This window comes from Candidatus Eisenbacteria bacterium (assembly GCA_026388185.1).
Classification (GTDB): Bacteria; Eisenbacteria; RBG-16-71-46; order JAFGJU01; family JAFGJU01; genus JAPLKG01.
The window spans coordinates 1-57,671 of record JAPLKG010000018.1 but is presented as its reverse complement, the minus strand read 5'-3'; the positions used below and the strand labels follow the sequence as shown (position 1 = coordinate 57,671).

Below are 57,671 nucleotides of genomic sequence, written 5' to 3'. Positions count from 1 at the left end.
AGGGAGGCTCGCACCCGTGGTCTGTCAGGACCGAGTATACCTTCGTCTCAAAGGACGGAGTTAGTGTGCCGCTGGAAGTGAGTGCAGTCATGCTGGACGAGGACCACGTTCTCTTCGTCAGTCGTGACGTGAGCGAGCGCAAGATGGCCGAAGCGAAACTCAAAGCGTCCGAGGAGATGTTCAGGAGTTTGGTGAGACAGGCGGGATTGGGGATAGTCTACTTCAATGCTCAAGGCGACTACTTGGACGCCAACGACGCCTTGTGCGAGATGACCGGTTATTCCAGGGAAGAACTGATGGGGGCTGGAACGCCACGGCCCTACTCGCCCAACGGGTATGTCTTGGAGCATCTCAGTCAGGTCGGCCGCGCACTCGCAGGACGGACGGACGTTATTGAGACCGTGTTTCGGCGGAAGAATGGTGAAGTTTTCCCCGTGAGAATTCATCCTTCTTCCATCACGGATCACACTGGAGAGCAAGTCGGACTCATCGGGATAATAGAGGACGTCACCGCCTGGAAAGAGCTTCAGCGGCAGGTCATTCACGCCCAGAGAATGGATGTGGCCTCGTTTCTCGCCGTCGGTATCGCGCACGAGTTCAACAACCTGCACGGAGGCATCCAGAACCACGTAGAATTGATCTTGGAGGACGAGGCGCTTCCCAGCCAGGTGCGCAAGGATCTTCAAGTCATACTCAAGACCCTTCGCAGGGCGAGCGGCATAACGAAGCAGCTGGACAAATTTGCGCGTCGAATTCCACCTAACAAGGAACCCTCCAGTCTTTCGGAGGTCATTGGTGATACTCTCGATCTTCTGTCCAGAGAGTACGAAAACGAGGGAATAAAGATAGACTTACAAAACGGCCGGGGAATTCCTGAGTTGGTGATGGACAGCGCTCAAATAGGGCAAGTGTTGCTGAATCTCTTCATCAACGCCAGGGACGCCATGCGTGGTAGAGCACCGAAAATCCTCCGGGTCGAAACGGGATTTCAAGGAGGACGGGTGTTCGTCAAGGTCAGCGATACGGGCGTCGGAATCGCCGGCGAACACATAGAACACATATTCGAACCCGTCTTCACCACAAAACGCAACGTTGACGGAACAAGTGCGCACGGTCTCGGGCTGGGACTTGCGGTGTGCAAGACTATCGTGCGAGAGCACGGGGGAGAGATAGGGGTTTCCAGCACACAAGGAGTTGGCACGACCTTTACTGTCTGGCTCCCGGCGGAGGCCAATCCTCCCGAGGGTCCAGCCGCGGATGAACGCCGGAGTGGCAGAGATGGAACAGCTTAAGGTTCTGGTCGCAGATGACGAACCCACGATCAGGGACACCTGCACGCGGGTGCTCAAGAGGCTCGGCTTCGCCACGTTTTCCGCTTCTTCCGGCACTCAGGCAATCAACATCGCCAGAGAGCACGGTATCGGTCTTGCCGTGCTCGACATAAAAATGCCGGAACTGAACGGGCTCGAGACCCTCAGTGAGCTAAAGAAGCTGAGGCCCGACGCCAGGGTAATAATGATCACAGGTTTCAGCTCCGTTCAATCCGTTGTTGAGGCCATGAGATTTGGCGCTTCGGATTATCTGCTGAAGCCTTTCTCCATAAAGGATCTCGAGAAATCGGTTCGCCGAGCGTTCATCGGGCACTCCGGAGTCGTCGATCTCGTTGGCAAGGAATATGAATTCATGGGCCTGGTCGGCAAGTCGCCCCCCATGCTGGAACTCAGGAGAATGATAGAGCTGGTAAGCTCGAGCGACGCCACGGCATTGATAATCGGGGAGACCGGCACGGGCAAGGAGCTTGTTGCCAGGGCGATTCATAAGCTTAGTCCGCGGGCGAGCGAGCCGTTCGTTCCGATTGATTGTAGCGTGATAGGCGAACGCATAGCCGAGAGCGAGCTCTTCGGTCACAAAAAAGGCTCGTTTACCGACGCACACAGCGACAAGATAGGGCTTCTTGAGGCAGCAGGAAAAGGCATCGTGTTTCTGGACGAGATCACAAACATTCCGCTGCACGTACAGGCGAAGCTCCTGCGCGCGCTTCAAGAGAAGGAAATAAGACCCATCGGGAGTACGGAGGCCCATCAGCTCGAGGCGCGAGTCCTTGCTGCGAGCAATGCAGACCTGGCTGAAGCCGTGCGCGCCGGTCGTTTCAGAGAGGACCTCTTCTATCGTCTGCACGTGGTTCCAATCCATGTGCCGCCACTCAGGGCCAGGAGAGAAGATATCCCGCTCTTGCTCGATCATTTTGTTGGGAAATACTCGCGCCCCAACATGCCACCGCAAAAGTTTGAAGGCGAGGCAATGCAGGTCCTCGCGTCCCTCGACTGGCCAGGCAACGTGAGGGAACTGGAGAGTTTCGTGCGCATGGTTCTGACCGTGGTCGTTGCGCCCGTGATTACGAAAGAGAGGGTGGAGCAGCTTCTGGCGGGAGCGAAAGGGATGAGGGGGGGACGAGAGGAAAGAGTCAAGAGTCTTGAAGAGGCCGAAAGGGAAGCCATCCTCAGCGCTCTCTCCAGTGCTGCCGGAGATAAGCACAAGGCCGCCGAGACGCTGGGGCTTGCAGTAAGTACTCTGTACAGGAAGCTCAAGAAGTTCGGGATAGATCGGTCCCAATGAGTCCCAGTCGTCGCAATTCTGTCGCGATTCTGAGAACGTGGTATCACCAAGTGACACTGACAGTTAAGAAACCGTATGACGTGAAGTTCTAACAAATGAGAATCCCGCTCTCACCAAGGGCCCCGGCAAGAGTCCTTATCCCACCCTGTAACTTTTGATTGCCAGCCAAATTGCAGTGACTTTGTGACGTGTCGTCGTTTTTGGCACGAAAGTGGCATAGGCGTCATTATTGGCCTGCGTCAAACTGTGTTTTCAACCTGCGAGTCGACAACGGATTTGGCGCAGGCCTACGGCAAGATTGGGATGCGAAATCTGGGCAGACACGTAACGCGAAAGTGGAGCCGTGCGGGGCGCCTCGGTGGAGAAGAGGCACAACGAGAAAGCGGGGATACCAGGATGGCCAAGGCGATGGCGATGCGACTCAACGGAGCGAGCAAGAGTGGTGCGAGGGAAGATGTTGGCAGGACGATAGGGCCGGCTCGAGGGCGGGGCGTTAAGGTGATTCTCGTCGCGGGACTGAGCTCACCGGCAATTAGAGCCCTTGGCAGGTTGGTCGGCAAGTATTTCTATGTGGAGAAGGTTGCAGACGCTAACGAGTGCGTTCGACGGCTGCGCAGCGACGATGGGATTGGCGGGATTGTAATTGACCCGGGACTCTCCGAATTCGACGCGCCGTCCTTCACGGCGCTGGTCAGAAAGCACAGGCCCGAGCTACCGCTTTTCTTCTACGGCTCGGTCCAGGATATCGGCCCAATCCGGGCGAACGCCGGTCCGGAGCTCATCCACTACTTCAAGAATCCTTCCGATATCTGCAGGATGGCGGAGACGATCGTGGTCGAGCTCACGAATCGCCGGGTCACGCCTTTGCTCCGACACCCGAAGGATACAATAGTCTCCAGGGCCCTCGAATTCATTGAGGCCAATTATCGGACCATAAGAAAGGTCGAGGACATCAGCAATCACGTTGGTGTGTCACGCGAGCATCTGTCCCGACAATTCACGCGATATGCCGGCCACAGACTGTCGGAATTCGTGAACATCTTCCGGATCGAGAGGGCCAAGGAACTCCTCTTGGAGGGCGTGTTAGTTAAGCAGGTGTTTTCTCAGGTGGGCTTCAGGTGCAGTTCGAGCTTCTTCAAAGCCTTTCTGAAACACACGGGGATCGCGCCCAGCGTTTACAAGGACGCTATGCTCGCGAGAAGACGGGCAAGGCTGGCAGGCGAATCGAGCAGGGGCTCGTCCGGCAGACAGTGACGGCACAATGTTCGTCACCGAATGACGGACGTTGGCTACTGACAGACGATGCCTAGTGGGCGGAAACGGTGGACCGTGCCTTCCTTGGTCGAAAGCGGATCTGTCTCATTTCAGCCAGCTCCTCCTCTACATCCTTGGGTTCCAGAGATACCCGCGATTCGGATTCCAGGACGACTGTCTTGAGAGTCTCCGCCATCGTAGAGAGCATTTCTCTTCGTGCCTCTCCCAACGAGTCAGCCAACAAACTGATGGCCTTGAAAAGTGCCGACACCTGCTGGGCGCTGCAATTGCCCTGTCTCAACATCTCGAGTGCAACGGTCAGGTAGCCATCGGCGTTCCCAAAGAACTCGAGGTTCCTCAGGAACTCTTTGGACAGCTTATCGAGATTCACGTCGGCGTCGTCCATGGCCCTGACGAAACGCAGGTTGCACGCCTTCAATTCAACGATTCTCTGCGAGGCCCACTGGAGAGTTTGCTCCGCAGGGAGCTGTTCAGCAGAGAGTTCAACCGGCGGCCAGACGTCCATCAACTGGACCGTCTCTAACTTCGCTTGTGCCTTCCTCATCTCGAAGTCACCCTCCTCGAAGAGAACCTGTTTGGAACTTGCCACAATCTCGACTCAGAACCCCGTCCTGAGAGTGAGCCCGTGAGCTCCCTCAGGATCGGGGAACTCTGAGACGATGTATTCTGAGACTGCAATGAAAGATTATCGCACACAATAAGTTGTGGTGTCAAACATTTTTTGCGCGTTTTTGCGCAATTTGTAGGGGTGACGCCCGAAGAAGAGAGGGGTCCTCTGCCGTGTTATTATCCCTGGCCGGAGCGCGAGGTCGATTTTGTGCCGGAACCTGAGGCGGGTTCACCGTCCGGACCTCTTTTATAGTTGTGAGTGTGCGACGTTGAGCGTCTCACGATTCTCTTGACAACCAACGCGGTGGCATCTACGAAATACTCTCCGGTCGAGTCTATCCACACGCCCTCAGGCAGCCGTTGTCGTTCTTCTCTGACGAACAGTGAATCCAGCGTCCAAAAAAGACCTCCGAAGGACTTGACGGGCTCCGTAGAACTAAACTCGATCCGAGACATCGCACGTTCTGCGTCGTCCACCCACACGCGTCCGGTGACCTTTCTTATGAATTTCTCGGCTCTCGGGTCGCCGCCCTTGTAGATTGCTCCAGGTTTTGGCCGGAAGCTCAGGATCGTGGCAGGTCGACCGTTGACTCGCTCCGTTCCGGCGAACGACCAATCGAATTGCGCGACAAGGTCCTCCGAGCTGAGGTTCAGTTGCGCTCCACCGTCTTGAGCCCGGCGTTTCTGTTCTGCCTCGCTCTTCTGCCGTTCCTTTTCGGAAATACGCTTGCCGTTCACTGCGATCAGGACTTCGGCGTCCGGTCCGTGGGGAATCGAGGTCACTTCGAGGAGCCTCTCCTCGGATTTCTTCGTCACAAGATCATCGTCCAGGAATTCAACGACGGCCGTCTTGAGATAACGGTAGCCTGCCAGCAGGGAATCCTGTAGTTGCATCTCTCCTATCGCGGCCTTGAGTATCTCCAGCGCCGCACCGGGGTGTTGAGACGGCGTCGCCATTGGGGCCGGGGCGGGTGGTTCGGCCTTAGAGGGAGTGCCGGCTGCCGAGCCGGCATTGGTTCTCGAGGCGCTCGAGAGAATCAAGAAGAGACAAGCGAGCAGTATTGTCTTCCTCATGTGTACCCACCTTTGCGATAAGAACACCGCGTTGCCGAAATGTATAGCGTCGTGCCTGTCATCTTACACTTCTTGACTTGGGTCTTTCAAGCGGCGCCGTCGCCGATCCCCGGACCGGCCGCCGGTCCCGAAGGGAGTCTCGATGCGTCTCGACCGCCACCCTCCGATGACCGTCAGGTACTAGGAAGCCCGATTGCTGAGTGTCGGAGATCTCGGCAATCGGGCTCCATTCGTTCACTCGAGAGAAAAGTGGATTGTCCTACTTCAAAAGGACTACCTTCTCGTTCCTTGCGGTTTTTCCTGCCTCCAGGCGTACAACGTAGACGCCGCTTCCAAGATTTCCGCCCGACGTGTCCTTTCCGTCCCACGGTATGCTGTGGAAGCCTGGTAGTTCGCTGTGATTCTCCTGCAGCGTCCTCACGAGGCGTCCAGAAACGTCATAGACCCTGAGCGAAACCATCGCGGGCGAACTGAGTAGATATCTCACGTTAACGCTTGGATTGAAAGGATTCGGGAAGGCTTCGAGAGTTATGTTGGGCTTCGGTACTCCTGCGACGTTGTCAACCGAGACGAGTATTGAACCCGTTCCTCCGGCCTCATGATATCTGGCCGCGAATTCCTGAACGTACAGGTTCGCCACGGTCGCGTCGTGAATGACAAAGGTGTTCTCATCGTTGACGGTGTTGGCTGCGTTGCTCCAGTTGTGAGAGCCTGTGATGACGGTCGGATCCCTCTGCGGCCAGCTCGAGTCAATGATCAGGTATTTGTGATGCAACAGAACGGAAGACGGAAGAGCGTCCTGCCAGACGTCTGCCGCAGGCGTCCAATAATAGTAAGCCGTCGGATCGCCGGACAGGGCATACCACTCACTTCCATTCGTAATCGGTCCTATGGAACCTCCATCGAAGACGCCCCTCACCTGGAATCCTGGAACGCCGTCCCACTTCTGCTTCATTGCGGCGGAAATGTCATTGCTCGTGTAGCTCAAGATGCAGAAGTAAAGGCTCGAATCGGCGGCGCCTATCGCCTGAATTATCTTGCCTTCCGTTCCATCAGAAGGGCTCATGTATTGCTGTGCCGGTATTCCGCTAAGTGTGAACTTGTGTGGCGTGTTGTTGAGCTTCCTGTTGCCCTGTCTTGAGTTGCTGGCATTGGGCGTGACGGTTTCGGAACCCCACATTTCGTTAAACTCGATCGTGTATGCGGAGGCGATACCGTAATCCTGGATTGTGAGGGCACTATTTGCGTCATCGTTGCCCGAGATGGAACAGTTCCACGAACCGGTCCACACCCAGTCGTCGGTCTTTGAGGCAGTGTTCAGGCAATCGAAGACGGCGAACTTGTTGTGATTGATCCCCCATCCTTGGGCCGAGCCATGGTTGCCGCCGTAGGTGCTGGTGATCACTGGTATCCCGGCGCTCATGAGGTTGGATATCTGAGTACTTCCCGAGTTGTCCTGCTCGACGATGAAGCGCACCTGGACCCCTCTGTTCTTTGCAGCGATTAGTGCGTTTGCCACGTCAGAAAGGCTGAAGCTATAGAAGCAACAGTCGATCGAATAGGCCGCGGCGTTTATTCTGTCTATGAGTAATTGCTGGAAGTTCTGGCTTCCGATGGCCGGCGTGCCTGTCTGGTAAGAAGTGTCGACGCTCCTGTTGAAATAAATGTGGAACTCTCCAGCGACGTCCGATACTGTGACGAGGACGTGATCGTTGCTCGACCTCGTGCCCAGCGCGTCCTTTGAGGACACTTTGTAGTGATAGACGGTGTTCGGGCTCAAGCCCGTCAACTGGACGGCATGGTTTGTCACGAGATTGAGGGTGTCCAGTGTGGTGCTTCCGTAAGACGTGGTAGGACCGTAGTCGACCACGCTTGTGGAGGCGGTGTTGGTTGTCCAGAAAATCATGGCAGAAGTGGTCGTGAGACTGTCCTCGTTAGGACCACTTGTAATGATGGGACCGGGGTCCACCGGTATTATGTCCCAAACGTAGCGCGGCGAAATCTGATACCCGGCCGTGTACGGCGAGGCGCCATCGAACTGGGTCAGAATGCCGACGACGTCGAACGCCCCCGTCGGGATGGGCTGCCCAATGAGTGGGTGGGCGAGGCAGCCGGATCCGTTGTAGATGTACAGAGTGTCAGTGTTCACCCCGTCTGATATGGTGTAATTCGTGCTGGCCCAGTTGCCGGCGGCCCCAACAATTGTCACGTTGTTTATCCTGACGAGCCTGCCCTCATTGGGTTCCTTGTAGTCAGGTTGGAACGTGCCCTTGAGCTCAGGAATGGTGATCACAAGAGGAGCGGGAAGAGCATTCCCCGAGCTGTTGATGGTGTATGACGAGTAGACCGCCTCGATCATACCGTTGTACACGCCGACGGTCGCGGTGATTGATACATCATCTCCAACCACGAAGCAGGTATGTGTACTGGCAGAGTAGAGATTGATGCCGCCGGTTTCGTCCTGGATGAACGCTCTCGAGTAAGCGACACCCGGCTTCGTAAACTCCGCCGTGATTATGCCGTCGATGTTTATCGTCGTGCCAACGGCATAAGGAGCAACCGGGTTGCCGTTCACGTCGTTCACGTGAATATTGACGATGTTGTCGAGCGCAAGTGCGGCGCCCGCCGCTAGGACTAAGAATAGACCGACGCTGACCAACGCTAGCACTTTCTTCATCTCGAATTCCTCCGTCCTGACAGGTGAGAAAATCAACCAAGCGTGGGCGGACTGAACATGTCGCCGCCTGGGGGTCTTCCGTCTCTTCAAAAAGAGCCGAGTCGATTGCTCTACGAGGGTAATTATAGCATACTATTGCAGTTATGCGAAGAGAAACTTCTGGCCCGTCGGTTTATTGTAAGAACGCAAACAAGTTAGAGCATCACGAGTTGCCGATAGGCGGAGCGCAGGCCAACCACCAGGTAGGGACTTCGCGGCGGCCTGGCGTCGCCCCCGCGCAAGAATCGGGCCGCAGACCACGGCCGACGCTCGTGATTTCTCGGAGCTTTTGCCCTTGAGTGGCTGCCCGAGTTATCGTATGATTGTACATTCGCTTTGTCCCGCGAGTGACTTTCACTGGCGGAGAGCTTTCCCGCAACGGGAGAACCTGACTCCTACGGAGGCGATAGATGGCGGACGTCATCACACACGATTTGCTTATCATGGGTTCTGGATTGGCCGGTCTTAGGGCGGCGGTCGAGGTATCCCGCGTAAGCGGTGGAAGGGTGAACATCGGTCTTGTCTCGAAGGTTCAGCTCATGCGCTCCCACTCCGTATGCGCCGAAGGCGGCACGGCCGCGATGCTCCGTCCGGAGGAGGGCGACAGCTTTGAGCTCCACGCCTGGGACACAGTCAAGGGCAGTGATTTTCTGGCCGACCAGGACGTGGTAGATCGCTTCGTGCATGAGATGCCCAACGAGATACTCCAGCTCGACCACTGGGGCATTCCCTGGACGAGACGAGGGGACGGCAGGATCGCTCAGAGACCCTTCGGGGGTCACAGTTTTCCGAGGGCGGTCCTTGCTTCCGACAAGACCGGCTTCTTTGAGATGCAGACCCTTTACGACACGCTCCTCAAGTACGGGAATTTCACGCGTTACGACGAATTCTTTGTGACGTCAATCCTCGTGGAAGGCAACGAGTTCAGATGCATAACCGGTTTTGACATGGGCACGGGTAAGTTCTGTGCGCTCAGGGCCAAGGCGCTCAACATCGCGAGCGGCGGGGCAGGGACCCTGTTCGGTTTCACGACATATTCTCAGACCGTGACGGGCGACGGCCTGGCCATGGTCTACAGGGCGGGGATTCCCCTTGAAGACCTGGAGTTCCTGCAATTTCATCCGACGGGCCTTGTTCCGACAGGAATTCTGATTACAGAAGCGTGCAGAGGCGAGGGCGGCTACCTGCTCAACAATAAGGGCGAAAGGTTCATGGACAAGTACGCCGCCGAAAAGATGGAACTCGCTCCGAGGGACGTCATCTCACGTTCGATGATGACGGAAATCGAAGCTGGAAGAAGCTTCAAGGGGCCGGGAGGCATGGAGTACTTGCATCTCGACCTCACACATCTTGGCGCCGAGAAAATCAACGAGAGGTTGCCCTTGATAAGGGAAGTGTGCATGGATTTCGTCGACATAGATCCCGTGCGCGTGCCGATTCCGGTTCGGCCGGTCGCCCACTACTCGATGGGAGGAATCGAAACGGACATAAACGGCGCCACCAGGGTAAAGGGGATCTGGGCCAGCGGAGAAGCCGCCTGTGTGAGTCTGCACGGCGCGAACCGACTGGGGGCCAACTCAACTGCCGAGTGTCTTGTGTGGGGAAAGATAACAGGCAAAGAGTGCGCAGACTACGTTATGAAAAGCGGCCCGGCTGCCGCAATACCCAAGGCTGCCGTCGACGTCGAACAGCGCAGGATTTTCGAAGAAGTTCTCAAGAAGGACGGTCGAGAGAATCCCTATTTGATAAAGAGAGAGCTGCGTGAGGTGATGGACAAATATGTTGGGGTCTTCAGAACAGGTGAAGAGCTCAAGACGGCTCTGTCCAAGATCGTGGAGCTGAAGGAGAGATTCAAACGGATCTACGTCAAGGACAAGAGCCACAGCTACAACAGCAACCTCGTGCACGTGCTCGAGCTGGAGAATCTTCTTGACCTCGCAGAAGTGATGGTGACAGGCGGGCTGACCAGAGAGGAATCCAGGGGGGCACATGCCAGGCGCGACTTCAAGACGCGAAATGACGACGTCTGGCTCAAACACACGCTCGCCTTCTGGTCGCCGGAGGGACCAAGGTTGGAGTACAAGAAGGTGAAGATCACTACTTGGAAGCCGGTTGAACGGAAATATTGATGCGCTCGTAAACTGTTGATGGACGCGGAGGGCAATGATGCCAGAGAACAAGTTTCTGCAAAACAAGCTCGGTCTCATGGGCTGGATCTCGGGCGGCAGATACGGGATCGAAAGGTACGCCTACACACTGCATCGGCTGACGGGCCTCGGGATTCTGGCTTACTTTGTCCTGCACATACTGGTTACCACTTCCAGGTTGTTTGGCGAGCAGGCGTGGCAGACGGTCATGGGTTTTCTTGAGTCTCCCGTGTTCAGGTACGGTGAGTTTCTTGTATATCTGGCTTTTGCCTACCACGCCCTGAACGGTCTCAGGCTCGTGCTGGTTGAATTGGGGTTCTTCCTGGGGGTCCCGCGCCAACCAGTATATCCTTACACGAATTCGGTCCGCAGGCAGCGGCCGGTTCTTGTCCTTGTCATGGTTGTGGCGGCAGTCATCGTCCTGCTTGGCGGATATGAGTTTTTTGGTTTCCCGGTTAGATGAACGGGGGAAGACATGAGAACGCGTGAGTCAACTTTCTGGACTTGGCACCTCTTGGCCGGACTCGTCATACTCGTGGCGCTCGGTATCCACATGTTTGTGATGCATCTGAGCAGACTTCTGGGGATCGGTGGTGATGGGGGAGTGCTCGCATGGTCCTCGGTGGCGGGGAGAAGCACGAGCGTTGCCTTCGCCGTGATGTACGTCGTGCTCCTCGGAGCTGCTCTCTATCACGGGCTGTACGGGCTGAGGACCATCATCTTTGAGCTTTCTTTGTCTGAGAGGGCGGAGAAAATCATTTCGACCTTGATAGTGCTCGTTGGCGTTGTGCTTTTCGTCGCGGGTAGCTACGGTACGATTGCATTCTACTTGTTGTTGAGAGGGAGCGCATAGAGCGCGCGATCTCTGCGCCCGGCGGGCCCGAGCGCCGATCCGAGTGGCGGGCTATCCTGGCGCTACCTTCGAGGAGGGATAAATGATAGAGGCTGTCAGCGCAAAGCAGACCGAACGGACCGAAGACATTATCAAGACGGTGGAATTCAAGGTGCTCCGTTACGATAGCGGGAACATGAAGCACCCCAGGGTGGATAGCTTCGAGGTTTCCGTAAAGAAGGGAACGACCGTGCTCGACGGGCTTCATTACATAAAGGAGACCCTCGACAGCACGCTTGCCTGGAGATACTCGTGCCGCATGGGTGTGTGCGGTTCGTGCGGCATGTTCATCAACAGCTTTCCACGGCTCGCCTGTAACACTCAGATCACGGAACTCGAGTCTGACGTGATACATCTGAAGCCGCTTCCCAACTTCGATATCATAAGGGATCTTGTGCCTGATCTTTCTGTGCTTTTCGAAAAGCATCGTGAGGTAAAGCCTTACACCCTGAGGAAAGACCTGGCCGAGCTTGATAATCCAACTGGTGAGTTTTTCCAGTCCGCGGAAGAGCTCGACCGCTATCTGCAGTTCGCGTACTGCATCAAGTGCGGTCTCTGCATGGCCGCCTGCCCGACAGTCGCCACGGATAGAAAGTATCTTGGCCCGCAACCGCTGGCCCAGGCTTACCGCTATAGCGCTGACTCAAGAGACGAAGGCTTGGCGGAGCGCAAGGACGTGGTGTTCAGCCCCCACGGCGCCTTCCGCTGCCACTTTGCCGGAGCCTGTTCCGAGGCCTGCCCCAAAGGCGTGGATCCCGCTTTCGGAATTCAGCTCCTGAAGCGCCAGGCTTTTGCAGGAGCTCTAGGGCTTCTGCGCAGGAGGAAGGCCTCACCGGTTGCTCCGGTCGTGAGCTCGGCGAAAAGACTAGATGGCGTACCCGAGGCGCCGAAGAAAACTCTTCCATGAGAGCCATGCACCTAAAGAGACAGGCGCCGATCGAGGAAGACCCTCTCGAGGAAGTGGAGCTGGAGACCCCGGAACCCCGTGAGGGGGAAGTCCTCGTCAGGGTTCTGGCCTGCGGCATTTGTCACACAGATTTACATACCGTAGAAGGAGACATCCCGCTCAAGAAGTGCCCGGTCATTCCCGGTCATCAGATCGTCGGCATCGTGCAGAAGTGCGGTCCGGGCGTGGAGAATCCAAAGGTCGGCGACAGGATCGGCATCGCGTGGCTTCATTGGACTTGCGGGAAGTGCAGATTCTGCCTGAGAGGCGATGAGAATCTCTGCGAAAATGCCAGGTTCACGGGCTACGATGTAGACGGCGGTTACGCAGAGTTCACAATTGCGCCGGCAGCGTTTTCTTACGCATTGCCTTCAGGCTATTCTCACGTTGAAGTCGCCCCTCTCTTATGCGCGGGTATCATTGGCTTCAGGGCTCTCAGGCTGAGCGAGGCGAAAGAGGGCGAGACCCTTGCTCTCTATGGTTTCGGTGCCTCGGCTCACGTTACGATACAGATGGCTCTGAGACGCGGTTGCAGGGTCATCGTTTTCTCGAGGAGCGCCGAGCACAGAGAGTTGGCCAGAAAGTTGGGGGCTTCTTGGTCGGGCACGGCCGAAGAGGTCTCCCCCGTGAAGCCGGAGCGCGCCATCATATTCGCCCCCTCAGGCGGCCTCGTCAGACGCGCCCTCGAGCACGTGGAGAAGGGGGGGACCGTGACGCTCGCCTCCATTCACATGAGCCCCGTTCCCGAGCTCGATTACGAAAAGCATCTGTATTATGAAAAGAAACTCAGCAGTGTGACCGCCTCCACGAGGGCGGACGGGAGAGAGCTTCTCGGTGAGGCTCACGGTGCTCGCGTTAGCACCCAGACTCAGGTTTTTGCATTGAGAGACGCAAACACGGCTCTGAGAATGCTCAAGGAGAGCAAGATAAACGGGGCCGGAGTGCTCGAAATCAGTACGTGAGGGGATCGATCGTGTAATGCTCCCGGCCGGCAGAATCACAAGGTTCACCTATGAGAAAACAATCCAGATCCGGTAAACGCGCTTCAGGCGTTCTGAGGAAGCCCGCCGACCTCACGAAACGGGAACTACTTGATTTTGTCTCGGACGCCGCCAAGAACTGGCTTGCGCACGACGGGCTCTGGTTTCAGGAAGTGGAGAGAGAACATGGTCTGACAGTCGCGATGAGGCTCGACAGACGGGCCTGGGAGAAATTCACTGTAATCGAGGCAAAGCGTATCATGCAATTGCTTGGCATCGAATCCGGCGGCGGGATCAGGGCCCTCGTAGAAGCGCTCGGTTTTCGTCTTTACGCCTTCGTGAACGAACAGGAAATCGTTGACCTCACAGAAAGAGATTGCGTCTTCAGGATGAAGAGTTGCAGGGTCCAGGAGGCGAGAAAGAGGAAGGGGCTGCCGGATTTTCCGTGCAAGGGGATCGGAATCGTCGAGTATTCCGAATTCGCTTCTACGATAGACCCCAGAATCAAGACCGAATGTGTGGTTTGTCCTCCGGACGAGCATCCTCCCCACACGTGGTGCGCCTGGCGATTTTCTATTGACGACTAGCGTAGAAGAACGAGTTTTCTCGTCTCCGAAACCTCGCCCGCCGACACCGCGAAGAAATAGACCCCGGACGGCAACGATTTCCCTGAGCCGTCAGTTCCGTTCCACATGACCGTACAGACGTTGCCCTCGAATCTTAACTTGCCGAAATCTCTCAGGCATCTGCCCGCGACGTCAAAGATGCTCGCTGTGACGTCAAGGGATCCCACCGCGACGCCGGTGGCATCAGTGGACGCTTCAGAGGTTTCCTGAGAGGTCTTCTTCGAGCCCGCATCATCACGTTCGGGAGTCTGAAGCTCGACCTCGATGGCAGTGATTGGATTAAACGGATTGGGCACGCTCTTAACGTTTATCGCGACGCCCGCGGCTCCGGCCTGGACGGTTCGATCATCGGCCACGGAAATGATTTCATAGTCAGAGGCATACTGAGCCTGGAGGATTCCCCAGCCGATTGCCGTGTCGGGCGAGCTCGCGTTTGTCGCCGTAGAACGAACGGCCTCTCGAAGCGTGATCGGATCCCATGTCGGGTTTTTCTCGAGGACCAATGCGCACGCGCCGGCGGCGAGAGGTGTCGCGCATGAGGTTCCGTTCGCCCTGCCGTAGCCCGTGCTGTCGTTCGGATTGACGCACCACACCGACTTACCCTGGGTAACGATTTCGGGCTTTATGCGTCCATCATACGTAGGGCCTCGCGAGCTCTGCGGCCACAGCACACCGAGGGAGTCAACCGCGCCTATTGACATGACGCTGTCTCCGTCCGCGGGGGCGATCATGTAAGGATAAGAAGTCAACCCTCCGTTGCCGTTTGCGCTGAAAATGCTCAAGCCGTTTGCCACCGCCATGTCCGCAGCGACAGTAGTGACCGCCGTGTTGCCGTCCATGTCGCTGTACGCGTACCAGTCTATGTAGCCTAGAGAACTCGTGACAAGATCAACGCCGAGGCTGTCCAGCCATTCCAACCCCGCGACCCAGTAATCTTCCTCGACGGGAGTCTCGGAAGGCTCGTACTCCGTCTTGGCGAGCGCGAATTCCGCGCCGTAGGCCGCTCCCATGTAAACCCCAGGTTTGTTGCCTCCGATTATGCCGAGGATCATCGTACCGTGATTGTGCTGGTCGGACGAGTCCTGCCCTGGTTCATTGGCGGTGACGCTGTCCCAGTTGATGAAATCCCACTGCGCGACAACCGTCGCATTTTTGAGAGCCTGATGGAGAAGATTGAAACCCGTGTCGAGCACGCCGATGAACATGCCCTCGCCGGTGAAACCCTCTTGGTGCAGGGCGGGAACCTGGATGAGATCGAGCTGTTTCCACGTCGGTCCGTAGAAAGATGTGTCGCCGGGCGCCGTGCTGGACTGGATGGGACCGCCGGTGGTCGATCTCCCGGAGAGATCGGTGCCGGTCGGCATTGCCGGGATTGGTTCAAACGGAATCTCCCTCTTCGGGAATGACGCAACGCGCTGGACTTTTTTCACGAAAGGAAGGCCCAAGAGAAAGCCTCGATCGCCGGTCTTGCATTTGACGCTCACTGCGTTGAGCCATTTAGAGGTGGCTCTGACCTGAAAGCCCAGGTCTCGAAGAGATTGAACGTATCCGGCGGAGACCGGAAGATCTCGCGAGTCGACGAGGAGGCCGCTTCGCACCTTCGCTCTTCGGGCGAGAGCCCTGGGAGAAAAACGCTTTGCGAGTTCGCTCACCGCCTGTGCCGTGCCGCTGGATGGGCCCTTGTCCTTCAAGAACACCCAGAGGGTGACTGTACCGTCCGGTGAGACACCCAGTGAAGGAGGGAAAGACTCCGTCTGAGACGGAAAGGAGGATTCGTCCCGCGAGGAAGATCCTGCTGCGAAAGACTCCGCGGCTCCGAGAACAAGCAGAATGCAAGCACAGACGATGGGTGTGAATCTCAGTCCAAGTTTGAGTTCAAATTTCATACACGCTCCGCCGCAAAACCTTGTCCTGTACTAAGTAATTATGCCATTTCTGGGGCCTCCGGTCAAGGACTAAGCGCCGAGAAGCGTGTGTCGTGTCTTGCGCCGCGTCCTGGCGCGATCGCGGGGGCGGCCGGCCTGCCACGGGCCAGGCGTGGGCGGTTACGTTCGCAACTTGCCGAGTGGCTTGACTCCGTTGAGGAAAATTGCGACCATATACGGGATGAGTCCGCACCTGCTTCCCGTATCGATCGGGATTCCGTGCGGTTGTGTCGTTCCTGAAAAGAGGAGAATTCTGACGATGACCGACACTTCGCGTCTGATTGATCTTGCGAACAAGTTTTCAGCTCACAACTATCATCCGCTGCCTGTCGTGATATCGAGGGCCGAGGGAGTCTGGGTATGGGACACGGACGGTAAGAAGTACCTCGACATGCTGAGTTCTTATTCCGCCCTAAACCAAGGGCATCGGCACCCAAGAATAGTCGGGGCGCTGGTTGACCAGGCCGGGAAGCTTACGCTGACTTCCCGCGCCTTTCACAACGATCTGTTCGGGCTCTTCTGTGAACTGGTCTGCAGAATCTCCGGTCAGGAGAAAGTACTCCTAATGAACACCGGCGCTGAGGCAGTCGAGACCGCCATCAAGGCGGCGAGGAAGTGGGGCTACAAAGTGAAGCGGGTTCCTGAGGAGAAAGCCGAGATCGTCGTTTGTGAGAATAATTTTCACGGAAGGACGACCACGGTCATAGGCTTCTCCTCCGAAGCCCAGTATCGAGATGGGTTCGGTCCGTTCACTCCAGGTTTCAAGTTGATTCCGTATGACGATCCGGAGGCCTTGGAGAAAGCGATTACCCCCAACACCGTCGGTTTTCTGGTCGAGCCCATCCAGGGAGAAGCGGGGATAATCGTTCCGAGAGAAGGCTATCTTGCCAGGATGCGGGAGATTTGCCGCAAGCACAACGTGCTCCTCATGCTCGACGAGATTCAGACCGGCCTCGGTAGGACGGGCAGGCTTTTCTGTCACGAATACGAAAACGTCAAACCCGACATCTTGATAGTGGGCAAGGCATTGGGTGGCGGATGCTATCCTGTCTCGGCCATCCTGGCGTCGGACAGAATAATGGGGGTGTTCACTCCGGGAGACCACGGGAGCACTTTCGGAGGAAACCCTCTGGCCTGTGCGGTGGGAGTCGCCTCCATCAATGTGATTCTGAACGAGAGGCTTTCCGAGAACGCGGCTGAACTGGGTGCGTACTTCAAGGACAGGCTCGCGGCGATGAAGTCACGCCACGTGAAAGAGATCAGGGGCAGGGGGCTCCTGATAGGGGTGTACGTGCAGGAGTCCAGCGGGTCGGCGCGGCGTTTCTGCGAGGCTCTCATGCAGGAGGGCATCCTTGCAAAGGAGACTCACGGGCAGGTGATCAGGTTTGCCCCGCCACTCGTAATCACTAGAGACGAGCTCGACTGGGCACTCGAGAAGATAGAGAAAATCCTCGTGACGTCAGGCTAGTCCGCGTCGCGGTTCTGTTGTCGCAGAAATCACAACTCTTCGATCAGCTTGATGAACCGTTTGTACGGTATGGCGGTCCAGCTCTCTGCCTGTGACGCCCCTGCACTCGGTCCGCCCCACGCCGCACCACACCATAATTCACGACAAATGCCTTGTGCAAGAAAGTTTTTCTGATAGATTGACTGAACATGATTGAGTTTCAATTTTGGCAATACGCTACCTTTGGGCTTCTGGTCGGATGCTACGGCACCATAGTCGGCCTGGGTGGGGGGTTTCTTGTCGTGCCGGCTCTTGTGCTCGCAGCGAGATTCTCGCCACAGCAGGCCGCTGCCACCTCTCTCGTCGTGGTTTTCGCAAATGCGGCTTCGGGCAACATTTCCTATTACAGGCAGAAACGAATTGACGTAGCCACGGGCTGGCGTTTTGGGCTTGCCAGCGTCCCTGGTTCTCTGGTCGGGGTTGAGATCTCGCGAGTCTTGACTAACGACCCTTTCAAAATTGTCTTCGGCCTCATCCTCGTCGCTTCGTCCGTATTTCTGATGATAAGACCCGATCGCACTTCCGGACCTTCCCGTTCGGATGATTCTCACAGAACAGGTAGGACGCGACGTCGACTGGTCGATTCGTCCGGCAAGGTGCACGAATATGCCTTCAGCATGAAGACCGGTTTGTTGCTGAGTTTCTTCGCGGGCATCGTGTCCGCCCTGTTTGGCGTGGGTGGGGGAATCGTATACGTGCCAGTCCTTGTCTACCTCTTCGGCTTTCCGGCACACGTGGCCACGGCCACTTCCTTTTTTGTGCTACTGATCTCGTCGCTGGCAGGAGTGGCTTTCCACGGATTTTATCAGCACACCGTCTACTCCGCGGGTGTTTTCATTGGCGTGGGTGCGATTGTCGGCGCGCAAGTGGGCGCGGCTTTGTCGCGGAGGCTCAAGAGCGCGCTCATCATAAGGCTTTTCGCGGCGGCGCTGCTGGTTGTGGGAATCGGGCTCGCAGTCGGGTAGGCGCACCTACCCGATCTTATCGACTGGCATCATGGCATTCTGTACACAAGCGAGTTTATGTTCATACCTGCTCCGACGGCCGCAAAGACGACGTTGTCTCCCCTTGCCAATCCATGGTCTTCAATCCTTCCCTTGAGCAGTAGATCGAGCAACGTGGGCATGGTGGCCACAGAGCTGTTTCCAAGCCAGGATATTGTCATGGGCATAATATGATGCGCGACCCTCTCCTCTCCATACAATCTGAACAGACGCTTCAAGATCGCTTCATCCATCTTCGCATTCGCCTGGTGTAACAGAACCTTACTTACGTTGCTCAACGATAACCCTGCTTTGTCGAGGCTCTCCTTCACGACTCCGGGCACCGTTCCCAGAGCGTACTCGTACAGCTTGTGACCATGCATCTTCAAGAACAACTCGTTACCTCCACCGTCGCGCTTGTTTGACCCGCCCATGTAAAGCAGATACGCGTGATGGGTATCGGATCTCGCAGCATGAGAGAGTATTCCAACGGGTTCGCTACTCTGCGTTGCCTCCAGGATTGTTGCTCCCGCTCCGTCAGCGTATATCATGCTATCTATGTCGTGAGGGTCCGAGACCCTCGAAAGAATCTCCGCTCCTATCACGAGAATTCTCTTTGCATCACCGGACTTCAGATAATAATCGGACTGAATCATCCCCTGGAGCCAGCCGGGGCAGCCAAAAGGCAGATCGTAAGCCACCGTCTTGGGGTTTCGGATTTCCAGTTTCTGCTTCACACGTGCGGCAAGACTTGGGACGAGATCGGTTCTTCTGTTGTTCGCCCTCACATCCCCGAAATTGTGAGCCAGAATAATGTAGTCCAGGGTTTCCTTGTCGATTCCTGATGATCCGAGGGCGTCCACCGCTGCATACAGAGCAATGTCGGAAGTGACCAGGTCGTCCGTAGCGTACCTTCGCTCGGTGATACCGGTGATCTGTTCAAACTTTCTTACAATCTCCTCGTTGGGTCGGTCGAGCAATATCCCTTGCGAGTCACAAAATTGATGCTGCAGAAAATCGTTGTTGAGCACCCTTCTTGGAGGGATGTAACTGCCAGTTCCAACCACGACGGAATAATTGCTGCTAGCCATGTCCATCTCCACTCGAGTCTGAGCGATTTCGCGATTTCTCCATGTCTGATGGAGCTATGCTATACGAAGAACGAGGACACATCAATCTGATTTCTCTGTACGGTGGCACGACGAGACCTACGCGCTTTGAACGAATTCTGCTTTGCTTGATTGTTACTGCATACGGCCTTGTGCACCTTATGGTTAGCTAAGCCGGGCCTGAAAACGAATCGGGGGAAATCTCTTGATCTCCCCCTCATCGATTATCACACGAAAATGGCTAGCCTACTGGTGCTGGCTAGGAATTATCTCCAATCGACTCTAGTATCGCGAATAGCCTCTCGACTCCCTAGGCTTCGGCGGCTTCGCCTCGTCAACCTTCAGATTGCGGCCCTTGAACTCGGTGGAATCCAGAGCTTCCTTCGCCTTCTCGGCGTCGGCGACGCTGGACATCTCGACGAATCCAAATCCCTTGCCTTCGATGACGTTGACTTGCTTCACTGTACCGTAAGTGGCAAACAGCTGTTCAAGTTCACTATTGGTTACGGTGTAACCGAGATTCCCTACATAAAGTTTGCTACCTTGCATTCTAGTCTCCTGTTCTTGAGTGTCTCTTCAGTTCAATAATGTATGTCTCGGAGGGAGAAGCAAAATAGCAATTTGAACCGATCAAATGGCAACATTACTACTCTCCAGAGAATTGCATTCAGAACTGTGTTCAGAAACGTGTTTCAGATGAATCGATCGATTTTCCTTGCCACCTCCAATAGTTACTAGCCATTTCGTGTGAAAAAATCTCTTGAGACGCACGTAGTCTTTGGGTCCGGAAAAGCTCTCGCGGCTGCGAGCAACCCCTGACTACAGTTATCGGAACGATACTACCCCGGCCTAACATAATTGTCAACCATCATTTTTTCCCACGTACCGGGGACATGGGAACGCCCTAATTCCTGTGTCCCGGGACCGCGCCGCGAACAAGCGGCAGTTTCCTCCCGCAAATCGCGTTGTACCCTTCTGCCGAATCGGTTAGACTTAGTCTTTCGATTACGTCCTTTTGAGAAGGGTGGTAGCGCGTTGTCATACTATTCCACAAGATCCGTCCTCTTTGGCGGTCGAACCGCCTCGGTGACCACGAAGCTGGTGATCATCAACGTTGTGGTGTTTGTCCTTCAGATTCTCTTCCTCAATCGCTTTCTCGGCTATCTCGGTCTTGTGCCGTCGCTCGCGGTAGGAAAATTCTGGCTTTGGCAGTTTGTGACCTACATGTTCCTTCACGGCGGCTTTTTCCACCTGTTTTTCAACATGCTTGTCCTCTGGATGTTCGGCCGCGAGATAGAGAACTACTGGGGCTCTTCCGAGTTCTTGAAGTACTATTTCGTGACGGGGATCGGCGCAGGAATCACAAACTGTGTTTTCATGTTTCCTTCGTCCGTGCCGACGATCGGCGCGTCGGGTGCGATATTCGGACTTCTCCTCGCGTACGGCATGACGTACCCGGACAGGTACATATATCTGTACTTTCTGTTTCCCATAAAGGCGAAGTACCTTGTTCTGATACTCGGAGCGATCGAACTGTTGGCCGTCGCGACTCCCGGGGCCGACGGAATCGCGAGATTCGCTCATCTGGGGGGGTTGTTGTTCGGCTACGTCTATCTCAAGAAGGAAACGTTCGGACACGGAATCCGCCGCGTGTTGGCGAGGAGCACCCGGCAAAGGAAGTTGAAGGTACTGAAGTTTCGCGACGAAGAGGAGGCAAAGGAAAGAGAGAGAGTTGACGCCATACTTGACAAGATAAGCAGGGACGGAATCGACAGTCTCACTAACGAAGAAAGAGATTTTCTAAGAAGAGCGGGACGGAGAAGACGAGAGCCTTGATTATCCAGAGGTCGTGTGATAGAAACTGTGTGAATACGCGGAGGCTGTTTGAACAGTGAGATAGAGCCGTCGAGTAGACTATCCGGCCATCCCAGGAGGAAACCAAATGGCTGCAAAGAAACGTGCGCGCAGTGTGAATAAGGGCAGGACCACGAGAGCCAAGAAAGCTGTGAGAGGCAAGAAGACCGACAAGAAGAAGACGAAGAAAGGCAAGGTCACAAGGAAAACGATGACGAAGCCGGCTCGTCCCGTAAAAGTCGCGAAGAACATTGTGAGACAGTACGCACTTCCGGTCGAAGACATGCCAACCAAGTGGTACAACATCTTGGCCGACCTGCCGGGTGACTTTCCGCCACCAAAGGATCCTGAAAGCGGCGAATCAAGACTCCGCGCGCTTCCGGAGATGCTTCTCGCAGAGTGCTTGAAGCAGGAGATGTCCACGGAGCGCTGGATAGACATCCCGCACGAACTCCTTTCTTTGTATGCGCAGGCTGGCAGGCCGAGACAGCTCTTCAGGGCGCTTTCCCTCGAGAAGCACCTCGGCACGCCTGCTCGTCTCTACTACAAAGCCGAGTTCTACAGCCCGACGGGGAGTCACAAGGTCAACACCGCACTGGCACAGGCTTTCTATGCGAGAGAGGCAGGCTACGAGCGGTTGACCACCGAGACGGGCGCCGGCCAGTGGGGAACAGCGCTGGCGTACGCGGCGAGCCTCGCGGGTCTGCGGTGCACCGTCTATTGGGTCAGAGCAGTCTACAACTGGAAGAGTGCCAGGAAGAGCCTCATACATCTCCTGGGCGCGGAAGTCTACGCTTCTCCAAGCGACAAGACCGATTTCGGTAGGAAGCTTTTCGGACAAGATGCCAACCACCCGGGATCCCTTGGGATAGCCATATCGGAGGGGCTCGAGGACGCCAGGCGAGACAAGAAGGCCATATACTGCCTGGGCTCGGTGCTGAATCACGTTCTGCTTCATCAGACCGTGATCGGCCTCGAGACGCAGAAGCAGTTCGCGATGGCCAACGATTATCCCGACATCGTCATATCCTGTCTCGGTGGGGGGAGCAATTTCGGAGGATTTGCGCTTCCGTTTGCCGGAGACGTTCTCACAAAAGGAAAGAAGATCCGCTTCATCGCGGCCCAGAGCAAGGCAGCGCCCAACCTTCAAGGCGAGTACAGGTACGACTTTGCAGATCACGCCGAGATGACGCCGCTTCTAAAAATGTATACTCTCGGGCACCAGGTCCGGATGCAACCCATAAGGGGCGACGGGCTTCGCTATCATGGTTGCTCGCCGATAATCAGCTATCTTCGAAACAAAGGCTACATAGACACGGTTGCGTATCCTGCCGACGAGCAACACGTTTTTGAGAGGGCGAGGACCTTCGTCAGGAACGAGGGCTTCTTGCCCGCTCCCGAGTCCGCCTACAGCATCGCGTGCGCCATTGATGAGGCCCTCGAGTGCAAGAAGACCGGGGAGGAAAAGGTCATAGCCTTCAACATCAGCGGGCACGGCTTTATGGACATGGAAGGCTACTCCGCGGTTCTCGGCCTGTGATGTGTCGCCAAATCGAACAATAACGTCTCGATGCGTGATGAACAGTCTGCATCGTGAGAGGCATGCGTGAAGAGGGATTTGCTGGAGAGGCTCAGGAGCGGCACCGTAGTCATCGCGGACGGCGCGATGGGGACGTTGCTCTACGCTCGGGGAGTGCCCAGGGGGCATTGCTACGACGAGTTGAATCTGTCGAGTCCAGCCATGATAAAGGCGATCCATCGGGAGTATGCCGACGCAGGCGCTGAGCTTATCGAGACAAACACGTTCGGCGCAAACAGGTTTGTTCTCTCAAAGTACTACGACCTGGGGGCGAGGGCGTTCGAGATAAACTTGGCTGGTGCTCGAATCGCTCGAGAAGCATGCCCGCAGTGCTTTGTCGCCGGCTCCGTCGGGCCGGTCTCGCGCCCCCTCGACACGGCCGAGGCTCTGTCCAGAGAAGAGCTCGCGGCAATCTACGGAGAGCAAATCAGCGCCCTGGTCGAAGGAGGCGTGGACGTCGTTGTTCTCGAGACGATGTCTGACCTGGAAGAAGCGAAGATTGCACTTGAGCAGGCATTGAAGATCGGCAAAGTCCCCGTCGTCGTCCAGATGTCGTTTGTGGAAGAGGACAGAACGATAACCGGCACCTCGGTCGCGCAGGCCGTAGTCGAACTGGCGGACGCGGGAGCTCCCGTTGTAGGTGTAAATTGCGGCCAGGGGCCCCAGGCGACGATTGAAGTCGTCCGGAGGATGGCCGGCAGGAGAGACGTCTTCATTTCTGCGATGCCCAACGCCGGTCTCGCAAGATACACTCGCGGAAAGTTTGCTTACCCGCACAACCCCGACTATTTTGCCGGTTGCGCCGAGGAACTGCTCAATCTCGGTGTGGGAATCGTCGGTGGCTGCTGCGGCACAACCCCGGAACACATAGCGGCGCTCTCGTCGCGCATTGCGGGGAAAAAGATAACTGCGCACAGGCGGGAAGGGGTCAAGCTGGAAAAGGCCGCTCGGACTGCCTCGCCGCCTTCTATCACGACGCCGCTCAAGGAGCTGGTCTCACACAAGTTCACAATCGTTGTCGAACTGTCTCCGCCAAAGGGCACGGAGCTTTCCGGCGACATTTCTTCCGCGAAGGCGCTCAAGCAGGCCGGAGTGGATGCCGTCTCGATTTCAGAAAGTCCGATGGCAAGGGTACGGATGAGTCCCGTGGCATTGGGGTACAGGATCAAGTCGGAGCTCGGGATGGACGTGATTCTCCACTTCACTTGTAGAGACAGGAACATCCTCGGCCTTCAGGCAGATCTTCTCAGCGTGTATGCCCTCGGCCTTGTCAATATACTCGCGCTCACGGGTGACCCCCCGAGTGTCGGCGATTACCCCTTCGCCACCGGCGTGTACGAAGTGAACTCGCGCGGGCTTGTCGAAATCATCAACAAACTGAACGGCGGCGTCGACTACCTCGGCAACAAGCTCTCTTCCTCTACCGGCTTCTGGATAGGGGTCGCGGCAAGCCCTTGGAGCGAAGACGTCGAGGGGGAGCTCAAGAGACTGAGAGAGAAGATCAGATCCGGCGCGAATTTCGTTGTGACTCAGCCGGTCTATGACGTGGACAAGTTTCGCCGCTTTCTCAAGAAGGCCGACCTTGGAACAGTTCCGGTCTTCGCGGGGCTTCTTCCCCTCGTCAGTTCAAGACAGGCGGAGTTTCTCCATTACGAGGTGCCCGGAATCACAATCCCTGAGTCAATGAGACTGAGCATGAAGAGCGCGGGGGAAGGGGAATCGAGGAGTGTTGGGATTTCCATCGCGGCTCGACTCCTGGAGGAACTCTCCGAGGTTGCCTCGGGCGTCTGCATAATGGCGCCGCTCAGAAGATATGATGTTGTGGGCGAAGTGATCGATAGGGCCAAACTCTCGAGGACGAAGGCGCAATGAGTGACGGCGCGGAACGTACGCGAGACCAAACGATGTGGGTAACCCGATGAAACCATTCTTAGAAACCCTGAAGAGCGAGATTGTTGTTTGCGACGGTGCCGTAGGCAGTTTCCTCATGGCGCAGGGCCTTTCGCGCGGCACCCCCTCCGAGGAGTGGAATCTCTCGCATCCGGAAAAAGTGGAAGAGATGCATCGACTCTACCGTAAGGCCGGCGCGAGAATCCTCACGACGAATTCCTTCAACGCTAATCGGGCGAGACTCGCTCAATGGAAGCTGGATCTGCAGAGAGTGAACCGGAAAGCTGTGGAGCTTGCTCTCAAGGCCTCCGAGGGAAAGGCGTGGATCTTCGGTTCCATCGGTCCTCTCGGAGAATTCATCGCGCCTCTCGGGAAGCTGAGCTTCGAGGAGGCACAAGAGATATACAGAGAGCAAGTGGTCTGCCTTGTCGAGGCAGGTGTCCACGGGCTCGTTCTCGAAACCTTCTCGGACGTCAAGGAATTGAAAGCACTACTCACCGTCGTGCGCGAAGTATGTGATTTACCCGTCATTGCGCAGATGTCCTTCGGCTCCGACGGGAGGACGGTTGCGGGAACCTCCCCCGAGGCGGCCGCCGTTTGCATCTCCGCCCTGCGTGCAGACGCGATAGGCGCCAATTGCGGCACGGGGCCCGAAGACATGGTGCCGGTGATCGAAAAACTTGCGCCGTTCACGTCTCTTCCACTCGTTGCTCAACCCAACGCCGGACTGCCCGAACTCAAGGACGGGCGGGCCATCTACTCTGCCCCTCCTCAGCGCATGGCTGAATGCGCGGTCAGGCTGGTCGAAGCCGGGGCGTCCGTAGTCGGTAGCTGTTGTGGTTCTACTCCGGACCACACACGGGCGATCTCCGACGCCGTCTCCGGCATGAAACCTCGGACTAGAAGTGTCGAGAAGGGCGTCAAGGTTTGCTCGAGGACGAACTGGGTCATCGCGGGTCCATCCAGACCGTTTGTGATGATCGGAGAGCGCATCAACCCGAGCCGGAGACCGGAACTCTCGAGCGAGCTTAAGCAGGGCGTCACGAGACTCCTTCGCGACGAGGCGGTGCACCAGGCAGACGGAGGTGCCCAGTGCCTTGACGTCAATGTGTCGATCGCGCAGACCGATGAAGTTGTGCTCATGGCAAAGGTCGCCGAAGCTCTCGAAAAGACGACGGAACTTCCCGTCTTTGTGGACAGCTCGAACCCGGAGGCCATCGAAGAAGCCTTGAAGAGGCTTCCCGGTCGATGCGTCATCAATTCCGTTCCGAAAGACGAGAGGAAGCTGGACGTCCTTCTTCGCATGGCCGGACGCTACGGTTGTGCGATTGTGGCGCTGGCCGTGGGGGAGAAGGGTGTGGCCGAGGACTGCCGGAGCAAAATCGAGATTTTGGAACTCATACTGCGGGAGGCCGAGAAGCACGGCCTCACAGAAGAGGACATATTTTTCGACCCCGCAGTTGTGACTCTCGCGACGGGAGGGAAAGACATCCGAGAGACTCTCGATGCCGTGAGGATTATCCACGAGAGAGGCTGGACCAGCGTGCTTGGCGTGAGCAATGTCTCACACGGCATGCCTGAGAGGAGTCTCCTCAATGCGTCTTTTCTTGCGATGGCCATGGAGGCAGGCCTTGATGCCGCGTTCCTGAATCCGCTGGATGAGAACATTCGAGAAACGATCCTGGCTTCATCGGCCCTCGTGCGTGACGACAAATTGGGAAGAAGATATGCCACGAGTCTTGCTCGTCGCACGGAGAGTGTGAGTTCGGGCGGGTCGCTCGGTCTCTCGCAGGTGAGAATGCAGGGTCATAGGCGAGCGCGCAGACAGGACGATCGAGCCGTCGGCGGAGGCGAGGGGGATCTCGTGGGGGATGTGCTCGGGACCGGCCGTGAAGATGGCAGCTTGAGAGAGAAGAGGACCGCCGAGGAAGCTCTCAAGCGGAGTCTTCTGGAAGGCGAGAAAGAGGAGGCGATAGACGCCGCAGAGCGCATCCTCGCCGGAGGCAGGAGCGTGACCGAGCTTATCGAGGATGTTCTCGTCCCCGCGATGCGAGAGATCGGGGAGAGATTCGAGAAAGGTGAGCTCTTCCTTCCCCACGTCGTTCTCGCGGGCGAAGCGGCGCAAGGCATATTCGCCTTTCTGAGTTCTCGTCAGGAGGTTTCGCGGAGGTTTCGCGGAAAGATAGTGATCGCGACGGTGGAGGGGGACGTCCACGACATCGGGAAGAATCTTGTCTCGATGATGCTGGCAACACGCGGATACGAGGTCGTCGACCTCGGAAAGAGCGTGCCCTGTGAAGAAGTTGTGGCCAAGACTCAGGAGCTGAAGGCCGACATCGTGGCGATGAGCGCACTTCTCACCACAACCATGCCCAGGATGGGAGAAGTTGCCCAGCTTCTCGTCCAGAGGGGAATCAAGGCAAACGCACTCGTCGGCGGAGCACCCGTCAACGAGGCCTTTGCAAGATCAATAGGCGCACGCTACGCTCCGAACGCAGTCGAGGCCGTTAGAAAGGCCGACGAGCTTATGGGTTTGTGAGCTCGTGAGTTTGTGCGGGAGTGCACGCAACCCTTCGTTCTTGCGCGCTTTGCCACTTGGCCCAATTCGCAAAGGTGAACACAAATGAGAGAACGAGTTCCCACCATTGCAACGATAGCCCTCGTTGGCCTAGGACTCTTCCTGATGCTCAACGGTGTGATGACTCCGGAAATGTACAGGGCCGTTGGGCCCTCAAAGCCCGTCAACTATGTCTTCGTTCCCGATTACGACGAACCCAGTGGCCAGAAGCACTACGTGGAAGGGAGTTTCTGGAGTACGCGTGGGGGTTCCGTCGACGTGACCGTGTTCTACAGGAGGTCGGGCAAGGGCTACGTCGCAGGAAAACTTCAGCAGATCACGGGGAGCAACAAGTTCTCATTTCCCCTGCCGTCTCTGGAAAGGGGAGAGAGATCCTTCTACTTTCTTAGAGTCGAAGATTCGCAGGGCAACAAGGTGGACATCAAGCCCAGGCCCTCTTCCTTGGACAGAGTCTTTGCCCACGGCAGAGAAAAGCTATTCTACGTAACGTACGAAGGCAGGCCTTTTCGACCACTCTTGCTTCTCCACGTCGGCCTCATAATCGGTGCGATGATTCTCATGATTCATGGCCTGCGCTTTTCTCTATCGTACATATTCTCGGGTCGCGGGCTCTCGTCGGCTTACCGGAGCTTTTTCGCCGGCTGGCTCCTCTTCACGATCACGGTGCTTCCGCTGGGAATTTCTATTGCCAAGACCACGTTTGGAGTCGGCTGGACCGGCTTTCCGATAGGGACCGACATCACTGATAACAAGTCCCTTGTCATTGTTCTCTACTGGTTGATTCTTCTGTCGATCGGCTGGAAACCGCAGAGAGGGGAGTACGCCCCGCGCACAGGCAAAGTCTCAGGAAGCGTCTTTGTGGGTCTCAGCTTGATCGGAATCTTCCTGACAATCGTGGCTCACGCCATTCCTCACAGCCTGTTTGTTCAGTAGGTCGACTCTAGCACTCACGGAGGGCTCGGTGTGGGGAGTCGCTCGCGGGTGAGCGAACCCTGCCGGCTCTCTATTTTGCTCCTCTCTTCCCGAGTCGAGCCTTGAACGTAATCCTCGCACCGTCCCTTACGACGATCACTTCCACTTCGTCTCCAGGTTTCTCTTCCTTGAGCGCGAAGCTGAGGTCGTATAGACCTGTGATCGTTTTTCCGGCGAACTGCACGATAACGTCACCCGCTTTGAGTCCCGCTTCTTCAGCAGGGCTTCCTTCGCTCACTCCGGAAATCTTTGCGCCCTTGTCGGGCTCTCCTCCGAAATCCGGCACGATCCCGAAGTAGGCTCCGCGGCCGGCCCCGTAGCCCTCTCCACCGGGAGGGCCTGCAGTATCGGCAGCCGCTCGCGTGAAAGGCACCGGCGTTTCGGAAAAAACAATCTCTGAGAGCACGTGTGCCGACAGTCTGACGACGGAAGCGATGCCGTCGACGTTTATCTTGCCCCAATCGTCGGTGACTTTGTGATAGTCCTCGTGAGCCCCGGTGAAGAAGAAAAGGACGGGCACATTGTGAGCGTAAAATGTGAAGTGGTCGCTTCCACCGAACCCGCTTTCCGTGCTTGCGATCTGTAGATTCAGCTTTTCGTTGGCCCTCGCGAGAAGTCCCTTGAGGATGGGGGAGCTTCCAGTGCCGGCCGCGTAGAGTTTGTGGTCTCTCATCCTTCCGACCATATCGAGATTGAGCATCAGCGCCGTCTTGTCTAGAGGCACAACGGGGTTGCTTGCGTAGAACGTCGAACCCAGGACGCCGATCTCCTCTCCGACGAATCCCACGAAGACTATTCCTCGCTTGAGAGAGTCCCTCTTGGCTGAAAATATCCTGGCGAGCTCAAGCATCGCCGCGACCCCGGAAGCGTTGTCGTCGGCACCATTGTGGACGCCTTTCGTTCCCGAGAGAGAAAACTGACTTGATGTTCCCAGGTGATCATAGTGCGCACCGACGACCACGTATTCGGTCGGGTTGCCGCGAGATGGCTCGATGACGCCGACAACATTGGCCACCTTCTTCTTTTCCTTCACGAGATCTACACGCAGAGAGACGTCCGCCGAAGGTACTTGAATGGTGACGGGCACAAGCAGGCTGTCGATCCTGCGTTGGAGATCTTCCAAGTTGAAATCTCCCGCGCGCAGTATTGCCTCGGCGACTCTCTCTTTGACCTGGATCGCCGGGATTCCGCAGTCTCCGAGTCCCTCGAGTGATTGAAGAGGTAACAGTTCGTCCTCTTCGTCCGGATGATTCAGCGGGTCTGCCGTGATGATTATTGCGGACGCACCGTGCTCTCTGGCGTTTGTAGCCTTGTAGCGGAGATCAGAGTAATGGGTGAGCTCTTTTCCGGCAAAAACGCTCTTCTCGTCCTGTTCCTGCGGCTCGTGTCTCATCACAAGGACGATTTTCCCCTGCGGGCTTTCCTTCGAGTAGTCGTCGTAGCCATAGTGTTCCGAGCTTATACCGTATCCGGCAAGAGTCACGGGGCCGGACGCGATTCCCACGCTCGAAAAGCTGAAGGGAATGAAGTCTCTGTCGGCGACATAAGTGCTCTCTCCTTGAGGAAAGGCCACCTTGAGCGAGTTGTCTTTTCCCATGTGCACGCCGACGGTGGCGTCAAAGAATTGGAAATAGCTCTTCGGGCCACCCGCGGGCCTAAGCCCCGTCTTCTTGAACTCGTCCGCTATGAAACTTGCCGCCAGCTCTCCTCCCCTCTGCCCCGTCCCTCTGCCCTCCAGTTTGTCGCTCGCGAGAGACTTGATGTCCGACAGGATCTCCGAAGTATCCGGCCGCGAATGAGACTGTTTTCGCGATACGCGCTCGCTTCTTGCGGTCGGGGTATCGCAACCATAGGCTTGTGCCAGCCAGAAAATCGAAGACATGACAACCAGCGCGAAACTGAACGCAGCCAATTTGTGAGCGAAAAAACGGTCCCTGTGCGCTGCTGCTCTCAGTCGGTTTTTCATGTTTTCCCTCCCAACGGATCTGTGCCGGATGAATTCGAATTTCCAGCGATTGTACATTATTTGCAGACATTATGCATTGTTTGACAGCTCGCGTTGGGTGCAATAGAATCGCCGTTTGGGTCGCGACCGCGCTTGGAACAAGAGAAGTTACGGAGAGAAAGAACGTGCAGAAAGATGATGGGCAACCAGAAGGATCAAGAGGGTCTCCCGCGACGTTGTCGACCCGGTCCGAGGATCTGATCCCCTACGTGCCCGCCTCAAGTAGCGTTCCCGAATTCACGTTGAGGGCGATGGTTCTCGGCACGATCCTCGGCATCGTGTTCGGGGCGGCGAATTCCTTTCTCGGACTCAAGACCGGTCTCACGGTGAGCGCTTCCATTCCGGCGGCAGTGATGTCGATGGCGATACTGCGCGGGATCTTCAAGAGGGGGACGATACTCGAAAACAACATAGTCCAGACTTTGGGTTCGACGGGTGAGTCTCTTGCAGCAGGGGTGATATTCACGATCCCTGCTCTGGTTTTCTTGGGAATGGAGCTCTCGAACCTCGACATCTTCCTGATGGGCGTGATGGGAAGCCTGCTCGGCATCCTCCTCATGATTCCTCTCAGGCAGTACCTGATGGTGAGAGAACACAAGACCCTTCCTTTTCCAGAAGGAACGGCGTGCGCAAACGTTCTCATCGTCGGAGAAGAGGGTGGCGTGAAAGCGCGGCACGTGTTCTACGGGATTGTCGTTGGTGGAGCTTACAGGTTGGCAATGGCTGGACTGAAGCTCTGGCGAGACACACCCGGCTGGAGCTCCGCCAGGCTTCACAAAGCTGCGATATCGTTCGAGCTCTCTCCTATACTTCTCGCCGTCGGATATCTGATCGGCCCAAGGATAGCCGCCACCATGCTGTCGGGCGGCCTCCTCGGCTGGCTGGTCCTCATTCCTCTGTTTGACCTCGTCGGTGGCAAGTCCGGCTCCATCCTCTATCCCGGTACGATTCCGATCGGGCTCATGAGTTCGGACGACATCTGGAACAACTACGTCAGGTACATCGGCGCGGGTGGAGTTGCGATAGGGGGTCTGATAAGTCTGGTGACGGCAATTCCGACCGTGGTTTCGTCGGCGCGTCACAGTCTGTCCGGTCTTTCCGAGACCGGTCTCAAAGGGAGGGCTCTCAGAACCGAACAGGACATGCCCCTGCCCATCGTGGCGGTGCTGTCCGTGATTACCGTCGCCCTCATCTTCTTTCTGCCCCAATTCGGCATAGGCGGAGTGGGAACGATCATCGCAGTGGTCATGTCTTTCTTCTTCGTGACGGTTTCCGCACGGATGGTCGGGCTCATAGGCTCGACCTCCCAGCCGGTTTCGGGGATGACCATTACCGCGCTACTCTTCACAAGTCTGGTGTTCGTCGCCATGGGCAGGACCGGTGCATCGGGGATGGCGGCCGCGGTGACGGTCGGTGCGATTGTCTGCATAGCCATATGTCTTTCCGGTGATATGGCGCAGGACCTCAAGACGGGGGCTCTGGTCGGCGCAACTCCGAAGAAACAGCAGTGGGCGGAGATAATCGGAATGCTGCCCACGGCCATCTGCACGGGCTGGGTTCTTGCACTCTTGCACAAGGCCTACGGGTTGGGTTCGAAGGAGCTGTCCGCTCCTCAGGCTCGGCTCATGGCAGATCTCGTGCGGGGCGTCATGGGGGGACAGTTGCCCTGGGGGCTCTTGACGATGGGAGCGGCGATAGGTGTGGTGGTGGAGCTCTTGGGGGTGCCTGCCCTGCCGTTTGCGATAGGCCTGTATCTGCCTATTTCGACGTCCTCGCCCATCATCTTTGGAGGCATCATCGCCCTGGCAGTCTCCAGGTTTAGCAAGGGAGAGCTTCTCAAGCTCCGGCAAGAGACGGGGATGCTCTACAGCTCGGGTTTGATTGCAGGTGACGCGCTGATGGGAATCGTGATCGCGGCCCTGACAGTGATTCCTGTGACACTTGCAAGCGGAGAGACAATCCCTCTCATCTCAAGGCTTGCGCTCAGGAGGCCCGAGTCAGGCGGGGTAGGGGAGGACGTCCTTTCGGTCGTCATCTTTGCTCTCCTGTGCGTTCTCCTGTCAGTGACGATATTCAGGACGCGAGAGAAGACTCACGGATCACGCAGGTAAGATCGCGGACGGCTCCTTTCCGCGGCGCAAGTGCGACCTCGTCCCCACTTCGTGTTGACGGCCCTCAGTCCGTCGCGGCCCGCCAGATTTTGATTATTGACAAATTTGTGCTTAGTAATAAGATTGCCGCCGGGGTACAAAACTGTGTCAAACTCGAGCTCAGAGGCCGGGGTTTGAAAGGGTAGCCCCGCAGGGACGAGCTGCGGCAAAGGAACGCAGGCGAGGCTTCAGTTCGACCTCCATCGTCGCCGTTTCTGAAGGTTACCCTTCCCCGGCTCCGTTTATTGTGAGACAATCTGCCCTCGTCGCCCGAGAACTCCCGTTTTCCCGGAGGATCACTTTGAAGAAGTTCCTTTTGCTCCTGGAAGAACTCAGGGCTCCTTTCTTTACGGCCTCGATGGTGCCCGTGATCCTTGGCGCTGCGGTGGCCTGGTCGTACACGGGTCATTTCGAGCTCTTTCCCTTCTTGCTCACGCTCGTTGCCGGCGTCTGTCTTCACGCCGGCACTAATGTGGCGAACGACTACTTCGATCACAAAAGTGGCAATGACGAAATAAACGTGGACTTCGTAAGACCGTTTACTGGAGGAAGTCGTCTCATTCAGAAGGGACTTCTGAATCCGAGAACGGTTCTCACGGAAGCCATCGTCCTTTTTGCCATCGGCGGCCTGATTGGGCTCTACCTTACCGTGACGAGGGGACCCGCCATTCTGGTCCTCGGCATGATCGGTGCCTTCTGCGGTTTCTTCTACACCGCGCCCCCCGTTAACCTGGCGGCGCGCGGGATCGGGGAGCTTGTGGTTGGGATCAATTTTGGAATTCTCATGACTCTTGGCTCCTATTACGTTCAGGTGCGCCAGTTCTCTCAGGGCGCCTTCTTGGCCTCTTTGCCGGTCGCGATACTCATCGCGGACGTCCTTTACATAAACGAATTTCCCGACCTTGCCGCAGATAGGGCGGTGGGGAAAAATCACGTGGTCGCGAGGCTCGGAAAAGAAAAGGCGGTCTGGGGTTATCTCACACTGACACTCGCTGCTTATCTTTCCATCTTGATTCCGGTGATCGCACACGCCGTCCCTGCTTACTGCCTGCTGGGTCTTGTCACTCTTCCTCTGGCCATGAGAGCCATGAATGTGGCCATCCTCAACTATTCCGACTCCAAGAAGTTGGCCCCGGCCAACGCCGCCACGATTCTGATCCACGCGTTCACCGGAATATTGGTTGCAGTCGGCTTCATACTTGCTAGAATCGTATAGTCGCATTGTGAATTTGTCTTTGCCGGCAAGGTAATCATGGAGGTGAGCCAGATGAGAACCTCAGGAATTTCTGTTGAGCAGCGTCCGGCTGCACAGTTCCCGACAAGTACGTTCGGAACCGCGAGTGCTCCGCGTGCATCACGGTTCCTGCTCTCCGTCGTGTCGCCGCTTCTCTTTGCGTTGGTGTTTCTCGTCGTTCTTCCCGGCATGAGCGCGGGTGATATTGACTGGTCCCTCGGCGACAAGGTGGCCAGGAAGCCTTCGCGGGTGGAGCTCTCTCCGCTCGAAAGGGGAAGCGTGAATGATCTCTGGGTGGCAATCATTTCCGGCCACTATCACGTTGGTGGCGACTTCGTCAATTCCCTGTACGATAGAGGATACAGTTTTGACGAGATCGTCCCGATGTTGGAGATGGCCAAGGCCTCAAAGAAGGATCCTTCTGAAATCGTGATTCTGAGGAGAAAGGGATTGGACTGGAACGGGATTGCCCGGAAGCTCGGGGTTCGTCCTGCCGCAATGGAAAAAGCAAAGGGCAAGGACCTGCTTTTCAAGAGATACGTGCTCGCACAATGTCTGGCCGATTACTACGGGATCCGCGACAGCGAAGGTCTGGCACTGCTTAACGAAAAGGGTTACGGTTTTGGCGAGATAGCGATCGGGGTCAATGTCTGCGCTAATTCGGGCGCTCCGCTTCGGGACGTGATTGCGACTCGTGCGACAGGCGCGAGATGGAGGATCGTGGCCGAGAAGGTCAAGATGCCTCCGGGCAAATTGGGAAAGCCTCCGGCTGGTTATTCGGGCGAAAAGGCCAAAGACAAAGGCTCAGGCAAGGCGCCAGAGAGTACAGGCAAGAAGAAAGACCGAACCGCGGATTGCTCGAAGACGTGCCCGAAGAAGTGCTACTAGAGTGAATGTGACGCCGGGGGCAAGTGTTATTGAAGGTGTCGCCGGGAACACTACGCCTCAAGCCGGCGTTTCGAGAAGAGAGAGATACCGATCAGGAATAGCACAAACGTGAGCGCTACCTGCCAGGCCACGTGCCAGAGCACCTCGTGCGCACTCTTGCCGAATGTCAGTACGCCCACGAGTGCCTTCGTTCCGTGAGTCCACGGCGAGAGCTCCATGATTCCGAAGGGCTTCCCGAACACATTTTTCGCGATCACGACGTCGCCAATCGGGAAGAAGGCTCCGCTCAAGAAGCTCAGCGGCACGGCTATCAACGTTGACACCGCAGACGCCTGTTTTTCGTTTTTTGCGACGCTGGCGATGATGAGAGCCAGAGAGATTGACGAAAGGCTCGTGAGCACCACGATTCCAATTGCGCTCAGAATGTTTCCCCTGCCGTGATATCCGAGCAGTCTTCCCGCCCCGAAGAGAAGAAACAGCTGGACAATTGCAAGTATCGCCCAGGGCATCATGTTGCCCAGGAAGTAGTCGAACGCGCTCATTCTTGTGAGCCGCAGTCTTTCGAGGTGACCGTGCGCTGCATCCGAGGAGAAATTGACTGCCATCAGCGACACCAGCATCAACAGCGCGAACACTATCACGCCGGGAACCTGATAGTCGAAAAACGTCCTGCCTTCGACGGCTATGTTGGAGCTCTTGAGCGAGACGAGCTCCCGCGGAGGAGTGATCTCGATCGGAGAGAAGTCCATCGCTCTTTCCAGGCTTGTTTGGGAAATTTTCTTCAGGAATTCGTCGACCACGCCGTTTACAACCACGGAGGCCATCGAAAAACTCAATCTCGAAGGATCGCCCGCGAGTATGAGAGCCACCGGCGGCGCCTTTCTCGAGGGAAGGGACACCGAGCTCAGGGACACGCCCCCCTTCTTTTGTTTCTCTGCAATTTTTCTCGAGATGCCGTCTATCATTTCCTGGATGTCCGACGCGGTGGGTTTCTGTCTGAAAAGTCCCGAGTCGGCGCTTGATAGCTTGTCCACGGCGCCGGAGAACATCTTCTCCATCACGTTTTCCATTGCCGTTGCCATTGCGGCTTTGGAAAAGCCCAGAGGAATGATGAGCACGGCATCCAAATCGCCCGACGAGACTTTCTTCACCGCAGTCTCCTCCGTCAGAGTGTCGGCGACGTTGAAGACGGCGTTTTCCGTGCTTCTCTTGGAGCTCGGGGTCCGTTCCCGAGCGCGGAGCGAATCGGCGTCGAGGAGAGGTGCCAGCGTCGAGTCGGAGCGAATCCAGTTGGAAGAAGGGGAATAAGACAGGGATTCCAGAACATCAAGCAGTATGGCGCCGAGACGCAGAGTGTCGAGGCCGGCTCCGAAATTCGCGGTGACTCCTTCGTCTCTGTTTATGACGGCGATGTCGAATCTTTGATTCCCGAGGGGGCCGCTCCTTCCAAAGGCCATGGCAAACACGAAAAGGAAAAAGGCAGGGAAGATTATCGCAAAGAAGGGTGTGAAGAAGTCCCTCTTCATCCTCTTTACGATTGTCAGTGCAATTGACAGGGCTCTCATGTGTCTCTCAGCGATCTGCCCGTGAGCTTCAAGAATACGTCCTCAAGCGTGTTGGGCCTAATTCTGGTGCTTTTCAGAGCCACTCCATGCGATGAGAAGATCTCGATCATTCTTGGAAACTTCTCCATTACATTGAGAACCCGTATGGTGAGGGTGTTCTCGTACACGGTCACTTCAGTTGCACCGGTGGACTGTTTTATGGATGCTACGAGCGTTTCCGAGGGACGGCTCTCCATTTCGATATCGAGAGCGTCCCCTTCGCCGATGTTCTTCTTGAGATTCTCCGGCGTGTCGAGGATGAGCATCTTGCCGTGATCCAGGATTCCCACGCGATCACTTAGTCGGTCGGCTTCTTCCATGGAGTGAGTCGTGAGGATTATCGTTTTCTGCTTGTCCTTGGACAGTTCGGCAATGCGTTCCCAGAGGAGCGCCCTTGATTGCGGGTCAAGACCTGCGGATGGCTCATCAAGAAGCACCACGTCGGGGTCGTGGACGAGAGCCAGGGCAAGGTTGAGTCTTCGCTTGAGTCCTCCCGAGAGCTTCTTTGCCTGTTCATTTCGCTTTTCTTCCAGGCCGAGGTCCTTTATCAGACGATCCGTGTTGCTTCGGACGGTTCGTGAGTGCCCGTCGTACATCTTTCCCAGAAAGCTGAGGTGCTCGGACACGGTCAACTCCGGCCACAGCACGGTTTCCTGAGGGCAAACCCCCAGTCTGGCCTTTATCTTCTGTCTGCCAGTTGTGATCTGTTCGCCGTGGATGAAGACCTGTCCAGAGGTTGGCTTAAGGAGTCCGAGAATCATCCTTATTGTGGTAGTCTTCCCCGCACCGTTCGGTCCCAAAAGACCAAAAATCTCTCCGCCCTTTATCCAGATGTTGAGAGAATCTACGGCGAGGGTCCACTTGTCGTAGCCCTTTGAAAGATTCCTTGTTACTACTGAAAAGTCCATAATGATGGCGAGATTGATTGGCCGGCAGTCAGATGCTTTCCGTCAACGGATAAGAGCGCCGTATCATCAAGTCGCCTATTTCATCATCCTTCCGTCTTTCATTATCACTTTCCCGTCGAGAGAAAGTGTGGGTTTGCGCAGGATAGCATCTAGGTGCAGGGGGACGGAGACCTTGCCGCCCATGGAGCGATTGTCACCGATGGCAATATGTACGGTGCCGATCGCTTTCTCGTCTTCGAGTACGTTCCCGACGATGTGAGCCTTGACGTTGGTGCCTATTCCGAGTTCGGCGATGTTGCAGCCGAGCTTTCCTACCTTGTTCACGAGCCGGCGAATCGTGTCGGCGTCCTTGCCACCCTCGAACTTGACGGCGTAGCCGTTTTTTACGTGTATCGTGAGAGGTTTTCTCAAGAGTCCCACACCCGCCATCGAGCCGTCCGCGACTATCTTGCCGTTGGCCGTACCTTCCATCGGAGCTATGTACGCCTCTCCCGCGGGGAGATTTGTGAAGTCTCCGCCTGTGTGAGCTATTCCCGTGTCCGCCTCACCGTCCCTACCCTTGAGCGACATTGTAATGTCAGTACCCGCTGGTGTTACAACGCGCGCCTGGGACGCGGCGGAGAGCAATTTTGCGAGCCTCTCGGTCGGGCCTTTGACCTTGTTCTTGTAGTCGACCGCGAGGGTTCTTCTCATAGAATCGACTGTTATTCCGGGAAGCGTGGCTATGCGCACTCCTTTGTCGCAGGCGGCGCGTCTCGCATTTGTGTGGGAGAGGGACTTGTTGGTCGGAGCCATCACGACGTCCACGCCGGCCATGAGCTTCGCTATGGCGTCCGGCGGCTCGCTCCCGTGCATTTCTCTCTCGATCATCTCGACCAATATGGACTCGATGCCGAGTCGTCTACCGGCTTCCCAGAATACGTAGCCGATTTCTCTCAGGGGTTCGTCCATTATTACGAGAAGCACTTCCTTCTTGGAAATTCCCATGCAGTCTACGAGGGCAGTTCTTGCCGCTCTCAGGAGTCTCGCGTCCATTGTTCCTCTCCGTAGGATGTCCGTGTGCGTCACAAAGAGTGTTCCAATCGGTCGAGCAGAACGTCCACTCAAGCCGTCCGTGCTTCGCCGTTCTTCTTTCCGTTTCGCCGCAGTATATCGGCATCGCCGTGAATTGTCAATCGGGGTTGTCGACACGGGCCGCGAACGTCGATGCGGGCTCTCAAAAACTCCTTCTAAAAGCCCCGTCTTCCCTGTATAATTCCTTGGTTTTGGCTCGGGTAATTCGAGCCAGCGTGTTTCTACCAAGGCTCTCAGAACAGCAACTAACAGTGAGCGTTGGGCGCGTCTACCGTCGGCCCAGAACCCGTTTTTCATCTCCCTCAGGAGGTAACTCATGCCGGACAAGAGAATCGTGACCAAAGCCATTCGTGCGCTGGAGGAAGTCGGAGCATCGGCCAGGGTTTTCGTCAGCATGCCGATCGTGAAAGGAATCACCCCCAGGGTGTTCGTGGACTCTTCTGCCTCAGAGACGGCGCAGACACGGGAACCCTTCACTCGCCTTCACGGTATATTCGCTTTGGACGAAGCCGGTCTTTCTTTCCTCGACCACGCCGCCCTCTATGGCGATGCATGTTTCGAAGGGATTCTCATCAGGAATGGAATGGTTTTTCTCTATCGAGAACACATGGACAGGTTCTGGAATTCAGCGGCGGGCCTCAGAATCGAGATTCCCTACTCTAAGGAGGAGATGAGCTGGCAGGTCATGAGGACCATACAGGCCGTCGGCCTCAAGAAGAACGAAAGTGGATACATAAGACTTATCGTGACGCGAGGCATAGGAGACCTGGGACTCAACCCAAAGAAATGTGTCGGCGCCACCGTGTATGCCGTCGTCTCGACGATAAGCCTCTATCCGAAGGAGGCCTACGATATCGGCATTGAGGTAGGAGTCTCCAAGAAGATCAGAAGGCCGGGCGCAACGATCCTCGATCCGACCATCAAGAGCAATAACTATCTTAACAACGTGCTCGGGCTCATAGAGGGGACGAGGAACCTCGAGCTGTTGGAATCTCTGATGTTGACCGCGGACGGGAGCATCGCGGAGGCCACCGTGGACAACGTCTTTTCTGTGATCAAGGAAAGCGGCTATCGCACGAACCCGTCCAGGGTGAGGGTTCTCACGCCGGTGGCAGAATACTGCCTCCAGGGTATCACGAGGGCCTGCATCATGAACTTCGCGAGGAAGTTCGGCTACAAGGTGGAAGAGGCCGCCGATCTGATGCCCATTGATCTGTTGGGGGCCAACAGAGAGTGCTTCATGACGGGAACCGGCGCGGGGATAATGCCGATCGTAAAAGTGTGCGGCAACTCCGTCGGAGACGGCAGGCCCGGTTACATCACAAAGAAGCTTCTTGCGGAGATTCGTAAGGCGATGGCGAATCCTGCGTTTGGACTCTCCATCTCTGCGGACCGCGGGCAGGTCTATCGATACATACGAAGCAATAAGTGTCCCGTAAGGATCTGACGAACCGAGCGATACAATTCATGCGAGCCGCGACGTATGGAGACCCGGAACGTGAGGCCGTCCGCGCGGGCCTAACAGTCTTTTCCAGCCTCGAGGAGCGCGTCCCTCAGAGACGCGGGCATGGTGGAAGGCTTGGCGTTCTTGTCCGTGCACACGTGGACCGTGTGACCTCTGGCAAGCACCGAGGCGTCCCGCACAATCTCGTATTCAAATCTGACTGCTCTTGTTCTCACCTCGGCAATCCAGCAACGGATGTCCAGAGTCTCATCGTAGTGTGCAGGCGTCATATATTTGCAGTAACATTCCGACACGGGAAGGAACAACCCCGTCCTTTCCCATTCGCTGTAAGGTACTCCGTGCTTTCTCATAAGCTCGGTCCGCGCGACTTCAAACCAAATGAAATAGTTTGAATAGTAGGCCACGCCCATCTGATCGCTCTCCGCGTAGCGAACTCTGACCGTCACCGAAAAACTCATTTGCCCAGTCTCGCTTTCTGCATCTTGACAAGACCGACCTTTTCAAGAAGCGAATAGTAGCTTCCGAGAAATGTGTCGTCCCTCACGCCGCATTCCATCTCGACCAAGTCCGCAATCTCGGCCAGGGAACGCTCTCCGTCGACCCAATACCAGGAAAGCGGTGCGAATGCGCGCGGCACCTTATCGTGGAGTCTCAGAAGCCGCCAGAGTCCCTCTCGGTCATTCTTGCTCAGTCTGCTCCAGGAAGTCCTCGCGACCATACCGAACCCCGTGGGGCCGCGAAGCACTCTTGCCGGAACAACGCCGTCGAGATCATGGTCTTTTTGGCCGTCCGCTCCGCCGCCCGCGTTCGGGACGTCTTCCGCTCTATTCCGTTCCGAGGGACCCTTCGAGCGACCGAGGAGAGCAAGATAGTCTCTCTCGGCATCTGCAAACTCTCTTCTGACCCATTCGTTGGCCTCCTCTTTGAGTTCCTTCACGTCAGGCGCCTGCATGCCGAGCCGACCCAAGTGTTCAAAAGAGTCCTTCGCTATCTCGAGGCGATACGAGAGCTTCTTCCTCAGGCGAGACAACTCCTCTGCGTGGCCGGAGTCGCTCTCGAGCGCCGAAGTAAGCCTCCGGTTTGCCTCTCTCATCACGAATTGCTTCAGGCTCGCGAGCATCTCGAGGCCAAGCCATTTCGCTTCCTTCTCGCCCGCGCGCGCGACGAAGGCGGCGTAACAGGCCGCGAGTGCCGCCGCTGCCGAGAGCATTGCGGGATCCACTTTGTCCGGCGTGTCCATACTTGTGTGATAGAACCTGTCCGGCCACTGGCAGAGCGAGGGGCAGGGCACACCGACGTCGGGGTCGGAGAAGGTGACGTGATCGCTTCCTCCGGCGAACGGCACGACGGCGATTCTTTCTTGCATGAGGCTGCCGGCCTTGCCTGGAAGACCGTCTTTCCTGAATACTTGTTCCAGTATCGCCGAGCCGAGCTCCACCGAGAAACCCCTGCAGGCGTCGGGTGGAACTTCCAACATGAAGGTGCTGCCGCACAGTGTTTGGTTTTCGCCGGCCATGTCTACGTTCAGCGCACAGACGAAGTCCCGGAGTCGCTCCTCGTGGTTGGCCAGATACGACATGGAACCCGTTATCTCTGCAAGCAGGAGCGCCCTGATTCCTCTCCTTGGAGGAGGGATCTTTCCCGCCGCGATAAGGAACTTGAGAGTCCTCATGGCTTCTAGGACCGCGACGCACCCTGATGCGTTGTCGTTCGCAGAAGGCTGAGGATGGCAGAGATGTGCTACGAGCACGACCTCCGCGAGACTGTTTCCGGGTATGAAACAGGAGACTACTTCCATGGCGCCGTCGCGGAACGTCGAGTCCACGCTCGCCCTTGCCACGAGCCTCACTGGCGGGCGGGGCACGGACACTCCGGCTGCCGCACTATTGTGCGCCTCGTCACCGCCGGAAAAAGCGAGGTTCCTCAGCCATTCGCCCTGACGCGGGGTGAGCACGAAGCCGAAGCATTGTTTCTCGCCGGGTCTCCACCAAAACGAGGTGTATTCGCGCGCGTCGGGTAGGTCGAACCGGTTGCGCACAGGTTTTACTTCTCGCATGCCGTCGTAGATAATTCCGAGAGCGCCGAACTCCTGAACGGCGAGTTCGTGCACCCTTTCGACGCTTCCTCTGGTCAAGACGAGCTTACCGGCGACGTCCAGTTTCTCGTACTCTTCTCTTTCGAGACCGTCATCAAGAATCACAATCTCAACCGAATCCACCTGAGTCGGAGCACTTCTTTGGATTAGCGAGATCTTGCATTCCGAAAAGTCTGCAAGCTTTGCTCGTTGCGGTTCGAGCAACTCTAGCTTCGCGCTTGAAGCCGCCCACTCCTTCGGAATGGGGCATCCCCAGTAGGAAGTGTTTCCGTCCGCGCTGAAAGTGAGAATCTCGGTCTCGAGCCCCCAGCTCCTTGCAGCTTCAGCACAGATGTGTGCGGCTTCTCTGAAGCCGGGACTCGACTGAATTCGGTGGCACGAGGCGAGCTTGTCTAGAAGTCCCTTCGCGCGCTCGCCGGAGATTTCGTTCTGGATGGTTCTCAGAAGTGACTCAATCACGAGTGACCTGCTTGTTCATGGAAGGAATCTATCGGGATCGCCTCAATCGGCCATGATTGTGCCTCCTAAAAAGTATATTCACCGCGCGCGGGGAATTCAATCGAAAAGCTATTGCACGCCTTCCGAGGCGCCTCCTCTCCCTGTACGCCGGTCGCCGGACTGTGATAGAATACTCGTGTTTTCGCCTTCTCGACGCGAGGGGACGTCTGAATGGACATTAATGCAATAAGATCCCAGTTTCCTGACGCTGAAAATTACGTCTATCTGAACAACGCATCGAGATCTATCTTGCCCGTAACCTGCATCGAGGCGATGACACGTTACATGAGGGCCTGTCACAAGGTGGAGTTCGAGCACATCAGCGATTTTGAGAACATCGTTCCGCAGGTCCGGTCCCAGATTGCAGAACTCATAAACGCTGCTCCTGATGAGATCGCCCTGAGTTGGAACACGAGCATTCCCCTCAATATCGCGGCGCAGGGGCTGCCGCTCAAGCCCGGCGACAGGGTCATCGTCGGACGGAGCGAGTTTCCCGCAAACGTGTGCGTGTGGGAGAATCTGAGAAGAAAGGGCGTGGAGGTCACAGTCTTGCCTCCAGGCGCAGGCTTTACGACTGCAGACGACATAAGAGACGGCATTGACGGTAGAACAAGGGCGGTTGCGATCAGCTTTGTTTCGTTTCACAACGGCTACAAAGCCGACTTGGAAGAGATAGGCGAAATCTGCAAGGACGCGGGCGCCGTCCTGGTCGTTGACGGTATCCAGGGAGTCGGAGCGATCGACATCGACGTAAAGCGCTGCAACGTGGGCGTTCTTGCCGCGGGCGGGCAGAAATGGCTCCTCGCGCCGTTCGGAACGGGTTTTCTCTACTGCTCTCCGGATCTCATGAAGTCCATGTCCACTCAATTTGCCGGATGGCTCTCCGTCAAGGGGATGGGCGCGGCTTTCGAGTCCATTGTGGGACTCCCCTTTGAACTGGTCGAGGACGCCAGGCGTTTCGAGATCGGAACGCTCTCATACCAGGATCTTGCCGGGTTTAGAGAGTCCCTCAAGCTCATCTTGTCCGTCGGAGTGAAGCAAATCCAGCAACACATCTTTGAACTGCTTGACATTCTCATAGACGAGCTGAAGCAACTGCCGGTTACCATCCGAAGCCCTCTGGCCTCCGAACACAGATCAGGGATTCTGTCATTCTCTTGCGATGACACCGCTTCTCTCAAGGTCTCGTTCAGGATGGAGCGAATTATCGTGTCAGAAAGAGAGAAGGCCGTCAGGGTAAGCCCTCATCTTTACAACAATGCACAGGACATGGAAAAACTCTGTCGCGTCATGAAGACACATCTTCGATAGGGGGTGAAGTTAGCTTGCAATCACTTTCCAGGCGTACTTCGTTGAGTCGTGGTCCCGCGGACCGCAACGTGATCCTCCCCATTCTGGTCGCCGCCTTTCTTGTCGCTTCTCTCTGCACTTCGTGTGCCGTGAGCCCCCCCGTGCAGACTGCGGGAGAAAAGCGGCCCTGTTCCGCGAAGACAATGAATCTGCTCAAGAAAGAAGCTCCCGAGATTCGTTCCGTGAAGGCCACCCTCGATGTGTACTTGAGTTTTGAGGAACCCCGACGCAGCGAGCGCCTGCAGGTCGGGCTCGTCGCACAAGAACCCGACAGAATGAGATTGAATGTGTATGCCGGGTTCGTGAGCCTCGCGAGCGTCGCGCTCGATGGCGACTCCATCCGGGCGTTCATCCCCTCGAGTTCCGTCTTGCTGGCAGGTTCGCTCGGCGACGCCGTCACTCAAGCTCTACTGCCCGAGGCTACGGGTCTTCTGCTCGACGCCGTCAGAACCGTCCTTTTCCCGAAACGTTTTTGTGTCACGGAGTGCATGTCTGAAGAGATCGAAAAAGGCAGATGCAGGTTTGAAGAGGACTCTGACGACGGGAAAAGAATAGGCATCGTTGACTCGAAAACGGGAAACCTCATTCGACTGGAATTTGTCGATGCGGACGGTGCAGAGCGCGTAGGAGTGGACTACCGTGACTACACGAGGTCGGGAGGAGTACTCTTTCCGCACGAGATAACGGTCTCCCTGCCTTCAGACGGCGTCAGGGCGAGGCTCGTGTTCAATAGAACAGTGCTAAATGACGATATAGACGAGAAGGTGTTCAGGCTCAAGGACCTTTTTCCCCTTGCGGACTGAGGCCTACGGAGTACAATCTTTGCCCTAGGGCGGATTTGTAGGGAAAGGAGTGTGTCAGATGAGTGCTTCGACCCCCACTTACGCTCCAGGCACCGAAGTAGACGCAAGATCCGGACGAAAATCCACGGGGCCGCAGACCACGTTTCTTGGGGCTCCGATCAACGACTTGCCCAAGGGTCTCCCCAAGGCCATCCGTTCCCTCTGTCCCGATTGCATGAAGGTGATAGACGCGCGCCTATTCGAGGAGGACGGAAAGGTCATCATGGAGAAGACCTGTCCGGAGCACGGCCACGTAAGAGACCTGTACTGGTCTGACGCGGAACTCTATCTCAAGGCTGAAAAGTGGTCCTTCGATGACGGTCAAGGGCTCTTGAACCCCAGGGTGCGTCATGCCTCGGAGTGCCCCGGCCAATGCGGTCTCTGCAACCGACACACGAGCCACACAGGCCTCGGAAACATCGACCTGACGAATCGGTGCGACTTGGTTTGCCCCATCTGCTTTGCCAATGCCAACGTGGCCGGTTACGTCTACGAGCCATCCTACGAAGAAGTCGTTCAGATGCTCAAGGCCTTCAGAACTGAACAACCGGTCGCCGGCAGGATTATACAGTTCTCCGGGGGCGAGCCTACTCTCCACCCGCGTTTTCTGGACGTAGTGAGAGCGTCGAGGAAGATGGGTTTCTCACACGTTCAGATAGCCTCAAACGGAATCAATCTGACCGATCATAAGTTTGCAGAGGAATGCGCAAGGGCAGGGCTTCACACCATTTACCTTCAGTTTGACGGTCTCGATGACGAGGTTTACAGGAAGACTCGCGGCAGAGATCTCTTTGCGGTCAAGGAAAGAGCCATAGAGAGCATTCGAAGAAGTGGAATGAATATTGTTTTCGTTCCTACAATAGTCAAGGGGTTCAACGACGATCAGGTCGGTGACATCCTGAGATACGCAATCAAGAACATTGACGTGGTAAGCGGCATAAGCTATCAGCCGGTCGTTTTCACCGGACGGATCTCCTACAAGGAGAGAGAGAAGAAGCGGTTTACGCTGACCGACCTCGCGTGGGCCGTGGAAAAGCAGACGGGGCTGGCACAGGCGAGGAGAGACTGGTATCCGACTGCCTGCATTGCTCCTTTCACCAGGTTTGTCTCCGCCTTGCGAGGAGAGGAAACGGTTCATCTCACCTGTCATCCTCACTGCTCGCTTGCGACCTATCTCTTTGTATCGCCCGACACGAAGGACATAGTGGCAGCCCCGCAGTTCATAGACGTGGAGGCCATGTTCCTTGACCTCGAGAAGTTTGCTCGCACAGTACCGAAGTCGCGCTTCCAGTCTTTTGCCCGCATGAAGGCGTTCAACTCCATAAAGAAGCATTTCAGAGAGGACGAGGCACCCGCGGGTCTGACGTTCTCCACTTTTCTCACGACCCTTCAGGGACTGATGGACAAGAGGATCGGCCGAAGCAAGGACGGCAAGGGAAAGACTTACAAGACGCTTCTTGTGGCGGGCATGCACTTCATGGATGCGTACAACTATGACGTTGACAGAGTGAGGCGGTGCGTGGTTCACTATGCAGCACCGGACGGAATGTTGTATCCGTTCTGTACATACAACTCTGGTCCCACGTTCAGGAGGATGATCGAGGCCGAGTTCTCTCAGCCTCTTGAAGGTCCGGATAAGGGTGGCAAGGCGGGAGGTTCTCGCGTCGCTTTCGGGTAGCAGTTGAGCGGCCTCCGGGTAAAGCGTGAACCCTTGGTGGAGCGGGGGCTCACACGGAAGTGAAATTGGGGTAGAGAATGAGTTTCAGGGCGAAGACCATCTATGTCATAGTGACTTCTCTCTTCCTGGTGGCGTTTGCCATCCCGTTGGTGGGACTCACGCAGAAAGGCAATCTGCAGGACCTGCTAGTCCGCGTTGACGCAAGGCTTTCGTCCTTGCAGTCACTCAGTGCTTCCTTTGAGCAGACGCGGGAAATAAAGATCAACGGCGAGAAGATTCAGGCAAAGGGAAGGCTGTACCTCCGGAAGCCCAAGGAGATGCTGCTTGATTACACCGAGCCCGAACGCCAGAAGCTACTCGTCAAGGACTCCGTGGTGTTGGTTTATATTCCTTCCTTGAATCAGATCCAACGTTTTGACCTCACCGCCCGCAAGGAAGAGCAGGACTTGTTCGTCTTCTGGGAACCACTCGGGAATCTGGAGAAGACGTTTACGATAGCGCCTGCGAGACAGAGGGACTCAAGATTCCGCTACGTGGAACTTGTACCAAAAGAGGAGGGGATGGGTGTCCGGAAGCTTACGCTGGGCATAGACACAAATCTCCTTCTGCCCCGCCTGATAGAAGTCGAAGAGGCCGGCGGTGACGTGGTGAGAATGGTGCTTTCCAACGTGAAAGTGAATCTCGGGCTCAGCGAGTCCTTGTTTGAGCTAAACGCCGGCAAGGGAGTGGAGATCATAGATTATTCCGAGAAGTCCGATGAGTCACCGTCAAGAACTATGAAGTCGCTTCAGTGATGACTGCATCAGTGATAGTTCCGTTGACAATCTCGGCGAGAGAAGAGACGCCTGATTTCATTCGGCATGCTTGGGACTGAAAAGCTGGAAAGCTGGAAGGAGGTGGCCCGGGCAGCAAGTATTCGTTTTTCTTAAAGCGCGAGATTTATTCCAAAAAGGAGAAATGGAAATGAAGAAGTTTGTTGTTCTGCCATTGATACTGTTGTTTTTCGGCGCGACTGCAGCTTTTGCCCAGATGGAAACCACCAGCTCGGCGTGGGTGCTCGGCCTCAACGTCGGCTACGGTCTTCCGATGGGTGATTTCGGGGACGCCTACGACGGCGGGCTTACTGCAGGCGCAAGTGTCGGCTATATGTTCACCGGCAAGTATGGTCTGGAAGTGGGCATGGAGTGGAGCAAGTTCGCTGCCAACGATGACCTTGTGGCAGTGTTGGAGGCCTTGAGCGGCGAAGACGTTGAGGCGAATTTTCAGTTCATGCCCGTGATGGTGGACTTCGTGGCGAATTTCCCCATGAGCTCGTCAGTGACACCGTATCTGAAGGGTGGACTGGGGATGTATTTTGAGACCGCTGAGATCACAATCGCTGACGACACAGAGAGCGACAGCGAGAGTGACTTCGGCTTCAACATCGGCGGCGGTGTCAAGTTCCCCATCTCTGCGACGGCCCTAATCGATTTTGGTGCGCGCTTCCACAACGTAATGACGGAAGACAATAGCACCCAGTATTTCACTATCGGTGCCGGCGTCGACTTCATGTTCTAAACTTGCCGTTCGGATGGCCAGGGCTCACTCCTCAGGGGGGTGAGCCCTTCTCTTTGCGAGGCAACATGACACCGGAAGGCACTGGCGAAAACAACAGACCTGAAAAAACGCGCCATCGACCCGAAGACGGATGGCACGAAGCCGACCACGGGGCTCAGAGCCAGACGTCGCAAGGGGCACAGGCTCTCGGATACGAGATGCTCCAGGGCATCCTCGGCCGTTCGTCCAAGATGAGGCGGCTTCTCAAGCTCATAACCAAGATAGCGTCAACGGATAGCAGCGTGCTCATTGCTGGGGAGAGCGGGACCGGCAAGGAGCTTGTGGCCAGGGCCATTCACTACGAGAGCGCGAGGGCGTCGCTACCATTCTTGCCGGTCAACTGCGCAGCCATTCCGGAAACTCTTTTTGAGAGTGAGCTCTTCGGTTACGTGAGAGGAGCGTTCACCGGAGCAACGGGCACGAAGAAGGGGCTTTTCGAACAGGCTGACGGAGGCACGCTTTTCCTCGACGAGATAGCCGAGATGCCTCCGGGTATTCAGGTTAAACTCCTCAGGGCGTTGCAGGAAAAAGAAGTCAGGAGAATCGGAGACACCGCGGCCCTGAGGATAGATGTCAGGCTCATAGCTGCTACCAATCGCGACGTCCGCAAGGCATTGCAGGCAGGCCAGCTCAGGGAAGATCTCTACTATAGGCTCAATGTTTTTCAGATTGAGCTTCCGCCCTTGAGAGAGCGTCGGGACGACGTCCCACTCCTGGCTCGCTACTTCCTCGAGCGATATTCGAGAAGGCTGGGCAAGAAGATCACCGGCTTTTCCCGGGAAGCACAGTTGTTCTTGCTCCGCCACGACTACCCGGGTAACGTTCGCGAGCTCGAGAACGCCGTGGAGAGGGCGGTCGCCCTGGCCGAAGGGGATCTCGTCACCGAAAAGGAGCTTCCCTCGGAGATGACGCAGAGAAAGATGTTGCGCGCTCCGGAAGAAGGCCTGGCTGGTTACTCGACGGAGTGGTCGCTCATACAGTTGGAACGCGAGCATATCAAGACCGTGCTCGCGAAGCATGAAGGCAGCGTCTCGAAGACGGCCTTGTCTCTGGGAATCTCCCGCTCTACTTTGTGGAGAAAGATGCGGGAGTACGGCCTCGGCAGTTCCTCAAAATAGAGCCGCGAGTACGCTGGACGCATGCTCCGGTTTCGCTCATCAGGGCCAGCTTGTCCCGACGTCGTTTCATAATGAAACCATTCTCTGTGCAAATGCGACTCAGTTCGTGCCGCACCCCGAGTATTGTTTCACAATGAAGCAGTGGGTGGTTTCATTTTGAAACATTTCTCTTCCAGATGAGGCGGACGCCTCGGACTCTGGAACTCCAACGGCGTCATAACTTCTTCTCAAGCAAGAGACTACCGAGACGAGGTTCTTATTTCGGCCCGTGGCACACGACTTGCTCTTTCTCTACACCGAACAATGGAGGTCTCGGCGAAGAAAATTTCGATGACTTGCCTTCACAAAGAGAGGTTTTGAACATGGGAAAGACAATAGGAATCGACCTTGGTACGACGAACTCCTGTGTAGCAGTCATGGAGGGCGGAGAAGCCGTGGTCATCGCGAACTCTGAGGGCGGACGAACTACGCCTTCAGTTGTCGCTTTTACAAAGACGGGGGAGAGACTGGTCGGGCTCGTGGCCAAGCGCCAGGCGATTACGAATCCCAGGAACACGATCTATTCAATAAAGAGGTTCATGGGACGGAAGTACGACGAAGTCACCTCCGAAATCGCCACGGTTCCGTACGAAGTGATGAGGGCGAAGAACGACCTGGCCACAGTCAAGATTGCAGGCCAGGATTACACGCCGCCCGAGATCTCCGCGATGATTCTCCAGAAGATGAAGCAAACAGCGGAGGAGTACCTGGGCGAGAAAGTCACAGAAGCCGTCATCACCGTGCCCGCATACTTCAACGACAGTCAGAGGCAGGCGACAAAGGATGCGGGAAGGATAGCGGGCCTTGACGTCAAGAGGATCATTAATGAACCTACTGCTGCCTCTTTGGCTTACGGGCTGGACAAGAAAAAAGATGAAAAGATCGCCGTGTACGACCTTGGAGGCGGCACCTTTGATATCTCGATACTTGAGCTCGGCGATGGTGTGTTCGAAGTCAAAGCGACCAACGGCGACACGCATCTTGGCGGCGACGACTTCGACCAGCGAATCATGGATTGGCTGGCAGACGAGTTCAAGAAGCAAGAGGGGATTGACCTCAGAAAGGATGCGATGGCTCTTCAGAGGCTCAAGGAGGCTGCGGAGAAGGCGAAGTGTGAGCTTTCGAGCACGATACAGACTGAGGTCAATCTGCCCTTCATTACCGCAGATCAGTCAGGACCGAAGCATCTCAACATTACTCTCACGAGAGCGAAGCTGGAGCAACTGGTGGACGACCTTGTCCAGCGCACAGTCGGGCCGTGCAGAAAAGCCATGGCCGACGCGGGGCTCAAGCCCAGTGAAATCGACGAGGTAATCCTGGTCGGTGGCCAAACAAGGATGCCTAAAGTCCAACAGCTCGTGAAGGAGCTTTTCGAGAAGGAGCCTCACAAGGGTGTGAATCCCGATGAGGTGGTTGCCGTCGGTGCCGCGATTCAGGCAGGAGTCTTGGCCGGAGAAGTGAAGGACATTCTCCTGCTCGATGTGACGCCGCTCTCTCTCGGCATCGAGACGCTGGGTGGAGTTTGCACAAAGCTCATCGAACGAAACACCACCATCCCGACACGAAGAAGCGAGACTTTCACCACGGCGGCCGACGATCAGACGACCGTGGAGATTCACGTGCTCCAGGGCGAACGGCCGATGGCGGTTGACAACAGGACCATAGGCCGCTTTCAACTGACGGGCATTCCTCCTGCGCCGAGAGGCATTCCGCAGATTGAGGTGACGTTCGACATAGACGCGAACGGAATCCTCAACGTCTCGGCAAAGGACAAGGCCACGGGGCGTGAGCAGAGTATCCGCATAGAAGCTTCCAGCGGTCTCAAAGAGGAAGAGATCAAGAGAATGGTGAGGGATGCCGAAGAGCACACTTCGGAAGACAAGAAGCGCAGGGACGGGATAGACGCCCGAAACCGCGCGGACCAGATGGTTTATGAGACTGAGAAAAACCTCAAGCAGGCGGGTGCCAACCTCGACCCTGACATGAAAGCCAAGGTTGAGGCCGCCGTCTCCAGAGTCAAGGAGGCGGTCAAGAACGACAACGTTGACGAGATCAGGTCCGCCACCGAAGCGCTGACGCAAGTGTGGCACGATGCCGCCGAGCAGATGTACGCAAAAGCCTCTCCAGGCGCCGGAGCACAGCACACAGGCTCGGAGTCAGCCGGAGGTGCGTCTCAGGGTCAGGCAGGCCCTCAAGCCGGTCCCAAGGAACGCAAAGAGGGAGACGCCGTTGACGCCGACTTTGAGGTCGTGGAGTAAGTACTGTCGCTGCACGTGTTGTAGAGCAGTCGTAGAATAGGTTGGGGAGGACTACATGGTCGAAAGAGAGCCCGGCTTGAACGAGGCACTTTTCATGGGCCTCGTCATCAATCTTCAGTCCACCGCAATGATTGCCCTGGGCAAACTGATAAGTCCGTTGACTCAGAAGATTGAGAGAAATCTGGACCAGGCACGTTTCACAATCGACATGCTCGGTATGCTGGAAGACAAGACTAACGGCAATCGCACCGAAGAAGAGACCAGAACTCTGAGGACGGCGCTCACCGAGCTAAGAATGAACTATCTTGACGAGGTCGAAAAAGATCGCCAGGAACAGGAAAAAGGGCCACAACCAGAGACGAAGGCTCAGAAGACTGCGGGCGAGACAGACGACAAGAAACCCTGAGGAGTGAGATAGATGGCGAAGAAGAGGAAGGTTGGAGCGGGGCACGAGCCCGCTCCTCCCGATTCAGAGGTTGTTGCCGAAGAGGAGACCGGAAAGGAAATCGAGAGCGAAATAGAAGAAGAGAGGAATCTGGCGCAAGAATATCTCGATCACCTTCAAAGGCTTCAGGCTGAGTTTGCAAACTACCGAAAGCGGACACAGCGGGAACTTGTCGAAGCGTACGACTACGCAAAGGCCGAGCTGATATGCAAACTTCTTCCCGTGATGGACGACCTCGAACGGGCCATCGAGAGCCTGGATTCGAACTCTGATAGCGAGGAAGTTCTGAGGGGAGTCAGACTGATCTACGGAAAACTCAAGTCCACGCTTCAAGTAGAGGGCCTCGAGGCCATCGTGTGCAAAGGGCAGAGCTTCGATCCCAATTTCCACGAGGCGGTAGTTGTGACAAAAGTGAAGGAAGGAGCCGACGGCGAGATAGTCAAGGACTTCCAGAAGGGTTACACCTTCAAGGGCAAACTTGTGAGACCCAGCAAGGTCGAGGTTACACAGATACAATCTGACCAGGATGACGAATAAGCATGCCGCAGACCCAAAAAAACTTCTACGAGATTCTGGGGGTCAGCGAGACCGCGGGTGTTGACGAGATAAAGAAAGCCTACAGAAAGCTCGCAAAGAAATACCACCCGGATGCCAACCCCGGTAACAAGGCCGCCGAGAACAGATTCAAGGACGTCTCGGAGGCCTACGACGTCTTGAGTGACCCGCAGAAGCGCGCTCAGTATGATCAGATGAGAAGGCTGGGGAGTGGGGTCTTCACGGGGTCCGGGGGATTTCGGGGCTCTGACTTTGGCGGTCCCTTCACGGGGAGCGCCGGACAGGGCGCCACGTTCTCGTACGAAGACCTCGGTGGTTTTGGCGGGCTTGGAGATATCTTCAGCAGTCTCTTTGGTGGCTCCAGAGTGAGAGCGGAAAGCTACGGTCCCCAGAAGGGCGAAGACATAAACCTGGAGCTCGAGGTGCCCTTCGAACTGGCGGTCAAGGGCGGCAAGACAACGATAACCATTCCCAAAGAGGAAAATTGCACCGTGTGTGGCGGGACCGGTGCAAAACCTGGCTCCAAGAGAACGACCTGCCCGGAGTGCGGGGGCCGTGGCAGCATATCTTTTGCCCAGGGCGCGTTTGCCGTCAGCAGGCCGTGTCCAAGGTGTTTGGGAAGAGGCGTGCTCCCCGGCGAGCCTTGCTCGGCTTGCGCCGGGAGAGGAACGGCCAACGCCAGAAAGAAATACGTCGTCACTGTCCCCAAGGGGATTTCCTCCGGAGAAAAGATACGCCTCAGAGGTCAGGGCGAGCCTGGCGTAGCAGGCGGGCCTCATGGCGATCTCTTCATCCAGGTCAAGGTGGGCCCTCACAGCTTCTTTACCAGGAAAGGCGCAAGTATACACTGCACTGTCCCCATCAATATCGCGCAGGCAGTTCTTGGCACCAAGATAAAAGTGAGCACGGTTGACGGCCGTAAGGTGGAACTCAAGATACCGGCCGGTGTTCAAAATGGTGTGACGTTCAGACTCAAGGGGTTGGGTCTGAAGAAAAACGGGTTTCAGGGGGATCAGTTCGTAAAGATCGAGGTGGTTACACCGTCCAACATCACTGAAAAGCAGAAGAAGCTCATCGAAGAGTTCGCCAGGGAGGGTGGACTCGAGCATTGAACTCACGCTACACTTTCGGAGGAATAGACATGAGATCCAGGCACAAACACCTTTTCTTCTCAATCTGCTGCATTCTTGTCGGTCTTACTCTTGGGATTTACATTGCTTCTGACGTCGGGCTTGTCAGATTCGGTTTTGGCTCGGAGAAAGGGAAGGCCGTTACGCTCGGCTCGTCCGAGCAGATTCCAGAGGGACTTCTGCTGCTCCAGAACACAAGCAAGGCCTTCGTGATGGTGGCAAAAATGGTGAGGCCGGTCGTCGTCACCATCTCGAGCGAGAAGGTCGTGAAGAGTGCAGACGTTCAGAGAAACACCCCCGGTTCTCCTTTCGATGAGTTTTTCGGAGACGATTTTTTTGGGAAGTTTTTCCGCGGGCCCGTCCCCGAGGGTGAAATGCGGCAGAGAGGAATTGGGTCCGGAGTAATTGTCAGCAAGGATGGATACGTTCTGACCAACTATCACGTGATTGCCGACGCCGACAAGATCCAAGTCACCCTCTACAACGATAAGAAGTATGACGCGAAGGTGGTGGGAAGCGACTCCAAGACGGACGTGGCGGTGATAAAGATAGAGGCCGACGATCTTCCCGTGGCGAGGTTCGGAGATTCGCGACAAATGGAAGTCGGGGAATGGGTGCTCGCAGTCGGCAGTCCGTTCTCGGAGCAGTTGGAGCAGACAGTGACGGCAGGTATTGTGAGCGCCAAGGGCCGTTCGAACGTCGGTCTCGCCGAGTACGAGGATTTCATTCAGACGGACGCCGCCATAAACCCCGGCAACAGCGGTGGCGCTCTTGTGAATCTTCGCGGAGAAGTCATCGGTATAAACACGGCGATACTCAGCAGAACCGGAGGCAACCAGGGCATCGGTTTTGCGATTCCGATAGAGATGGCGAAGAAAGTGATGGAGGATCTCGTCAGACAGGGCAAGGTCGTCAGGGGATGGATGGGAGTCGTGATTCAGAACATCGACGAGAACATGGCCCAAGCTCTGGGTCTCGAAGCGCCCAGGGGAATTGTAATCAGTGAGATCACCAAGGGCGGTCCGGCCGAGAAAGCGGGGCTCAGGCGCGGCGACGTCATTCTCGAATTCAACGGCAAGAAGGTGGACGACACCGTCGCCCTAAGAAACATGGTCGTAGAGACCAAACCGGGTAGCAGAGCTGAAGCAACCATACTCAGGGACGGCAACGAGAAGAAAGTCACTCTCGAACTCGGAGAGCTTCCCGTTGAAGAGGCGGCCCCTGCCGAGACAAGGGAGAAGGCGGTGAGCGAGATCGGGATCGAAGTGGAAACTCTCACTTCTGCGCTTGCATCAAGGCTTGGCTACGAAGGCGAAGAGGGCGTTGTCGTGACGAGCGTGAAGGGAGGAAGTCCTGCACAGACTGCAGGGATAGCCCAGGGAGATCTCGTCAAGGAGGTAAACAAGGAGAAGGTGAAGACGGCCTCCGAATACGAGAAGGCCCTCGCCAAGTCGAAACGCGGCGAGGCCGCTCTGTTCCTGATCAGGCGCGCGAACGCAACACTGTTCGTGGCGGTCAGGTTGCCGAAGTAGGTCGTGAGCAGGAACGCTCCAGGCCACCCAAATAGTTGAGCCGCGTGTGGAACGTGACCACGCACGCGGCTCACGTTTTTGGGGCGGGATGGAACCGGAGTTGTCGCAACTGTCGCCGTAATCGCAAGTTATGTTGACGGCAAAGCCGAAACGTGGTATGATTCCAAGTAGAGTGTAGGGCTGGCGAACTGGCAAAGAGAGACTGAAGTGATTCCAGGTGATTCGAAAAGAGGGCTGGCCGCCCTCATTATTGTTTTGTCCGGTTTTCTTCTGGCGCGGGGTGTTCTTGCCCTTGACCTGCCCCACCGGATGCCTGCCTACGATGTTTCGGTAGTCGAGGCGAGAGGAGTACCCTCGAGCTTATCGGTTTCCTGGCTTCTTCCTCCAGACGAGCCGCTTTCACCGGGTCTTCTTGTTGCAGATCGTTCCGTCCTCAGATCTCTTGAGTCCGCCGGTGCAACCGTCCGCGTGCTGGCGGAATATGTTGACCCCGGCTTCTACTATCTTGCCGGCCGGTCGCCCTTTGTGAGTGAAGAAACTCTTTCCGGCGTGGGCAAAGTTCTCTGGAGTAGGGGGGACACCTATCTTGTTTATGCCGATGAGAACATCGGAGACAGGCTCAAGACCCTCGGTTTTGAAATCCAGTTGCTCGTTCCCTTTGAGAGGAATCCTGTTTCGATTGCGCCAGCGTTGCCGGTCTCCGCGTTGTCGTCTCGCGCGTTGCCGTCATTGAGCCCTCCGTATTCGCCCCTCGAGAGTTACTTCATCAATCAGATGGTTCAGTCGGTCTCAACTACCGACGTTCTTGACTACCTGAACTTGCTTACCGGCGAAGAACCCATAAGTATACCCTCCGGCTCCGACACATTAAGAACAAGGTATTCTTACAGCCCACATTGTGCAAACGCCGCGGAGTACATATACGAACAGTTCGACAGCATGGGCATAGACGTTTCCTACGACAGCTACTTCGGAATTCCGCTCAGGGCCGTGGCCTTCGTGGGTTCCGAGGGATACGCCGCCGGCAGCGACGGCGCCATTTTTCACACGGTGGACGGAGGCGATAGCTGGGAGAAGCGCAGTTGGAGGAGCAGGCCCACCCTTTGGAAGGCCTCGTTCATCGCCGCCGACAGCGGTTGGATCTGCGGTTCACGAGGCTGCGTTCTGAGAACATTCGACGGCGGAGTGACGTGGGACTCTCTGGGATATTCAAATACCAACTTCCTGTACGGCGTGAAATTTGTGAACTCGATGGTGGGTTGGGTGTGCGGTGCCAACGGCACGCTGCGCAAAACCACGGACGGTGGTCTTGCGTGGACCCCCAAGACGAGCGGATCACAGCAGACGCTCGACGACGTCGAATTCACAGATTTGCAGAATGGCTGGATTGTGGGGGGAAACGGAGAGATACTTCGCAGTTTCGATGGTGGCGAGAGCTGGTTACGTCAGACAAGCAACACGCAATCCAAGCTCTACGACGTGTGTTTCGTGGACAGTCTGAGAGGCTGGACGGTCGGTACGAGCGGTGCGATACTTCGAACTCGCGACGGTGGAACGACGTGGGAAGTTCAATCGTCGGGTGTGACCAGCATCTTGGAGAGCGTGTGTTTCGCCGACAGTCTGCGGGGTTGGGCCGTGGGTACCTACGGCGTCGTGCTCCACACGTCGGACGGCGGAACGACCTGGGCAATTCAGAACGGCGGAATGCAATCAACTCTATATGGCGTATGCTTCACGGACACTCTTCACGGCTGGGCCGTGGGCACCGCTTCCAACGTTCGCACGACGGACGGCGGGCTCGACTGGTCGTCGCTCAACGACAATTTCCCTGACAGATGGCGGAACGTCGTGGCCACGCTCCCGGGTAGCACGAATCCCGAGGAGACGTACGTGGTCTGCGCCCACTACGACAGCTACTCGGCGGACCCGATGGCGAACGCACCCGGGGCGGACGATAACGCCACGGGCACAAGTCTCGTGCTCGAGGCGGCGAAGGTGCTTGCGGATTTCGCCTTCTCCTCGTCGATAAGATTCGTATGTTTCTCCGGCGAGGAACAGGGGCTTCTCGGCAGCGCCTATTACGCGGGTGAGGTCGCTTCGTGCGGCGACAATATCGCAGGAGTTCTTAATTTCGACATGATAGGCTACGGAACTCCGAACGCTTACCTCGTCTCAAATTCCGCGTCGGAGTGGCTTGTCGACTACTGCATTGCTGTGAGAGACGAGTTTGTCCCGGAACTGTCGTTGACCAAGCTGTTAGACTCGAGCTTGCGATGGAGCGATCACGCCTCGTTCTGGGACAGAGGCTACAGTGCGCTCTGTGGAATTGAGATTGGCTACAGCTCGAACCCCTATTACCACAGCATTGGCGACACGGTCGGCAATCTCGATCTTTCTTTCGCGACCAACGTGACTAAGCTTGCCGTTGCATCTCTGGCCTCTCTCGCAGAGATCGACACTACGCTCATCTCGTTGCCCGATCAAGCGGCGCCTTCGGTGGCCCTTTATCTGGGTACGAGCTTCCCGAATCCGTTCAACCCCTCCACGCACATTCCCTTCGCGCTTCCTGCGATGAAGAATCCCACTCACTACGTCCTTGCAATCTTTGACCCTGCTGGTAGGATGGTGAAGATCTTGGAGCAAGGGCACACCGGCGCAGTCGGAGTGAAGAAGACCTCGGTCTGGGACGGCAAAGACGAGGCCGGTAGACCCGTGAGCTCCGGAGTCTACTTGTGTCATCTCCGCTGCGGAGACGACGGCAGGGCACAGAAAATTGTGCTCCTGCGGTGAGTGCCCAGCAAAGGGCGCGCTGTTCTAGCCGGCTGAGAGGAGCCGGTCGGGGTAACTGCTTGTCAGCCCCGTAGTGAGGGATCGGGTTCAGTGTGGCAACACCTGGGCCTAAGCGGTCCGACAAAGTCTCGATAGGGAG

Annotated in this window: 44 protein-coding genes (1 of these 44 running past the window's edge); 32 read left to right on the top strand and 12 right to left on the bottom strand. The window is 56.3% G+C overall.

The annotated features are described in order from the left end of the window. From NTX17_10530 to NTX17_10520, 3 genes are all read left to right on the top strand, one after another. Positions 1-1,292 carry the 3' portion of a PAS domain S-box protein gene (locus NTX17_10530; GenBank protein ID MCX5801804.1) on the top strand. Its footprint begins 1,237 nt before the window's first position, so the window shows 1,292 of its 2,529 coding nt (coding positions 1,238-2,529); its start codon lies beyond the left edge, outside the window; it ends in the stop codon at positions 1,290-1,292. Further along, on the top strand, positions 1,279-2,616 hold the full coding sequence (locus NTX17_10525) for a sigma-54 dependent transcriptional regulator (GenBank protein ID MCX5801803.1): 1,338 nt from the start codon (positions 1,279-1,281) through the stop codon (positions 2,614-2,616). The genes NTX17_10530 and NTX17_10525 overlap by 14 nt, the downstream gene beginning before the upstream one ends. 396 nt (positions 2,617-3,012) lie before the next feature. Further along, positions 3,013-3,870, top strand: coding sequence for an AraC family transcriptional regulator (locus tag NTX17_10520; GenBank protein MCX5801802.1), 858 nt, complete (start codon positions 3,013-3,015; stop codon positions 3,868-3,870). A 52-nt stretch (positions 3,871-3,922) separates the two neighbouring features. On the opposite strand, the gene NTX17_10515 is transcribed toward NTX17_10520, so the two are convergent. The 3 genes from NTX17_10515 to NTX17_10505 all read right to left on the bottom strand — a co-directional run bounded on the left by NTX17_10515 (position 3,923) and on the right by NTX17_10505 (position 8,251). After that, a complete protein-coding gene (locus NTX17_10515; protein ID MCX5801801.1) occupies positions 3,923-4,480 on the bottom strand; it encodes a hypothetical protein in 558 nt (185 codons plus the stop codon). A gap of 197 nt (positions 4,481-4,677) precedes the next feature. After that, positions 4,678-5,574: a hypothetical protein gene (locus tag NTX17_10510; protein MCX5801800.1), complete on the bottom strand. Its 897-nt coding sequence runs from the start codon at positions 5,572-5,574 to the stop codon at positions 4,678-4,680. A gap of 259 nt (positions 5,575-5,833) precedes the next feature. Continuing rightward, positions 5,834-8,251: a phospholipase D-like domain-containing protein gene (locus NTX17_10505; GenBank protein ID MCX5801799.1), complete on the bottom strand. Its 2,418-nt coding sequence runs from the start codon at positions 8,249-8,251 to the stop codon at positions 5,834-5,836. 449 nt (positions 8,252-8,700) lie between these two features. Here NTX17_10505 and NTX17_10500 point away from each other — a divergent pair, with 449 nt between their 5' ends. The 6 genes from NTX17_10500 to NTX17_10475 all read left to right on the top strand — a co-directional run bounded on the left by NTX17_10500 (position 8,701) and on the right by NTX17_10475 (position 13,842). Further along, entirely contained in the window at positions 8,701-10,419 is a 1,719-nt protein-coding gene (locus tag NTX17_10500) for a succinate dehydrogenase/fumarate reductase flavoprotein subunit (protein MCX5801798.1), read from the top strand. Positions 10,420-10,456: 37 nt separating this feature from the next. Further along, entirely contained in the window at positions 10,457-10,900 is a 444-nt protein-coding gene (locus tag NTX17_10495) for a hypothetical protein (protein MCX5801797.1), read from the top strand. Between the two features lie 12 nt (positions 10,901-10,912). Beyond that, complete coding sequence (locus tag NTX17_10490) at positions 10,913-11,290, top strand: hypothetical protein (protein ID MCX5801796.1); 378 nt, start codon at positions 10,913-10,915, stop codon at positions 11,288-11,290. 82 nt (positions 11,291-11,372) lie between these two features. After that, a complete protein-coding gene (locus NTX17_10485) occupies positions 11,373-12,236 on the top strand; it encodes a succinate dehydrogenase iron-sulfur subunit (protein ID MCX5801795.1) in 864 nt (287 codons plus the stop codon). Further along, positions 12,233-13,237 carry a zinc-dependent alcohol dehydrogenase family protein gene (locus tag NTX17_10480; protein MCX5801794.1) on the top strand — a complete coding sequence of 335 codons (1,005 nt, stop codon included), beginning with the start codon at positions 12,233-12,235 and terminating at the stop codon, positions 13,235-13,237. Before NTX17_10485 ends, NTX17_10480 begins: the two co-directional genes overlap by 4 nt. 50 nt (positions 13,238-13,287) lie before the next feature. Further along, positions 13,288-13,842, top strand: a complete 555-nt coding sequence (locus NTX17_10475) for a DUF6125 family protein (GenBank protein MCX5801793.1) — start codon at positions 13,288-13,290, stop codon at positions 13,840-13,842. Here the strand turns inward: NTX17_10475 and NTX17_10470 are convergent. Continuing rightward, complete coding sequence (locus NTX17_10470) at positions 13,839-15,767, bottom strand: S8 family serine peptidase (GenBank protein ID MCX5801792.1); 1,929 nt, start codon at positions 15,765-15,767, stop codon at positions 13,839-13,841. The genes NTX17_10475 and NTX17_10470 overlap by 4 nt on opposite strands. Before the next feature lie 289 nt (positions 15,768-16,056). On the opposite strand from NTX17_10470, the gene rocD reads away from it, so the two are divergent. Together rocD and NTX17_10460 are read left to right on the top strand one after the other, a co-directional pair. Then, entirely contained in the window at positions 16,057-17,274 is a 1,218-nt protein-coding gene (rocD, locus tag NTX17_10465; GenBank protein MCX5801791.1) for an ornithine--oxo-acid transaminase, read from the top strand. Positions 17,275-17,462: 188 nt separating this feature from the next. Further along, on the top strand, positions 17,463-18,278 hold the full coding sequence (locus NTX17_10460) for a sulfite exporter TauE/SafE family protein (GenBank protein ID MCX5801790.1): 816 nt from the start codon (positions 17,463-17,465) through the stop codon (positions 18,276-18,278). 29 nt (positions 18,279-18,307) lie between these two features. Here NTX17_10460 and NTX17_10455 read toward each other — a convergent pair whose 3' ends face one another. Then, complete coding sequence (locus NTX17_10455) at positions 18,308-19,387, bottom strand: ketoacyl-ACP synthase III (protein ID MCX5801789.1); 1,080 nt, start codon at positions 19,385-19,387, stop codon at positions 18,308-18,310. A gap of 300 nt (positions 19,388-19,687) precedes the next feature. Further along, positions 19,688-19,954, bottom strand: a complete 267-nt coding sequence (locus tag NTX17_10450; GenBank protein MCX5801788.1) for an RNA-binding protein — start codon at positions 19,952-19,954, stop codon at positions 19,688-19,690. 486 nt (positions 19,955-20,440) lie between these two features. On the opposite strand from NTX17_10450, the gene NTX17_10445 reads away from it, so the two are divergent. The 5 genes from NTX17_10445 to NTX17_10425 all read left to right on the top strand — a co-directional run bounded on the left by NTX17_10445 (position 20,441) and on the right by NTX17_10425 (position 28,239). After that, a complete protein-coding gene (locus NTX17_10445) occupies positions 20,441-21,241 on the top strand; it encodes a rhomboid family intramembrane serine protease (GenBank protein ID MCX5801787.1) in 801 nt (266 codons plus the stop codon). A gap of 106 nt (positions 21,242-21,347) precedes the next feature. Further along, complete coding sequence (locus tag NTX17_10440; GenBank protein ID MCX5801786.1) at positions 21,348-22,799, top strand: TrpB-like pyridoxal phosphate-dependent enzyme; 1,452 nt, start codon at positions 21,348-21,350, stop codon at positions 22,797-22,799. A 66-nt stretch (positions 22,800-22,865) separates the two neighbouring features. Next, a complete protein-coding gene (locus tag NTX17_10435; GenBank protein ID MCX5801785.1) occupies positions 22,866-24,710 on the top strand; it encodes a bifunctional homocysteine S-methyltransferase/methylenetetrahydrofolate reductase in 1,845 nt (614 codons plus the stop codon). A gap of 46 nt (positions 24,711-24,756) precedes the next feature. Next, on the top strand, positions 24,757-27,267 hold the full coding sequence (locus tag NTX17_10430) for a homocysteine S-methyltransferase family protein (protein ID MCX5801784.1): 2,511 nt from the start codon (positions 24,757-24,759) through the stop codon (positions 27,265-27,267). Positions 27,268-27,351: 84 nt separating this feature from the next. Next, on the top strand, positions 27,352-28,239 hold the full coding sequence (locus NTX17_10425) for a hypothetical protein (protein ID MCX5801783.1): 888 nt from the start codon (positions 27,352-27,354) through the stop codon (positions 28,237-28,239). A gap of 70 nt (positions 28,240-28,309) precedes the next feature. Here NTX17_10425 and NTX17_10420 read toward each other — a convergent pair whose 3' ends face one another. Further along, positions 28,310-30,244 carry a M20/M25/M40 family metallo-hydrolase gene (locus tag NTX17_10420; protein MCX5801782.1) on the bottom strand — a complete coding sequence of 645 codons (1,935 nt, stop codon included), beginning with the start codon at positions 30,242-30,244 and terminating at the stop codon, positions 28,310-28,312. Positions 30,245-30,408: 164 nt separating this feature from the next. On the opposite strand from NTX17_10420, the gene NTX17_10415 reads away from it, so the two are divergent. The 3 genes from NTX17_10415 (at position 30,409) to NTX17_10405 (ending at position 34,555) form a co-directional block, all read left to right on the top strand. Further along, positions 30,409-32,394 carry an oligopeptide transporter, OPT family gene (locus NTX17_10415; protein ID MCX5801781.1) on the top strand — a complete coding sequence of 662 codons (1,986 nt, stop codon included), beginning with the start codon at positions 30,409-30,411 and terminating at the stop codon, positions 32,392-32,394. A gap of 340 nt (positions 32,395-32,734) precedes the next feature. Continuing rightward, complete coding sequence (menA, locus tag NTX17_10410) at positions 32,735-33,649, top strand: 1,4-dihydroxy-2-naphthoate octaprenyltransferase (GenBank protein MCX5801780.1); 915 nt, start codon at positions 32,735-32,737, stop codon at positions 33,647-33,649. A 51-nt stretch (positions 33,650-33,700) separates the two neighbouring features. Further along, the gene (locus NTX17_10405; protein MCX5801779.1) at positions 33,701-34,555 is read left to right on the top strand and encodes a hypothetical protein; all 855 of its coding nucleotides are present in this window, start codon (positions 33,701-33,703) and stop codon (positions 34,553-34,555) included. A gap of 50 nt (positions 34,556-34,605) precedes the next feature. Here NTX17_10405 and NTX17_10400 read toward each other — a convergent pair whose 3' ends face one another. The 3 genes from NTX17_10400 to NTX17_10390 all read right to left on the bottom strand — a co-directional run bounded on the left by NTX17_10400 (position 34,606) and on the right by NTX17_10390 (position 38,102). Then, positions 34,606-36,120 carry an ABC transporter permease gene (locus tag NTX17_10400; GenBank protein ID MCX5801778.1) on the bottom strand — a complete coding sequence of 505 codons (1,515 nt, stop codon included), beginning with the start codon at positions 36,118-36,120 and terminating at the stop codon, positions 34,606-34,608. Beyond that, entirely contained in the window at positions 36,117-37,067 is a 951-nt protein-coding gene (locus NTX17_10395) for an ABC transporter ATP-binding protein (GenBank protein MCX5801777.1), read from the bottom strand. The genes NTX17_10400 and NTX17_10395 overlap by 4 nt, the downstream gene beginning before the upstream one ends. 75 nt (positions 37,068-37,142) lie before the next feature. After that, positions 37,143-38,102: an aminopeptidase gene (locus NTX17_10390; protein MCX5801776.1), complete on the bottom strand. Its 960-nt coding sequence runs from the start codon at positions 38,100-38,102 to the stop codon at positions 37,143-37,145. Between the two features lie 355 nt (positions 38,103-38,457). On the opposite strand from NTX17_10390, the gene NTX17_10385 reads away from it, so the two are divergent. Next, complete coding sequence (locus NTX17_10385) at positions 38,458-39,588, top strand: aminotransferase class IV (protein MCX5801775.1); 1,131 nt, start codon at positions 38,458-38,460, stop codon at positions 39,586-39,588. A gap of 71 nt (positions 39,589-39,659) precedes the next feature. On the opposite strand, the gene NTX17_10380 is transcribed toward NTX17_10385, so the two are convergent. Further along, entirely contained in the window at positions 39,660-40,064 is a 405-nt protein-coding gene (locus NTX17_10380; protein MCX5801774.1) for a thioesterase family protein, read from the bottom strand. Then, a complete protein-coding gene (locus NTX17_10375) occupies positions 40,061-42,160 on the bottom strand; it encodes a DUF4910 domain-containing protein (GenBank protein MCX5801773.1) in 2,100 nt (699 codons plus the stop codon). Before NTX17_10375 ends, NTX17_10380 begins: the two co-directional genes overlap by 4 nt. Before the next feature lie 210 nt (positions 42,161-42,370). On the opposite strand from NTX17_10375, the gene NTX17_10370 reads away from it, so the two are divergent. The 12 genes from NTX17_10370 (at position 42,371) to NTX17_10315 (ending at position 57,532) form a co-directional block, all read left to right on the top strand. Next, positions 42,371-43,510, top strand: coding sequence for an aminotransferase class V-fold PLP-dependent enzyme (locus NTX17_10370; GenBank protein ID MCX5801772.1), 1,140 nt, complete (start codon positions 42,371-42,373; stop codon positions 43,508-43,510). A gap of 14 nt (positions 43,511-43,524) precedes the next feature. Next, on the top strand, positions 43,525-44,352 hold the full coding sequence (locus NTX17_10365) for a DUF4292 domain-containing protein (GenBank protein MCX5801771.1): 828 nt from the start codon (positions 43,525-43,527) through the stop codon (positions 44,350-44,352). A 58-nt stretch (positions 44,353-44,410) separates the two neighbouring features. Then, positions 44,411-46,069 carry a radical SAM protein gene (locus NTX17_10360; protein ID MCX5801770.1) on the top strand — a complete coding sequence of 553 codons (1,659 nt, stop codon included), beginning with the start codon at positions 44,411-44,413 and terminating at the stop codon, positions 46,067-46,069. A gap of 77 nt (positions 46,070-46,146) precedes the next feature. After that, the gene (locus NTX17_10355) at positions 46,147-46,863 is read left to right on the top strand and encodes an outer membrane lipoprotein carrier protein LolA (GenBank protein MCX5801769.1); all 717 of its coding nucleotides are present in this window, start codon (positions 46,147-46,149) and stop codon (positions 46,861-46,863) included. A 169-nt stretch (positions 46,864-47,032) separates the two neighbouring features. After that, positions 47,033-47,626 carry a porin family protein gene (locus NTX17_10350; GenBank protein MCX5801768.1) on the top strand — a complete coding sequence of 198 codons (594 nt, stop codon included), beginning with the start codon at positions 47,033-47,035 and terminating at the stop codon, positions 47,624-47,626. 65 nt (positions 47,627-47,691) lie between these two features. After that, positions 47,692-48,783, top strand: a complete 1,092-nt coding sequence (locus NTX17_10345; protein ID MCX5801767.1) for a sigma 54-interacting transcriptional regulator — start codon at positions 47,692-47,694, stop codon at positions 48,781-48,783. 362 nt (positions 48,784-49,145) lie between these two features. Continuing rightward, complete coding sequence (gene dnaK / locus NTX17_10340; GenBank protein MCX5801766.1) at positions 49,146-51,080, top strand: molecular chaperone DnaK; 1,935 nt, start codon at positions 49,146-49,148, stop codon at positions 51,078-51,080. 55 nt (positions 51,081-51,135) lie between these two features. Further along, positions 51,136-51,486, top strand: coding sequence for a DUF1844 domain-containing protein (locus NTX17_10335; protein MCX5801765.1), 351 nt, complete (start codon positions 51,136-51,138; stop codon positions 51,484-51,486). A gap of 12 nt (positions 51,487-51,498) precedes the next feature. Continuing rightward, positions 51,499-52,062 carry a nucleotide exchange factor GrpE gene (locus NTX17_10330; protein ID MCX5801764.1) on the top strand — a complete coding sequence of 188 codons (564 nt, stop codon included), beginning with the start codon at positions 51,499-51,501 and terminating at the stop codon, positions 52,060-52,062. Between the two features lie 2 nt (positions 52,063-52,064). Continuing rightward, on the top strand, positions 52,065-53,192 hold the full coding sequence (gene dnaJ / locus NTX17_10325; protein MCX5801763.1) for a molecular chaperone DnaJ: 1,128 nt from the start codon (positions 52,065-52,067) through the stop codon (positions 53,190-53,192). Positions 53,193-53,221: 29 nt separating this feature from the next. Continuing rightward, positions 53,222-54,742: a DegQ family serine endoprotease gene (locus tag NTX17_10320; GenBank protein ID MCX5801762.1), complete on the top strand. Its 1,521-nt coding sequence runs from the start codon at positions 53,222-53,224 to the stop codon at positions 54,740-54,742. Between the two features lie 207 nt (positions 54,743-54,949). Beyond that, on the top strand, positions 54,950-57,532 hold the full coding sequence (locus NTX17_10315; GenBank protein MCX5801761.1) for a YCF48-related protein: 2,583 nt from the start codon (positions 54,950-54,952) through the stop codon (positions 57,530-57,532). The last annotated feature ends 139 nt before the right edge of the window (positions 57,533-57,671 follow it).

What these genes read in the sequence shown, in the direction of transcription:
- NTX17_10525 (MCX5801803.1), top strand. Translation starts at nt 1,279, where the DNA reads ATGGAACAGCTTAAGGTTCTGGTCGCAGATGACGAACCCACGATCAGG.
- NTX17_10520 (MCX5801802.1), top strand. Translation starts at nt 3,013, where the DNA reads ATGGCCAAGGCGATGGCGATGCGACTCAACGGAGCGAGCAAGAGTGGT.
- NTX17_10510 (MCX5801800.1), bottom strand. Translation starts at nt 5,574, where the DNA reads ATGAGGAAGACAATACTGCTCGCTTGTCTCTTCTTGATTCTCTCGAGC.
- NTX17_10505 (MCX5801799.1), bottom strand. Translation starts at nt 8,251, where the DNA reads ATGAAGAAAGTGCTAGCGTTGGTCAGCGTCGGTCTATTCTTAGTCCTA.
- NTX17_10500 (MCX5801798.1), top strand. Translation starts at nt 8,701, where the DNA reads ATGGCGGACGTCATCACACACGATTTGCTTATCATGGGTTCTGGATTG.
- NTX17_10495 (MCX5801797.1), top strand. Translation starts at nt 10,457, where the DNA reads ATGCCAGAGAACAAGTTTCTGCAAAACAAGCTCGGTCTCATGGGCTGG.
- NTX17_10490 (MCX5801796.1), top strand. Translation starts at nt 10,913, where the DNA reads ATGAGAACGCGTGAGTCAACTTTCTGGACTTGGCACCTCTTGGCCGGA.
- NTX17_10485 (MCX5801795.1), top strand. Translation starts at nt 11,373, where the DNA reads ATGATAGAGGCTGTCAGCGCAAAGCAGACCGAACGGACCGAAGACATT.
- NTX17_10480 (MCX5801794.1), top strand. Translation starts at nt 12,233, where the DNA reads ATGAGAGCCATGCACCTAAAGAGACAGGCGCCGATCGAGGAAGACCCT.
- NTX17_10475 (MCX5801793.1), top strand. Translation starts at nt 13,288, where the DNA reads ATGAGAAAACAATCCAGATCCGGTAAACGCGCTTCAGGCGTTCTGAGG.
- NTX17_10470 (MCX5801792.1), bottom strand. Translation starts at nt 15,767, where the DNA reads ATGAAATTTGAACTCAAACTTGGACTGAGATTCACACCCATCGTCTGT.
- NTX17_10460 (MCX5801790.1), top strand. Translation starts at nt 17,463, where the DNA reads ATGATTGAGTTTCAATTTTGGCAATACGCTACCTTTGGGCTTCTGGTC.
- NTX17_10455 (MCX5801789.1), bottom strand. Translation starts at nt 19,387, where the DNA reads ATGGCTAGCAGCAATTATTCCGTCGTGGTTGGAACTGGCAGTTACATC.
- NTX17_10450 (MCX5801788.1), bottom strand. Translation starts at nt 19,954, where the DNA reads ATGCAAGGTAGCAAACTTTATGTAGGGAATCTCGGTTACACCGTAACC.
- NTX17_10440 (MCX5801786.1), top strand. Translation starts at nt 21,348, where the DNA reads ATGGCTGCAAAGAAACGTGCGCGCAGTGTGAATAAGGGCAGGACCACG.
- NTX17_10430 (MCX5801784.1), top strand. Translation starts at nt 24,757, where the DNA reads ATGAAACCATTCTTAGAAACCCTGAAGAGCGAGATTGTTGTTTGCGAC.
- NTX17_10425 (MCX5801783.1), top strand. Translation starts at nt 27,352, where the DNA reads ATGAGAGAACGAGTTCCCACCATTGCAACGATAGCCCTCGTTGGCCTA.
- NTX17_10420 (MCX5801782.1), bottom strand. Translation starts at nt 30,244, where the DNA reads ATGAAAAACCGACTGAGAGCAGCAGCGCACAGGGACCGTTTTTTCGCT.
- NTX17_10405 (MCX5801779.1), top strand. Translation starts at nt 33,701, where the DNA reads ATGAGAACCTCAGGAATTTCTGTTGAGCAGCGTCCGGCTGCACAGTTC.
- NTX17_10400 (MCX5801778.1), bottom strand. Translation starts at nt 36,120, where the DNA reads ATGAGAGCCCTGTCAATTGCACTGACAATCGTAAAGAGGATGAAGAGG.
- NTX17_10395 (MCX5801777.1), bottom strand. Translation starts at nt 37,067, where the DNA reads ATGGACTTTTCAGTAGTAACAAGGAATCTTTCAAAGGGCTACGACAAG.
- NTX17_10390 (MCX5801776.1), bottom strand. Translation starts at nt 38,102, where the DNA reads ATGGACGCGAGACTCCTGAGAGCGGCAAGAACTGCCCTCGTAGACTGC.
- NTX17_10385 (MCX5801775.1), top strand. Translation starts at nt 38,458, where the DNA reads ATGCCGGACAAGAGAATCGTGACCAAAGCCATTCGTGCGCTGGAGGAA.
- NTX17_10380 (MCX5801774.1), bottom strand. Translation starts at nt 40,064, where the DNA reads ATGAGTTTTTCGGTGACGGTCAGAGTTCGCTACGCGGAGAGCGATCAG.
- NTX17_10370 (MCX5801772.1), top strand. Translation starts at nt 42,371, where the DNA reads ATGGACATTAATGCAATAAGATCCCAGTTTCCTGACGCTGAAAATTAC.
- NTX17_10360 (MCX5801770.1), top strand. Translation starts at nt 44,411, where the DNA reads ATGAGTGCTTCGACCCCCACTTACGCTCCAGGCACCGAAGTAGACGCA.
- NTX17_10355 (MCX5801769.1), top strand. Translation starts at nt 46,147, where the DNA reads ATGAGTTTCAGGGCGAAGACCATCTATGTCATAGTGACTTCTCTCTTC.
- NTX17_10350 (MCX5801768.1), top strand. Translation starts at nt 47,033, where the DNA reads ATGAAGAAGTTTGTTGTTCTGCCATTGATACTGTTGTTTTTCGGCGCG.
- NTX17_10345 (MCX5801767.1), top strand. Translation starts at nt 47,692, where the DNA reads ATGACACCGGAAGGCACTGGCGAAAACAACAGACCTGAAAAAACGCGC.
- dnaK (MCX5801766.1), top strand. Translation starts at nt 49,146, where the DNA reads ATGGGAAAGACAATAGGAATCGACCTTGGTACGACGAACTCCTGTGTA.
- NTX17_10335 (MCX5801765.1), top strand. Translation starts at nt 51,136, where the DNA reads ATGGTCGAAAGAGAGCCCGGCTTGAACGAGGCACTTTTCATGGGCCTC.
- NTX17_10330 (MCX5801764.1), top strand. Translation starts at nt 51,499, where the DNA reads ATGGCGAAGAAGAGGAAGGTTGGAGCGGGGCACGAGCCCGCTCCTCCC.
- dnaJ (MCX5801763.1), top strand. Translation starts at nt 52,065, where the DNA reads ATGCCGCAGACCCAAAAAAACTTCTACGAGATTCTGGGGGTCAGCGAG.
- NTX17_10320 (MCX5801762.1), top strand. Translation starts at nt 53,222, where the DNA reads ATGAGATCCAGGCACAAACACCTTTTCTTCTCAATCTGCTGCATTCTT.